The 57,671-nt window shown below is 59.1% G+C and carries 49 protein-coding genes (1 of these 49 running past the window's edge); 22 read left to right on the top strand and 27 right to left on the bottom strand.

Annotated elements, in window-relative coordinates; all coding sequences use genetic code 11:
- Both mnmG and HDF09_RS15670 read right to left on the bottom strand, forming a co-directional pair.
- A protein-coding gene (gene mnmG, locus HDF09_RS15675; protein ID WP_183768016.1) for a tRNA uridine-5-carboxymethylaminomethyl(34) synthesis enzyme MnmG crosses the window boundary here: on the bottom strand, positions 1 to 1,433 show its 5' portion. 616 nt of this gene lie to the left of the window's left edge; only the first 1,433 of its 2,049 coding nucleotides appear in the window; its start codon is at positions 1,431 to 1,433; its stop codon lies off the left edge, out of view.
- A gap of 4 nt (positions 1,434 to 1,437) precedes the next feature.
- Positions 1,438 to 2,004 (bottom strand): hypothetical protein, encoded by a 567-nt coding sequence (locus tag HDF09_RS15670; protein WP_183768014.1) that lies wholly within the window; start codon positions 2,002 to 2,004, stop codon positions 1,438 to 1,440.
- A gap of 177 nt (positions 2,005 to 2,181) precedes the next feature.
- Here HDF09_RS15670 and HDF09_RS15665 point away from each other — a divergent pair, with 177 nt between their 5' ends.
- The 3 genes from HDF09_RS15665 to HDF09_RS15655 all read left to right on the top strand — a co-directional run bounded on the left by HDF09_RS15665 (position 2,182) and on the right by HDF09_RS15655 (position 4,896).
- Positions 2,182 to 3,093, top strand: coding sequence for an alpha/beta hydrolase family protein (locus HDF09_RS15665; RefSeq protein WP_183768012.1), 912 nt, complete (start codon positions 2,182 to 2,184; stop codon positions 3,091 to 3,093).
- An 83-nt stretch (positions 3,094 to 3,176) separates the two neighbouring features.
- On the top strand, positions 3,177 to 4,352 hold the full coding sequence (locus tag HDF09_RS15660) for a mechanosensitive ion channel family protein (protein ID WP_260181365.1): 1,176 nt from the start codon (positions 3,177 to 3,179) through the stop codon (positions 4,350 to 4,352).
- Between the two features lie 169 nt (positions 4,353 to 4,521).
- Positions 4,522 to 4,896 carry a VOC family protein gene (locus tag HDF09_RS15655; RefSeq protein ID WP_183768010.1) on the top strand — a complete coding sequence of 125 codons (375 nt, stop codon included), beginning with the start codon at positions 4,522 to 4,524 and terminating at the stop codon, positions 4,894 to 4,896.
- A 162-nt stretch (positions 4,897 to 5,058) separates the two neighbouring features.
- Here HDF09_RS15655 and HDF09_RS15650 read toward each other — a convergent pair whose 3' ends face one another.
- Together HDF09_RS15650 and HDF09_RS15645 are read right to left on the bottom strand one after the other, a co-directional pair.
- Positions 5,059 to 8,478: a TonB-dependent receptor gene (locus HDF09_RS15650; protein ID WP_183768008.1), complete on the bottom strand. Its 3,420-nt coding sequence runs from the start codon at positions 8,476 to 8,478 to the stop codon at positions 5,059 to 5,061.
- Positions 8,479 to 8,718: 240 nt separating this feature from the next.
- Positions 8,719 to 12,084, bottom strand: coding sequence for a TonB-dependent receptor (locus tag HDF09_RS15645; RefSeq protein ID WP_183768006.1), 3,366 nt, complete (start codon positions 12,082 to 12,084; stop codon positions 8,719 to 8,721).
- A 264-nt stretch (positions 12,085 to 12,348) separates the two neighbouring features.
- On the opposite strand from HDF09_RS15645, the gene obgE reads away from it, so the two are divergent.
- The 4 genes from obgE to HDF09_RS15625 all read left to right on the top strand — a co-directional run bounded on the left by obgE (position 12,349) and on the right by HDF09_RS15625 (position 17,717).
- Positions 12,349 to 13,461: a GTPase ObgE gene (gene obgE, locus HDF09_RS15640; RefSeq protein ID WP_183768003.1), complete on the top strand. Its 1,113-nt coding sequence runs from the start codon at positions 12,349 to 12,351 to the stop codon at positions 13,459 to 13,461.
- A gap of 827 nt (positions 13,462 to 14,288) precedes the next feature.
- The gene (panB, locus tag HDF09_RS15635; RefSeq protein ID WP_183768001.1) at positions 14,289 to 15,230 is read left to right on the top strand and encodes a 3-methyl-2-oxobutanoate hydroxymethyltransferase; all 942 of its coding nucleotides are present in this window, start codon (positions 14,289 to 14,291) and stop codon (positions 15,228 to 15,230) included.
- Positions 15,231 to 15,364: 134 nt separating this feature from the next.
- Positions 15,365 to 16,207: a pantoate--beta-alanine ligase gene (panC, locus tag HDF09_RS15630; RefSeq protein WP_183767999.1), complete on the top strand. Its 843-nt coding sequence runs from the start codon at positions 15,365 to 15,367 to the stop codon at positions 16,205 to 16,207.
- 208 nt (positions 16,208 to 16,415) lie between these two features.
- The gene (locus tag HDF09_RS15625) at positions 16,416 to 17,717 is read left to right on the top strand and encodes a GGDEF domain-containing protein (RefSeq protein WP_183767997.1); all 1,302 of its coding nucleotides are present in this window, start codon (positions 16,416 to 16,418) and stop codon (positions 17,715 to 17,717) included.
- Between the two features lie 103 nt (positions 17,718 to 17,820).
- On the opposite strand, the gene mnmE is transcribed toward HDF09_RS15625, so the two are convergent.
- Positions 17,821 to 19,206 (bottom strand): tRNA uridine-5-carboxymethylaminomethyl(34) synthesis GTPase MnmE, encoded by a 1,386-nt coding sequence (gene mnmE, locus HDF09_RS15620; RefSeq protein ID WP_183767995.1) that lies wholly within the window; start codon positions 19,204 to 19,206, stop codon positions 17,821 to 17,823.
- Positions 19,207 to 19,731: 525 nt separating this feature from the next.
- On the opposite strand from mnmE, the gene HDF09_RS15615 reads away from it, so the two are divergent.
- Together HDF09_RS15615 and HDF09_RS15610 are read left to right on the top strand one after the other, a co-directional pair.
- Positions 19,732 to 20,424: a DUF2461 domain-containing protein gene (locus tag HDF09_RS15615; protein ID WP_183767994.1), complete on the top strand. Its 693-nt coding sequence runs from the start codon at positions 19,732 to 19,734 to the stop codon at positions 20,422 to 20,424.
- A gap of 177 nt (positions 20,425 to 20,601) precedes the next feature.
- Positions 20,602 to 21,045 carry a rhodanese-like domain-containing protein gene (locus HDF09_RS15610; protein WP_183767991.1) on the top strand — a complete coding sequence of 148 codons (444 nt, stop codon included), beginning with the start codon at positions 20,602 to 20,604 and terminating at the stop codon, positions 21,043 to 21,045.
- A gap of 332 nt (positions 21,046 to 21,377) precedes the next feature.
- Here HDF09_RS15610 and HDF09_RS15605 read toward each other — a convergent pair whose 3' ends face one another.
- The 5 genes from HDF09_RS15605 to HDF09_RS15585 form a co-directional block, all read right to left on the bottom strand.
- A complete protein-coding gene (locus tag HDF09_RS15605; RefSeq protein WP_183768670.1) occupies positions 21,378 to 21,566 on the bottom strand; it encodes a hypothetical protein in 189 nt (62 codons plus the stop codon).
- A 111-nt stretch (positions 21,567 to 21,677) separates the two neighbouring features.
- Positions 21,678 to 22,586 (bottom strand): sugar phosphate isomerase/epimerase family protein, encoded by a 909-nt coding sequence (locus HDF09_RS15600; RefSeq protein WP_183767989.1) that lies wholly within the window; start codon positions 22,584 to 22,586, stop codon positions 21,678 to 21,680.
- A 208-nt stretch (positions 22,587 to 22,794) separates the two neighbouring features.
- The gene (locus HDF09_RS15595; protein WP_183767987.1) at positions 22,795 to 25,074 is read right to left on the bottom strand and encodes a patatin-like phospholipase family protein; all 2,280 of its coding nucleotides are present in this window, start codon (positions 25,072 to 25,074) and stop codon (positions 22,795 to 22,797) included.
- A 236-nt stretch (positions 25,075 to 25,310) separates the two neighbouring features.
- Entirely contained in the window at positions 25,311 to 26,363 is a 1,053-nt protein-coding gene (locus tag HDF09_RS15590) for an LLM class flavin-dependent oxidoreductase (protein ID WP_183767985.1), read from the bottom strand.
- Positions 26,364 to 26,787: 424 nt separating this feature from the next.
- Complete coding sequence (locus HDF09_RS15585) at positions 26,788 to 28,524, bottom strand: peptide-N4-asparagine amidase (protein ID WP_183767983.1); 1,737 nt, start codon at positions 28,522 to 28,524, stop codon at positions 26,788 to 26,790.
- A 502-nt stretch (positions 28,525 to 29,026) separates the two neighbouring features.
- On the opposite strand from HDF09_RS15585, the gene HDF09_RS15580 reads away from it, so the two are divergent.
- Together HDF09_RS15580 and HDF09_RS15575 are read left to right on the top strand one after the other, a co-directional pair.
- Positions 29,027 to 29,323, top strand: coding sequence for an HU family DNA-binding protein (locus tag HDF09_RS15580; protein ID WP_158792936.1), 297 nt, complete (start codon positions 29,027 to 29,029; stop codon positions 29,321 to 29,323).
- A 182-nt stretch (positions 29,324 to 29,505) separates the two neighbouring features.
- Positions 29,506 to 30,045 (top strand): GNAT family N-acetyltransferase, encoded by a 540-nt coding sequence (locus HDF09_RS15575; protein WP_183767981.1) that lies wholly within the window; start codon positions 29,506 to 29,508, stop codon positions 30,043 to 30,045.
- Here the strand turns inward: HDF09_RS15575 and HDF09_RS15570 are convergent.
- The 10 genes from HDF09_RS15570 to HDF09_RS15525 form a co-directional block, all read right to left on the bottom strand.
- A complete protein-coding gene (locus HDF09_RS15570) occupies positions 30,042 to 30,779 on the bottom strand; it encodes a methyltransferase family protein (RefSeq protein WP_183767979.1) in 738 nt (245 codons plus the stop codon). The two genes, HDF09_RS15575 and HDF09_RS15570, sit on opposite strands and share 4 nt — an antisense overlap.
- Positions 30,780 to 30,802: 23 nt before the next feature.
- A complete protein-coding gene (locus HDF09_RS15565) occupies positions 30,803 to 32,101 on the bottom strand; it encodes a metal-dependent hydrolase family protein (RefSeq protein ID WP_183767977.1) in 1,299 nt (432 codons plus the stop codon).
- Between the two features lie 87 nt (positions 32,102 to 32,188).
- The gene (locus HDF09_RS15560) at positions 32,189 to 33,103 is read right to left on the bottom strand and encodes a ParB/RepB/Spo0J family partition protein (protein ID WP_183768594.1); all 915 of its coding nucleotides are present in this window, start codon (positions 33,101 to 33,103) and stop codon (positions 32,189 to 32,191) included.
- A 142-nt stretch (positions 33,104 to 33,245) separates the two neighbouring features.
- Positions 33,246 to 34,208, bottom strand: a complete 963-nt coding sequence (locus HDF09_RS15555; protein WP_183767975.1) for a ParA family protein — start codon at positions 34,206 to 34,208, stop codon at positions 33,246 to 33,248.
- A 163-nt stretch (positions 34,209 to 34,371) separates the two neighbouring features.
- A complete protein-coding gene (gene rsmG / locus HDF09_RS15550) occupies positions 34,372 to 35,004 on the bottom strand; it encodes a 16S rRNA (guanine(527)-N(7))-methyltransferase RsmG (RefSeq protein ID WP_183767973.1) in 633 nt (210 codons plus the stop codon).
- A gap of 79 nt (positions 35,005 to 35,083) precedes the next feature.
- Entirely contained in the window at positions 35,084 to 35,863 is a 780-nt protein-coding gene (locus tag HDF09_RS15545) for a gamma-glutamyl-gamma-aminobutyrate hydrolase family protein (protein WP_183767971.1), read from the bottom strand.
- A gap of 56 nt (positions 35,864 to 35,919) precedes the next feature.
- Positions 35,920 to 36,816 (bottom strand): lysophospholipid acyltransferase family protein, encoded by an 897-nt coding sequence (locus HDF09_RS15540; protein WP_183767969.1) that lies wholly within the window; start codon positions 36,814 to 36,816, stop codon positions 35,920 to 35,922.
- Positions 36,813 to 38,291, bottom strand: coding sequence for a bifunctional folylpolyglutamate synthase/dihydrofolate synthase (locus HDF09_RS15535; protein WP_183767967.1), 1,479 nt, complete (start codon positions 38,289 to 38,291; stop codon positions 36,813 to 36,815). Before HDF09_RS15535 ends, HDF09_RS15540 begins: the two co-directional genes overlap by 4 nt.
- A 542-nt stretch (positions 38,292 to 38,833) precedes the next feature.
- Positions 38,834 to 39,460, bottom strand: a complete 627-nt coding sequence (locus HDF09_RS15530; protein ID WP_183767965.1) for an FMN-dependent NADH-azoreductase — start codon at positions 39,458 to 39,460, stop codon at positions 38,834 to 38,836.
- A gap of 148 nt (positions 39,461 to 39,608) precedes the next feature.
- Positions 39,609 to 39,935: a hypothetical protein gene (locus tag HDF09_RS15525; protein ID WP_183767963.1), complete on the bottom strand. Its 327-nt coding sequence runs from the start codon at positions 39,933 to 39,935 to the stop codon at positions 39,609 to 39,611.
- A 231-nt stretch (positions 39,936 to 40,166) separates the two neighbouring features.
- On the opposite strand from HDF09_RS15525, the gene thrS reads away from it, so the two are divergent.
- The 5 genes from thrS (at position 40,167) to HDF09_RS15500 (ending at position 44,847) form a co-directional block, all read left to right on the top strand.
- Positions 40,167 to 42,185, top strand: coding sequence for a threonine--tRNA ligase (gene thrS, locus HDF09_RS15520; protein WP_183768592.1), 2,019 nt, complete (start codon positions 40,167 to 40,169; stop codon positions 42,183 to 42,185).
- 33 nt (positions 42,186 to 42,218) lie between these two features.
- Positions 42,219 to 42,572, top strand: a complete 354-nt coding sequence (locus tag HDF09_RS15515; protein WP_183767961.1) for a hypothetical protein — start codon at positions 42,219 to 42,221, stop codon at positions 42,570 to 42,572.
- A 150-nt stretch (positions 42,573 to 42,722) separates the two neighbouring features.
- Positions 42,723 to 43,217 (top strand): SRPBCC family protein, encoded by a 495-nt coding sequence (locus tag HDF09_RS15510; protein WP_183767959.1) that lies wholly within the window; start codon positions 42,723 to 42,725, stop codon positions 43,215 to 43,217.
- Positions 43,218 to 43,326: 109 nt separating this feature from the next.
- Complete coding sequence (locus HDF09_RS15505) at positions 43,327 to 44,235, top strand: NADP-dependent oxidoreductase (RefSeq protein WP_183767957.1); 909 nt, start codon at positions 43,327 to 43,329, stop codon at positions 44,233 to 44,235.
- Between the two features lie 48 nt (positions 44,236 to 44,283).
- Positions 44,284 to 44,847 (top strand): SRPBCC family protein, encoded by a 564-nt coding sequence (locus tag HDF09_RS15500; protein WP_183767955.1) that lies wholly within the window; start codon positions 44,284 to 44,286, stop codon positions 44,845 to 44,847.
- A 62-nt stretch (positions 44,848 to 44,909) separates the two neighbouring features.
- Here HDF09_RS15500 and HDF09_RS15495 read toward each other — a convergent pair whose 3' ends face one another.
- From HDF09_RS15495 to rpmH, 5 genes are all read right to left on the bottom strand, one after another.
- Positions 44,910 to 45,443: a Jag family protein gene (locus HDF09_RS15495; protein WP_260181364.1), complete on the bottom strand. Its 534-nt coding sequence runs from the start codon at positions 45,441 to 45,443 to the stop codon at positions 44,910 to 44,912.
- 190 nt (positions 45,444 to 45,633) lie between these two features.
- The gene (gene yidC / locus HDF09_RS15490) at positions 45,634 to 47,439 is read right to left on the bottom strand and encodes a membrane protein insertase YidC (protein WP_183767953.1); all 1,806 of its coding nucleotides are present in this window, start codon (positions 47,437 to 47,439) and stop codon (positions 45,634 to 45,636) included.
- Between the two features lie 62 nt (positions 47,440 to 47,501).
- A complete protein-coding gene (gene yidD, locus HDF09_RS15485) occupies positions 47,502 to 47,759 on the bottom strand; it encodes a membrane protein insertion efficiency factor YidD (RefSeq protein WP_311719684.1) in 258 nt (85 codons plus the stop codon).
- Positions 47,760 to 47,841: 82 nt separating this feature from the next.
- Complete coding sequence (gene rnpA / locus HDF09_RS15480) at positions 47,842 to 48,303, bottom strand: ribonuclease P protein component (protein WP_183767949.1); 462 nt, start codon at positions 48,301 to 48,303, stop codon at positions 47,842 to 47,844.
- Positions 48,304 to 49,224: 921 nt separating this feature from the next.
- Positions 49,225 to 49,380, bottom strand: a complete 156-nt coding sequence (gene rpmH / locus HDF09_RS15475) for a 50S ribosomal protein L34 (protein WP_123490004.1) — start codon at positions 49,378 to 49,380, stop codon at positions 49,225 to 49,227.
- Positions 49,381 to 50,148: 768 nt separating this feature from the next.
- On the opposite strand from rpmH, the gene dnaA reads away from it, so the two are divergent.
- The gene (dnaA, locus tag HDF09_RS15470; RefSeq protein WP_183767947.1) at positions 50,149 to 51,576 is read left to right on the top strand and encodes a chromosomal replication initiator protein DnaA; all 1,428 of its coding nucleotides are present in this window, start codon (positions 50,149 to 50,151) and stop codon (positions 51,574 to 51,576) included.
- 392 nt (positions 51,577 to 51,968) lie between these two features.
- On the opposite strand, the gene HDF09_RS15465 is transcribed toward dnaA, so the two are convergent.
- Positions 51,969 to 52,571 (bottom strand): nuclear transport factor 2 family protein, encoded by a 603-nt coding sequence (locus tag HDF09_RS15465; protein WP_183767945.1) that lies wholly within the window; start codon positions 52,569 to 52,571, stop codon positions 51,969 to 51,971.
- 400 nt (positions 52,572 to 52,971) lie between these two features.
- Between HDF09_RS15465 and HDF09_RS15460 the strand changes: the two genes are divergently transcribed.
- From HDF09_RS15460 to HDF09_RS15450, 3 genes are read left to right on the top strand one after another with little or no spacing between them, the layout of a single operon-like run.
- Positions 52,972 to 53,226: a hypothetical protein gene (locus HDF09_RS15460; RefSeq protein ID WP_183767943.1), complete on the top strand. Its 255-nt coding sequence runs from the start codon at positions 52,972 to 52,974 to the stop codon at positions 53,224 to 53,226.
- Entirely contained in the window at positions 53,223 to 53,855 is a 633-nt protein-coding gene (locus tag HDF09_RS15455) for a hypothetical protein (RefSeq protein WP_183767941.1), read from the top strand. Before HDF09_RS15460 ends, HDF09_RS15455 begins: the two co-directional genes overlap by 4 nt.
- An 11-nt stretch (positions 53,856 to 53,866) precedes the next feature.
- The gene (locus tag HDF09_RS15450; RefSeq protein WP_183767939.1) at positions 53,867 to 54,019 is read left to right on the top strand and encodes a hypothetical protein; all 153 of its coding nucleotides are present in this window, start codon (positions 53,867 to 53,869) and stop codon (positions 54,017 to 54,019) included.
- 17 nt (positions 54,020 to 54,036) lie between these two features.
- Here the strand turns inward: HDF09_RS15450 and HDF09_RS15445 are convergent, their stop codons facing one another.
- Complete coding sequence (locus tag HDF09_RS15445; RefSeq protein WP_183767937.1) at positions 54,037 to 54,690, bottom strand: NAD(P)-dependent oxidoreductase; 654 nt, start codon at positions 54,688 to 54,690, stop codon at positions 54,037 to 54,039.
- 578 nt (positions 54,691 to 55,268) lie between these two features.
- Here HDF09_RS15445 and dnaN point away from each other — a divergent pair.
- Positions 55,269 to 56,450: a DNA polymerase III subunit beta gene (gene dnaN / locus HDF09_RS15440; protein WP_183767935.1), complete on the top strand. Its 1,182-nt coding sequence runs from the start codon at positions 55,269 to 55,271 to the stop codon at positions 56,448 to 56,450.
- Positions 56,451 to 57,137: 687 nt separating this feature from the next.
- Positions 57,138 to 57,602, top strand: a complete 465-nt coding sequence (locus HDF09_RS15435) for a cytochrome ubiquinol oxidase subunit I (RefSeq protein ID WP_183768587.1) — start codon at positions 57,138 to 57,140, stop codon at positions 57,600 to 57,602.
- The last annotated feature ends 69 nt before the right edge of the window (positions 57,603 to 57,671 follow it).

Below are 57,671 nucleotides of genomic sequence, written 5' to 3'. Positions count from 1 at the left end.
CTGCTATCCGCATTGTCGATCCGCAGGTGCAGCCGATACTCCGCCCGCGAAGTAAACATCCGGTAAGGCTCATTCGTCCCCTTGCTGATCAGATCATCAATCAAAATACCCGTGTAAGCCTCCGTCCGATCCAGCGTAAAGCCCGCCTCTGGTTCGCCGCTCAGGGCTGCCCGCGCCGCCAGCGCCGCATTGATCCCCGCCATCAATCCCTGGCACGCAGCCTCTTCATACCCGCTCGTGCCGTTGATCTGCCCCGCCAGATAAAGCCCCGCAAACGACTTCACCCGCAGCGTACGATCCAGCTCCGTCGGATCGATCGCGTCATACTCAATCGCATACCCCGGCCGCAGCATCTCTGCGTTCTCAAGCCCAGGAATCGACCGCACCATCGCCGCCTGAATCTCCATCGGCAGGCTCGTGCTCATGCCGTTGATGTAGACCTCATGCGTATTCAACCCCTCCGGCTCCAGAAAAAACTGGTGCCGCGTCTTCTCCGGAAACCGCACGATCTTGTCTTCAATCGAAGGACAGTACCGCGGCCCAATCGCCTCAATCTGCCCCGTATACATCGGCGACCGATGCACATTCTCCCGAATCAGCCGCAGCGTCTCCGGTGTCGTATGCGCGATATGGCAGTTGATCTGCCGCAACTCCGGCACCCAATGCTGACCCGCTGACTCGCTAACTCGCTGACTCGCTGATCTAAAGCTGAACGGCGTCGGGTCTTCATCCCCCGGCTGCTCCTGAAACTGACTCCAGTCAATCGTGCGGCCATCGAGCCGCGGCGGCGTCCCCGTCTTCAGCCTGCACTCCCGCAGCCCCAGCCGCTTCAGCGCCTCCCCCAGCAACACACTCGCCGGCTCCCCGCTTCTCCCGGCGGTGTACTGCTGCTCCCCGCAATGAATCAACCCATTCAGAAACGTTCCTGTCGTAACAATCGTCGCCGCAGCATGAATCACCCGCCCATCTCGCAGCCTCAACCCCCGCACCACACGGGTCGGCAAAAACTCGCCAACTCGCTGACTCGCCGACTCGCTGTCCTCCACAATCAGGTCCACCACCTCAGCCTGCTTGATGAAGAGATTCTTCTGCTCCTCCAGCACCTCGCGCATCTTCACGCGATAGAGCGCTTTATCGCACTGCGCCCTCGGCGACCACACCGCCGGCCCTCGCGAGGTATTCAGCAGACGAAACTGTATCCCCGTAGCATCCGCAACCTCACCCATCACGCCACCCAGCGCATCCACCTCACGCACCAGGTGCCCCTTCGCAATCCCACCAATCGCGGGGTTACAACTCATCTGCGCAATCAGATCCAGATTCAACGTAAAGATCGCCGTGCGCAGCCCCATCCGTGCAGCCGCCATCGCCGCCTCGCAACCAGCGTGTCCCGCACCCACCACCACCACATCGAACTGTTCCGAAAAGCTCATAGTTCTATTTTAGAGGCGGCTCAGATTTCGTTTGGTTACAACCCACTTGTGAGTTGTCCTCGGGCTTCGATACATCGAACAGGCGCACATCCAGCGTGGGTGACAGCCCCATAGCAACTACGTAACTCTTTGGAGAAAATAACAGCAGGTAGGGCGCTTCCTGCGCCAGGTACTCTTCCGTGTCCGTCAATGGCTTTTGGCGTATGTAATCGATGGTTGCTATGTCTGCCTTCGCAAGTGTTTCGTTCCTCGTAAGGCCCTTGAGAGTAATCTCGGTACCCGAGACTGAAACTGGTCTGCCCGTGTATTTCGTGCCATCTTTCTTTGTAATCGAAAGTGCTTCTGCGTGACCAGGTTTTGCACCGATTACATCGCTCCAAGATGATCGCGCACTGAATACAAGGTTATGCGGACCACCCTCACCAACCTGCAGTAAGTCCTGTATCTGAATAGTCACGTCTTTCTTATCAAATTGGGCTATCGTTACGCTTGATGCATCAACTTTCAGAACAGCCCCTTTCTCACAGGTAGCGTCTTTCTTGATGAACATCAATGAGCTGTTGTGGCTCACCCTAGATAAGTTCCTCCAACCGCTGTCATTCCCGGGAATCCCTTGCGCTCGAGCCGACATTACAGACGTCATTGTCCATATCCAGCAGGCGGTCACTATCCAGCTTGACCTAAGCTGATTATGGATTCTCATGAATACATTCTATGAGGACTACCGTACCTTATCTACAATCAACGCATGTCTACCCTCAAGATCATTGCCGCGAGCATGCTTCTCTGTGCGGCATTCTTCCATCCGCTCCATGCCCAGCAGCTTCCCACCGCCATCACCACCGACCCCGCCCACGACAAGACCAACCCCGCCGCCTTCGAAACCTTTCAAATCCCAAGTCACGGCGCCCTCCTCAACGCGCTCGCCTACATCGCACCCGGCCCGGCCCCACATCCCGTCGTCCTTCTACTTCACGGCTTCCCCGGCAACGAGAAAAATCTCGATCTCGCACAGGCCATCCGCCGCGACGGCTGGGACGTCGTCTACTTCGACTACCGCGGCTCCTGGGGCTCCCCCGGCGACTTCTCCTTCACCCACTCCATCGAGGACACCCACTCCGCCATCGCCTACCTGCGCGACCCCGCCAACGCAAAGAAGCTTCACTCCGATCCGTCCTCTATCGTTCTCGTCGGCCACAGTATGGGTGGCTTCATAGCCCGCTACGTCGCCGCACAAGACCCCGCCATCAAAGCCGTCGGCCTCATCTCCGCGGCCGATATGGGCGTCGACAGAGCTCAATCCATCAAACCCGATCAGAGAGACGCAGCAGTCGCCGCTCTCGCCTCACACCTCGCTGCAGAAGGCATGGCCCCGCTCGCCGGATGCACCCCCGAAAGCCTCGCCAAAGAGGTCGTCGCCAACGCAACCGCATGGAATATCCCCGCGCTCGCTCCGAAACTAGCCACCCGTCCCATGCTCGTCATCACCTCCGACGACGGCCTCGCGCCCTCCAACGACGCCTTCGTTGAAGCCCTCCATAAAGCCGGCAATCAGGAGGTCACCGCAATCCACATGGCAACCGACCATTCTTACTCCGACCAGCGCATCGCCCTCGAGAAGGCGGTCCTCGACAGCCTCGACCACCTTCAACATAAATAGCGCTGTCACACCCAGCCGAGCCACCAGATATTAAACTGCTCTCAGCTTCGTTGCATCTAAACAGCGAAGCAGACGGAGCAACCTTGAACCAACTCGCGCTCAGCCCGCCCAGCCTCCCTACCCCGCATCTGAATCTGCTTGCGCTGGAGGTTCCGCACTTCCGTCACACCTGGTTCTTCGTCATCTTCCTGCTCTGCGCAGCCATCGTGCTCGCAAACGTAGTCCACTACGCCCTCTTTCGCTTGCTGCGCCGCAAAGAAGAGGAGAGCAAGAGCTTCGGCTGGGGCCTTCAGCGCTACCTCGGCAAACCCGCCCGCGCGATCTTCTTCCTCACCTGTCTCCTCCTCATCCTCCCCGCCGTACCCGGCCTCTCCGACAAGCTCGAAGACACCATCCGCCAGTGCTTCATCATGGCGATGGTCGCCGCCCTCGGCTGGTTCGCCGTCGGCTGCATCTACGTCCTCCAGTCCGTCATGCTCCGGCGCTACGACCTCAACGCCGAAAACAACATCCAGGCCCGCCGCGTCCACACCCAGTTCCAGCTCTTCCGCCGCATGCTCATCAGCTTCGTCGTCATCATCGACATCGGCGCCCTCCTCTGGACCTTCAACGACCCGCGCATCTGGCACTACGGCTCCGGCCTCCTCGCCTCCGCCGGCATCGCCTCGCTCATCCTCGCCACCGCCGCCAAATCCACCGCCGCCAACTTCTTCGCCGGCCTCCAGATCGCCGTCACCGAACCCATTCGCATCGACGACGTCGTCGTAGTCCAGGGCGAGTGGGGCCGCATCGAAGAGATCAACTCCGCCTACGTCGTCATCCGCATCTGGGACCTCCGCCGCCTCATCGTGCCCCTTAGCTACTTCATCGAAAACTCCTTCCAGAACTGGACCCGCGAGTCCTCCGACATCATGGGCACCGCCTTCCTCTACGTCGACTACTCCATCCCCGTCGAAGCCCTCCGACAGCAACTCGAATCCATCGTCCACCCCTCGCCGCTCTGGAACAAACAGGTCTGCGGCCTCCAGGTCACCAACCTCACCGACCGCTCCATGGAGCTCCGCTGCCTCATGAGCTCGCGCAACTCCAGCGAAAACTTCGACCTCCGCTGCCTCGTCCGCGAAAAGATGACCGCCTGGATCCAGCAGAACTACCCCGCAGCCTTCCCCACCACCCGCTTCGCCTCCCGCCCAGACAGCTCTGCCCAACCGCAGGACCAGAGGCTCGCAAATCCCCTGCAACAAACCGACCACCACTAGACCTGCATCCCGCTTCCGACCAACGGGAGGACCAGCGCCGGTCACTACCCCCCAAGGTACACAAGTCACGAAGTGACCGCGCGCCGCGCAGGCGGCCCGTCCGGCAGGACAGAATCTTTCACCCACCCAACCCAAAATCGCTATAAACTAGCCATCCAGCGAGGTCCCCATGCTAGGCCAAACGCCCATCATCGCCTTCATCCCCACCCGCGACGCCGCTCAGTCCCGCAGCTTCTACGAGGGCCTCCTCGGCCTGCGCTTCATCGACGACGACAAATTCGCCCTCGTCATGGAAGCCAACGGCACCATGATCCGCATCGTTCGCGTCGGCAACTTTACTCCCGCGCCCTTCACCATCCTCGGCTGGCAAGTCCAGGACATCCACAAGTCCGTAGCCGATCTCTCCGCCAAAGGCCTGACATTCACCCGCTATCCCCACTTCGAGCAAAGTCCCGACGGCGTCTGGACCGCGCCCGGCGGCACCGCCAAGGTAGCCTGGTTCGCCGACCCCGACGGCAACACCCTCTCCCTCTCACAGCACTAGGTCCAATTCCGACCAGCGGGAGGACCGAAGCAGCGCGCCTCGCCCAGACTAGGTACACAAGTCACGAAGTGACCGCCCGAACCAGGGTCCCCGCAAACAGGTCTTCGTTTGTGGGGTGGCCGAGCGCAGGGGGCCCGTCCGGCAGGACACCTCTTCGAAGCATCAAAACTCCACCCTCAAACCCAACTGCACCTGCCGCTCCGGCGACTGTCCCGTCGACGCCGCCGTAAATGTCCCAAACGGCCTTACATTCAGCCCCTCCGCCGCAACCGTCGCAGCACTTTGAAACACCAGCGGCGTAATCCCATTCGTCTCCTTTCCTACCAGATAAGCACGCTGCATGATCGAAGAGTAGTTCACACGATTCGTCAGGTTGAACGCCTCAGCAACCCCACGCACCTTCACGCCCTCGCTCACCCGCACTGCCTTGCTCAATCGAAGATCGACGCGCCCCGTATCCGGCAGCCGCAGCGTATTTCTCCCCACCGTCGGCAGATACGCCGCCCCACCCGCGCCGTTGATGCTCTCATGTCCCCCGGTCAGCCGCGTGCCGCCAAAGATATCCAGGCTGTAAGGTCTCCCACTCGTCTCCGTAAAAATAGGAGACACCGCCCAGCCATTCACCGTACTCCTCAACCAGTGCTGCTCGATCGTAAACCTCGGCTCCCACACCACGCTGGCCACAAACTTATGCGGATAGTTCAACGCCGAGAGCCCCTTGTCATACCGCACATCAAATGGATCGAACTGCGCATTCGTCCGCGGAGTCGCGCCGCCGCTCTGTCCATAATCGATCGCCTTGGCCCACGTCCAGCTCGCCCTGAACTCCACTCCCCCACGGCTCCTTCGCCGCGCCTCTAGCACCAGCGCGTTATAGGTCGCATCCGCGTTCGAAAGTATGTCGGTCACAGGCCCAAAGTTCGTATTCAGCCTCTGCGAATAAAACGGAACCACAAACGTCTCGCCATCCCGAACCCCCACCGCACCCGTCCCGCCTTGCAGCTGAAACTCCTTCGTCGCAACCGCCGGCGCAATATTAATATCCACCGAGTTCGGCAGCTGCCGGTCAAGATTCATCAAATAAGTCGCACTCGCAACCGTCCCGGCGCCCACCTCGCGCTCAATTGAGAAACTCCCCTGCTGCACGGCCGGCAGCCGAAATCTGCGATCGAACACCATCGCCGAGGTCGTCTTCCCCACAGCCGCCGGCGGCGTCGTCACGTACGAGCAGGCATATCCAAACCCCTGGTTCGCAACCTGCGGACAATTTGTAACCGTCGTCGGTAAGATCAGAACGCTGGCCACCGAAGAGGGCAGCGCAGTCCTGGTCAACGCACTGCTCAAAGTGGCTCCGGGCAGCCTGCCATAAAACAGGCCGTATCCAATCCGCACCACCCCCCGGCCCGACCCGAACGGCTCCCAGGACACCCCCACCCTCGGGCCAAAGTTATTGCGATCCTCTGGAAACACGCTCGTTGCGCCCTTCTGCCCAAACACCGCATCGAGCGCTGCATTAGGCTGCTGCGGCAGCGGAGAGAGTTCGTATTCGTAACGCAATCCGGCACTTATTGTCAGCCCCCGCCTCACCCTCCAGTCATCCTGCAAAAAACCCGCCCACTCCTGCGTATCGAACGTCACCGTCTTTTGCCCAAAGGTCTGCGTAAAGGAGCGAAAGCAGAAATCATGCACCGCCGCCGTGATCGACGGACAACCGCCATTCGGATACGCATTCACATTGAACGTATAGTCCGTAATCCAATCCACCAGCCCGCCCGCATGCCCGGAAGTGATCCCGCTGTCGTAGTGAAATGCCCCCGGCAGATTGCTCAAACTCGAAATATCGTCATGAACAAAGCTGACATCCATCCCTACCTGGATCTGATGACGCCCCCGCACCACCGTCAACAGATCGGCCAGCTGAACCTTGTTCTCGTCCGGATACGCCCTGCGCCCCAGCGAAGTCGAAGTGCCGAACGTAAATCCATCCGGCCCAATCGCAATCTCGGGAGCATATCCATCGGGACCCACCGCCGGCTCCTGCGGCAGCGGCTTCGATGCCGTTTCAAACTGAAGATCCCGCCCATACTGCACGCGCAGCTCGTGGCTCAGCTTCGGCGACACCGTCCACATCCATCGCCCCAGCACCGAATCCACCTTCGTATAGCTGCTCCCCAGGCTTGCCGCTCCCAGGCCCACCACCGGCGAAGACCGCGCCCCAGACGGCGAACTCGATCGCGCCCGGTCATACTGCACGCTCAGGCGATGACGCGTCGCTGCCTGCCAATCCACCTTGCCGAAGTTGATCGTCTGGTCGTGTCGCCGCGGCACAGTTCCTGTCAGGCTATCCAGATAGGTCAGCGCAGCATCTACCTTCGCCGGTCTCACGCCCCGATTGCCCAGCAATGCACGCTGCGTCGGTGTCAGCAGATAAAAGTTCGGATCGTCGGGAGTCGAGACCGCCGGAAACGACCGCAACTGCTGATCGTAGGTATAAAAGTAGAAGAGTTTGTCCCTCACCGCAGCCCCGCCCACGCTGCCTCCAAACTGCTGCCGAAGATCGCTTGGCTTCACCGCCGTACTCGTGCTCACACCGCCCACATAAGTCGTCGCAATCGAAAAGGGATTCGTAGCTCCAAACGCACTCGACCGAACCATGTAAAAACCCGTCCCATGCAGAGCGTTTGCACCGCTCTTTGACACGGTCGTAATAATTCCTCCCGCTGCATGCCCATACAGCGCCGAGTAGTTCTGCCCACTCACGCGAAACTCCTTCACCGCCTCCTGAGAAAACGTGTAAGCCGCACCCGCATGACGCCCATACCCGCCACCACCATCCACATTGCCAGCACTCACTCGCTTTGACGACCCAGTCTCCGCCGCGTCTTCGATCTCGGCGCCACTCTCCCCGCCCGTCCCTCGTGGCACCGCGCCAAAGCTCTGGTCATCATCTCCGCCATCGACTCGACTGCTATTCTGCGTCGAAGCCACCCCGCGAAAGCTCAACAACCCATCCCCCTCCGGATCGGCGTTGACCGTCGGCGTCAACAGCGCGAACGCCTGCCATCGCCGCCCATTCACCGGAGTTCGCTCCATCTCCTCCGGGGTCACGACACTGGACGTTGCCGTTGAGGCCACCTCATCGACGCTGACCGTAGCCGGCGGCTCCGGCACCGCGGTCACGTTCACCGAGCTGATGATCCCTCCAACCTTGAGCCTGGCCTCCACCGAGGTCACCCCGCCAACCTCCACCACCACCGGCTCCAGCGTCAGATTCGCGAATCGCTCATAGGCCACCACCACCCGATAGTCTCCCGCGGGCAGGTGCGCCACCACAAACTCGCCCCTGCCCTCGGTCTTCGCAACCGCAGTCAATCCGTTTGCGAGATTCCGTACCTGCACCACTGCGCCCTTCAGTGCAGCGCCCGTCGCATCCACCACAAATCCGCTGACCTCGCCATCGACCGGCGTCTGTCCCCACGCGCACCCCCCCAAGGCAGCAGCGGCACTACACCACAGCAAGCAGGCCCGGACCACGTTCCTCACACCCGCGCTCAACCTCGCGCGTCCCAGACAGAACGACATGCACTCTCCGCGGATTCTGTACCGCTCTACGCCGCAACCACGGGAAGATTGAAAAGTAAGCTCGCCATGCCCTCTCGCTGTCTAGGCAAAGCGTCGCAGCCACAAGCTGTTCCTCACTACGCAAAAACAAGAGAACACTATGAGATTAGCCGCAGACGCCGCAATTATGAAAGGCCACTTCCGTGTTAACCCAAAAAAAGGCGGCGACCGAAGCCACCGCCCCTCAAAATGACACTACGGTTAGAACTGCGCCCGAATCGACAACTGAACCTGGCGGGGAGTGTAAGTAAACCCGCTGGCGTTCGAGTTCGTCACGGAACCAAACAATGGCAACGCCGAGTTCGCGCTGCTCGTGTTGAACGTCAGCAGGTTCCCCGTCACTTGTTTTGCCGCATTGGTTGCAGTGCCGATGAAGTATCCGGTCGTATTCACCGATGTGACGTTCTGACGGTTCAAAATGTTGAAGCTCTCGCCAAGCAACTCCAGCTTCAACCGCTCAGCGATGGTGAACCGCTTCGAGAGCCGAAGATCCAGCACATTCGTACTCGGCTGCTGAAGCCCATTGCGCTCAAACCCCGGCAGCCGGAAAGTTCCGTTGCCAGTGCCGGTTCCGCCCGATCCGTTCACACCGCTCCCCACCGCGTTCAACTGCGCGCCGTTAATAAGACCGGTCGACAGTGTCCCGCTCGTGACCACCGAATAGGGCAAGCCGCTCTGCGCCGAGAAGTTTGGCGAAACTTCATAGTCGTTCAGCAGATAACTCTTCCAACCCGTAAAGCGCCACGGCGACGTCGCCACCGCAGTCAGCACAAATCGGTTCGGAACATTCTGATTGGAGTTTCCATACTCCCCGCGAAGACTGGTGGGGTCCTGCAGTGCATTAGCAGAGGTACCAGTCTGGTTGTTTTCGCCGTAATCCAAGGCATGCGACCACGTATAGTTCGCGCTGAACTGCAGGTTGTGCGTAAGACGGTGTGAGATCTGACCCACCAGGCCCTGGTAGTTCGAGTTCACACCGCTGAAGACATTCGTCTTCGATCCGAAGTTGCAATCCGGACGCTGACTCGGGCAGATCTTGGAAGACACCGTGCTCTTCGCAAAGAAGTTCGACGTGAAAGTAGAGCCATTCGGCAGCGGCCCCTTCCCCGACGTATCCACCACCGTGTACGTCACGCTGGTCGGAGCAGGCAGGTTCAGGTCGACAAAACTCGGCAGACGCCGCCCAAACGACCCCAACCAGGTCACGCTCACCACCGTGTTCCAGCCAAGGTCCTGCTCAACCGTCAGGTCAGCCTGGTGAATCTCGGGCAGTTTGAAGTTCTTGTCGAAGAACGTCGAGTTCGGTGGCGTTCCCGTGTTGACCAGTGCCGGAATCACCTCTGGGAACACCGGCGCGCCCGCGCTCGTCGACGTGTAGCTAAAGCTCGGCTGCCCGTTGAGCGAGCCCGTATTGATCAGCGCGTTATAGATCGTCGAGTTGATCACGCGAGCGAAGAACTCTCCATAACCTCCCCTCAGAATCGTCTTGCCGCTTCCGAACACGTCATAGGCAAAGCCAACTCGCGGACCGATATTGCTCTTGTTGCTAGGCAGCGACCCCGTCTGCGGAATCGAGGAAACAATAAGATTGCTGACCGGCGAAGGCAGTTGTTCATACTCATACCGAATGCCGCCGGTCAAGCTCAGCCGTGGATTCAGCTTCCACTCATCCTGCAGGAAGAACCCATAGTCGCCCGTCGTGAAGTTGAGCCCAGGAATACCGAAGCCCTGCGTATACGAGCTGTAGTTGTGAGCCTGCGAAACCGTTGCAGGATTCTGCGAGAGGTTCAGGTCCGTAAGATAGTTCGTCAGCGTGGAATAGCTATATCCACCATACTGCGCGAAGAGGTTGTTGATCAGGTCATACGTGTGGATGTAGTCGCCGCCAAATTTGATGCTGTGGTTTCCGCGAATCCAGTTCACCGTATCAGCGACCTGATTGCGGCGCTCATCCGGCAGCGCAGCACGCTGCAGAAACGTCTGAGTCCCAAATGTGAAGCCGTTGGTAATTGCAACGCTGGGTGGAAGCCCACCAAAGGGATTGGTATAGCCGCCCGACGTCGGGCCCACCAGGTTCGACGTCTCGTACGTCGACGGATTTTGCGCGAACTCGAACTCAAAGTCGCGCCCATATTGATAGCGGACTTCGTTGCTGATGTTGTTCGTAATCACCGTATCCAGCTTCGCGATGCCGAACGTATCGCGCACATAATCGTTGCCAAAGCTATGCGAACCATCGAAGACCGTCGACGCAGTCTGAATTCCCGCCGGCGAGATCCACCGCAACCGGTTCACTTCAAACGATGCATGATTCTTTCCGTTGATCTGCCAATCTAGCTTAGGAAAGAAGATCGTCTGATCGCCCGTACGTGGCACGTTGCCGAGCAGCGTATTCAATCCTGAAAGACCATTGACGTACTTCGTCGCCGCAGCGCCATAGCTGGCCAGCTTCAGATTGGTCTGTAGCGTACACGCCGCCGCGTCGATCGTGCTTGGCGCCGTCGCTCCTTTTCCGCCGCACACCTGACCCGCCGGAAGCGCCGCATCAGGAGTAGCGAAGAAACTCGTCGGATTGCTTGCCGCCGCCACTGCCGGAAAGTTCCTTTGAAAGCGATCAGCCGCAAAGAAGAAAAACAGCTTGTCTCGAAAGATCGGGCCGCCAACTGCCCCGCCCCACTGCTTGCGTCGATCGGTCGGCTTGAAGTTCACCGGCGTAAAAGGCCCATTCGGAACCAGCTGCTCGGTCTTGGTCGTAAACGCGTTCGCAGCGCCCCACTCCGCGTCGCGATCGTAAAAGTACGCCTCGCCGTGAAACTGATTGCCGCCTGACTTCGTGATCGAATTCACAACGCCGCCAGCGGACCGGCCGTACTCCACCGTGTAGTTCGAAGTATTGACCTGGAACTCCTGAATCGAAGCCTTCGCCGTCGAGTAGCCTGCGCGAGTGCGTCCACGCTCTTCAGAGAAGTAGGCCTGATTGTCATCTGCTCCATCGATGGTTACGTTATTCAGCAAAGTGCTCTGCCCGCGAAAGCTCAAAAGCCCAAACCCGTTCGAATCGGCAACCACTCCCGGCGTCAGCAGCGCGTAAGCCGACCAACGGTAGTTGTTCACCGGAAGATCCAGCAGCAGCTTCTGATCGATCACTCCGGAAAAATCCGGAGACGTCGTATTCAGCGCTGGTGCCTCACTGGTCACCTCAATCGTCTCACTCGCCTTACCCACAGGAAGCTTGGGAGAGATGTCTGTCAGCGAGCCAACCTCAACGATCACCTCGCTAGACCGATAGGTCTGGAATCCAGGCGCAGTAATCGTAACCGTGTAGGTTGCGGGCTGCAGATGGATTGCCCGGAAGACGCCCGAACCATCGGCCTTTATATTCTGCTCAGCGTTCGTCTTGTTCGAATGCACCACCACGACCGCACCGCTAATCGCCGAACCGCTCGCATCCTCGACCGTACCGCCAATCGCACCATCGACAGCCGACTGCCCGTAGCCCTGCACTCCTGTAACCGCGCAAAACGTCGCAATCAGCGCGCCCCGCAACATACATCCTGAAATTTTCATCTGGTCTCCTGAATTTTGTTCGCCCTGCAGACTGCACATCGTTCCGCGTCTGCTACGAGCCAAGTCCTGCTGCATCGTATGAGTCCTCTTAGACTCGCATAATGCCATTTTAGACTCGCATAACGCCATTAATATGGGATTACGATTTGTAAAAATGCCGTCTTTTACAAGCTCCAGCGCGCCCCACCCGCGGATTGTCGCATCCCCTCGCGCCCGTCCGCCCCGTCCGCTCCCCGCTAGCAAACTTGTACACTGTTAATAGAAATGTTTATTGATGAAGCAAGAATTCGTATCAAGGCCGGCGACGGCGGCAACGGCTGCATGGCCTTCCGCCGCGAAAAGTTCGTCCCCAAAGGCGGCCCCTCGGGCGGCGACGGCGGCCACGGAGGCGACGTCCTCATGTCCTCCTCCCTCAGCCACAACACCCTGGTCCACTTCCGTTTCAACCCCGAGCACAAGGCGCAGCGCGGCGGCCACGGCCTCGGCTCCAACTGCTCAGGATACTCCGGCGAAAGCACCACCCTCAAAGTTCCTGTAGGCACGCTCCTCTACGACGACGCCACCGGCGAGCTCATCCACGACTTCGCCCGCCCCAACGAGACCATCGTCATCGCCAAGGGCGGACGCGGCGGACGCGGCAACCAGCACTTCGCCACCAGCACCCACCAGGCCCCGCGCGAGCACGAGCTCGGCCGCGCCGGCGAAGAGCGCACCTACCGCCTCGAACTCCGTCTCCTCGCCGACGCCGGCCTCGTAGGCTACCCCAACGTCGGCAAATCCACCCTTATCTCGCGCCTCTCCGCCGCCAAACCCAAGATCGCCAACTACGCCTTCACCACGCTCGAGCCCAACCTCGGCGTCGTCCAGGTCGGCGACTTCCCCCACACCGAATCCTTCACCGTCGCCGACCTCCCTGGCCTCATCGAAGGCGCACACCTCGGCGCCGGTCTCGGCATCCAGTTCCTCAAACACATCGAGCGCACCAGCGTCATCGTCCACCTCGTCGACGTCTCCGACTCCGGCGCCGCCGAAGGCACCTCCCGTCCCGACCCCGTCGCCGACTACAAGGTCATCACCGAAGAGCTCAAGAGCTTCGATCCCGCGCTCGCCGCCAAGCCGACCATCCTCGTAGCCGCCAAAGCCGACGTCGCCAATCCAGACAAGCTCAAAAAGCTCACCACCATGGCCAAGCGCCGCAAGCTGCCCTTCTTCATCATCTCCGCCGTCACCGGCGAGGGCATCGAGCCGCTCAAATTCGCCATCGCAGAGCTGGTCGCCGTCCACCGCCCCATCGCCCTCGAACCCGAGATCGTCGAACCCGTAAAGCTCAAGCCCAACTACCCCCCACCCCCCGGCTCCGCCCGCGGCCGCGCCTAGCAGTCAATCTCAAGCCATTCCGGACAATCACGCCGTTCGCGACAACGCCCAGCAGCGTTCTTTTCGCTTGTCTCCCACAAGGATCTGCCTTTTTGGCTTGTCATCCCGCAGGGATCTGCTGTCTCTCACCCAAGAACATCGTCATTTCGACCTCGCCCACTTTAGATCGTCATTTCGACCGAAGCGGACCACCGTCTCATCGTGGTCCGCGCAGTGGAGAAACCCCCGCAATTTGCCGTTGCTGTTGCTGTTGCTGCTACCGCTGCATTTGTCGTTGCCTGTTCGTGCCGTCATCCTGACCCTGAGCGAAGTCGAAGGGCAAGGATCCCGACGAAGCCTGTCCCGCCCAAACCTTTCGCCCCTTTTCACCCATAATCTCCAGTGCCGTTGCTGTTACGCTTCCAACCGTTGCTGTCAAGCCCCCAACCACACTAAACCATTTGCAATCAGACATTTGCGCCGTGCGCATTAGTTTCATCTAAACCGTTACAATTGAAACAGTCAGATTGTGTGGGATGGTCTGGCACCCCGCAAGTGCCGGGAACACTCTAACCCTTTTGTTTCCACGTATCTGCGGATAACCCGTTTAGAATGACATATTTGCGAGAGATAACCTCCCGCAAGCTTGTGATAACAAAAGGGTTATACGCGGGTAATATGGGGGGGGGTACCCTCCGAGGACACGGCAGCGACCCATCATCCCCTTGCCATCAGAACCACAAGACGCGTAAGTTTAAAGCGCCCTAGGTACCTGCTGGGACAGGTGGTATCCAGCCAAAGTCGTCCTCACTAAGACGACACGCGGCGGAGCTGCACTGGAGATTGCAATGAGTTTGACCACGTTCTCAACGGAACGAGCCGACGCCCCGGGTGGGCGACAGGCCGATTCCCCCGCCAAAGTTACCGTCCCATCCCTCCTCGAAAAGAAACTTCTACGCCGGCCAATCAGCGCCATCACGGCCTATGACTACGCCAGCGCCAGGCTCGTCGACGAGGCTGGCCTCGACGTCGTCCTCGTCGGCGACTCGCTCGCCATGGTCATGCAGGGCCACGAAAACACCCTCGCCGTCACCATGGACGAGATGCTCCTCTACACCCGCGGAGTGCGCCGTGCCGTAAAACGCGCCCTGCTGGTGGCCGACATGCCCTTCGGCAGCTACCACACCGACGACCGCGAGGCCCTCGCCAACGCGATCCGCTTCGTCAAGGAGTCGGGTGCCGAAGCCGTCAAGCTCGAAGGTGGCCGCGAACGCGCCGAGCTTATTCGCCGAATCACAGCCGCCGAGATCCCCGTCATGGGACACATCGGCCTCACTCCCCAGAGCGTCCATCGTATGGGAGGCTACAAAGTCCAGGGCAAGACGATGCAGGCGATCGACGAGCTGCGCACCGACGCTCTCGCTCTCGAGGAGGCAGGCTGCTTCGCCATCGTCCTTGAGGGTGTGCCCCGCGAACTCGCCCACATCATCACCGAAGAGCTTCGCATCCCCACCATCGGAATCGGTGCCGGCCCCGACTGCGACGGACAGATCCTCGTCCTCCACGACATGATGGCCATGACCTTCTCGCCTCCCGCAAAGTTTGTCCGGCGGTATGCCGACGTAGCGGGAGTCATGCGCAAGGCGTTGGAGGTGTACCGGCACGACGTCGAAGCCCGAACCTTCCCCGCGGACGCCGAAAGCTACCACTTCTCGCGCGAGGTCCGCGAATTGATGCATGAGTCGACCGAAGCAACCGAGCCGGCCGAACCCATCGAAGCAGTGGGATAGCAGCCAGGCCGCATCGACAGACAAGAACGATCTAGAGGTCAAATCGAGCTCGTTGATAGTGGTGTGCGCCTGAAGAAGAACAGAAAAATTAGAGCCAACCCCGCAGCAATGCGGCCAAGAGGAGCAGTCATTCGATGAAGATCGTGAAGAGTGTTGCGGAGATGCAAGGCATCTGCCGCGAACTCCGGACGCGAGGCGTCTCCATAGGCTTTGCGCCGACGATGGGTGCGCTTCATAGGGGTCATCTCTCCCTGGTCCAGCGAGCCCGCTCTGAATGTCAGACGGTCATAGCGTCGATCTTCGTCAATCCCCTCCAGTTCGCGCCAGGAGAAGACTTCGCCCAGTATCCACGAACCTTCGACGAAGACTGCAGGCAGCTCGAGGCGGAAGGAGTCGCTGTCCTGTTCGCCCCCGAGGCTAAGGAGATGTACCCCAGCGGCGCTGTAACAACCATCACCGTATCCGGCATCGGCGACCGGTTGGACGGAGCCTCCCGCCCCGGCCACTTCACCGGGGTAGCCACCGTTGTTGCCAAGCTGTTTCACATCATCGCACCGCACCGCGCCTACTTCGGTCAGAAAGATGCCGCGCAGATCGCCGTCCTGCGACAGATGGTTCAGGATCTCAACTTCGACCTGGAGCTGGTGAGTTGCCCTATCGTGCGAGACGCAGATGGCCTGGCTCTGAGCAGCAGAAATAGATACCTTAGCTTTCCGGAGCGCGAACAGGCATTAGTCCTGCATCGAGCACTCACCGAAATCGAACAGAGCATCGCCCACGGCGAACGCCGCAGCTCAGCGCTCTTACAGATTGGAAGAATCACTTTGGAGACCGCAACGGGCATAAAGGTGGACTACCTCGCCATCGTCGACGCCCGATCGCTTCTCCCAGAGGCATCTGCGGAGAGGGGCGCGCTCGTCGCAGTGGCGGCCTATGTGGGCCGCACGCGTCTGATCGACAACCTTCTCGTGGCCTGAAGCCAACTAACCGGCGATAGCACCTGAGCAACTCTGCGAATGACACGGAAGTACCATGCAACTCTTGTAATTACGCGTGTATTCCGTTTCCGCTTTAGTAACATGCAGGCAGCATCATTTTGGTTACGATTTGTCCCTGAATTGCCGTGATAGAAACCACGCACGTTCAAGGGTGCAAGACATGACCGCAGGGTAGAGGCGACTTTCGATGCCGAGCACTTCCATTCACGAGCTCGCGATTCAGCAGGTCGAGCGGCTTTCACGAAGAGGGTTTCAGCGACTGTCGCTGCCGGGGCCCCTTGAGAACGCCTTCGAGCAGTCGACGCTCGCTCGACGATCCGAACGTCTCTGGCTCGAAGGCCTGGTAGCGATTGGCCTCTTCAATATTTATGTCCTTGTAGACCACCTTCTTCAGGGCAGCGGCTCCTGGCTTCCGGTACAACTCCGCCTGTGCATTGTCACGCCTCTGGCCCTGCTGATTAATCTCAGCATGCGCTGGAGTCCAAACAAGATCTATCGCGAAACAAGCATCGCCGCAGTGAGCTGTCTTATAGGAGTAATGCACCTTTACATCGAGAGTAATAAAAATGCGACCTCCTCCGCGTACGCTCAAGTAGGCCTGATTGTCGCGGTCATCTTTGTCAATGTCGTGATGCGGCTTCAGTTCTTTTACGCTCTCAGCGCATCGGCCATTATGCTGGCAAGCGATCTCGTCTTCATTCAACACGATCACTTCCTGAACTCTTCGGAGAAGCTGCTCGGAATCACCCTGGCGGTCTGCGCCATTTCGATGACCGTGATTGCGAACTACAGCACCGGCAGAGAAGAGCGACTGGGCTTCCTGATGCGGCTGCGCAGCGAGATCCAAAGCAAAGAGCTCTCCTTCCTGAACGTTGAGCTGCAAAGAATTTCGAGCATCGATAGCCTGACTGGACTGGCCAATCGGCATGCTTACGAGCTGCAGTTTGCCAAACTGTGGAGCGAGTCTGTCGACTCCGGCTCATGCTTATCCGCCATCGTGATCGACATCGATCACTTCAAGCTCACAAACGACACCCGCGGGCATCTGTACGGCGACCGCGTCTTGGTGCGAGTTGCTTCTCTGCTGCTCCAAGGTCTGCGTTGTAAGGACGATTTCGCAGCCAGATTCGGTGGTGAAGAGTTCGTAGTTTTGCTTCCCGGCACAACTCAGGAAGGAGCGATGATCGTCGCCGAACGCATTCGCAAGCTCGTCGAGGTGGCTGGTTCTCCAGCGCTCCCTGAGCCCGGCAGCCATCCCAGGCTTTCAACGGTAAGCTGCGGCGGAGCATCCTGCTACCCGAGCGACATTACCTGCAAGGAGGACCTGTTGGAGGCGGCTGATAAGGCGCTCTACCGGGCAAAGGCATCGGGGCGCAACCGGGTATGCTGGGGCGAATTATCGATCAGGCAATACCAATCATATTCCTCATCCAGGCGACATAGGATTTTGGTGAAAAGCGATTCGCTGCCACTGACAAGTGTCGACTAACCTTTGACGTTCGTTCTCGAGGATATTTCCTCCGATTGAATTCGATCCAGGGGTAGACCTGTTCCCTCAAGTGGCATCGACACGAACTGCTGCTTAGGTAAAGTTATTTGCCGATACAGAACTTGGTGAAGATGAGGTTCAGTATGTCATCGCTCGATGTAGAGCCTGTGAATGCATCGAGAGCGCGAAGAGCTTCGTAGAGATCCAGAAGGATCATCTCGTGAGGGATGATTGCGGTTGCCGCACGTCGTGCTTGATGAAGAGCTGCCAACGCGTCCGATATTGATTGCTGTTGCCGTTGGTTTGTTAGAACTGCGGTTTCGATGTTTGGGATCTCTTTCGTCATCAGCGACAGGATTGCGCGACGTAACTCTGGGATACCCGATCCAGTGAGCGCAGACGTCCGAACCAATTGAAGAGCAGTTTCCGGGATCTGCGATTCCGGGTGTTCGAGGTCTTGTTTGTTGATAACAATAAGGAAAGGGCGGCCCGCCAAAGCGGCTGCCGTTGCTTTATCTTCTTCGTGGGGCGCCGCAGTGGCATCCAGCACGAGAAGTACTATGTCGGCTTCTGACATGGCTTCACGAGATTTCTTGATCCCTATGGACTCGGCCTCGTCAGCGGAGTCGCGCAGGCCTGCGGTGTCGATGAGTTCGACTGGGATGCCGTTAAGGGAGACGCGTTCTGTGACTAGGTCTCGGGTTGTACCTGGTGTAGCGGTGACGATGGCGCGGTCGCGTTGAACGAGACGATTGAAAAGAGAGGATTTACCGACGTTGGGGCGGCCAACGATGGCCATGGTGAAGCCTTCACGGACGATGCGGCCGTAGGCAAAGGAGTGCTCCAGTGCGGTGAGGGGGGCTTGGATTGCTGCGATTTGGGTGGTGATTTGAGCTTGGGGGAGGAGGTCGATGTCGTCTTCGGCGAAGTCGATGCCGGCTTCCATTACGGCGATGAGGCTTATAAGTTGTTGCTTTATTGGGGTTATCTGACGGGAGAGGGAGCCGCCCAGCTGCTGGGCTGCGATGCGGGCCTGGTGGAGGGTGGTGGATTCGATGAGGTCGTGGACAGCTTCGGCCTGGGTGAGGTCGAGGCGGCCGGAGAGGAAGGCTCGCTGGGTGAATTCGCCTGGTTCGGCGAGGCGGGCGCCATGGGCTGCGCATTGGCGGAGGAGGTGATCGAGGAGGACGGGGGAGCCGTGGGCAGCGATCTCTACTACGTCTTCGGAGGTGTAGGAATGGGGGGACTGGAAGTAGGTGACGACTGCTTCGTCGAGGATTTCGCCTGTGGAATCAAGGATTTCGGCGAAGCGCGCCTGGCCGGGGGCGAGGGGATGGCGGAGTTTGAGGAGGGGTTCGGCGATGGCGCGGGCGGCGGGGCCGGAGAGGCGGACGATGCCGATGCCGCCGCGGCCGGGTGGGGTGGAGATGGCTACGATGGTGTCTTCAGAGAGGAAGCTGGAATCGGAGTTGGGGTTGGAGTCGCTCACCTGGATTTTTCCATGGTAGCGGGAGAAAAAAATCGGCGTGGTGCTTTGTGGTGTTTTTCAGGGTTTTTTGCGAAAAACTGTGGTGCAGAACGTGGTTTTTTGCTGGTGTGATCATGGTGGATTGCGTGGTAAACGTGGTGTTTAAAACCATCGTTTTTCGCGCGCTAAAAATGTGCCAGCTTTTTCAACTTTATTTTGCAGGCAGGCGAAAGCACCAGCAGATCCCTGCGAGATGACAACCAAAAAGAACAAGCAACGACAGAGATAAAAGGAAGAGTTTACATTCCCACCCATCGCAAAAGTGCGCGATGGATGGGGCACCCGATGGATCGTGGCTGAGTGGCTAAGAACAGACAACGGCTAAATACAGGGATCTCTCCACTGCGTCGCGCGATGAGACTGCGCGACTTCGGTCGAGATGACGATTTGGGGGAAGAAGGAGCAAAATGCAAGGCAAGTACAAGTGCAACGGCAAGTACAAGTGCAATGGCAAGTACAAGTGCAAATGGCGTTTACGATTGAGGGATGGCGACACAATTTTCGAATGAGGCTTTGAAGTTTTTGCGGGGGCTGAAGAAGAACAACGACCGCGAGTGGTTTGGAGAGCGCAAGGACGTCTACGAGAAGCAGCTGAAGGAGCCGATGCTGGGGCTGATCGGCGAGGTGAATGAGGCGATGGCGGAGTTTTCGCCGGAGCACGTGCGGCCAGCCAACAAGATCCTGATGCGGATCTACCGTGACATTCGCTTCAGCAAGGACAAGCGGCCTTACAAACATCATGTTTCGGCGTGGTGGGCGAGGGATGGTCTGCAGAAGACCTCGGGGGGCGGGTTCTATCTGCAGGTGAGCTCGACGGACGTGCTGATCGCCGCCGGGGTTTATATGCCGGAGCGGGAGCAGCTGCTGGCGATACGGCGCTACCTGGTGGATCATCATCTGGAGTTTCGCAGGATCATGGCGGGGAAGAAGCTGCGGTCATTGATGCAAGAGACCGAGACGCTGTCGCTGACGCGGCCGCCGAAGGGGTTTGCTGCGGATGATCCGGCGATTGATTTGATCATGTGCAAGCAGTGGGGATTGTCGGCTACTCTGCCGGTGGAGCGGGCTACTTCGCCTGGGCTGCTGAAGGATGTGGTGGAGCGGTTCAGGGTGGCTGCGCCTTTGATTCGGCTGCTGAATACTCCGCTGGTTGGTAAGCCTAAGAGGTCTCTCTTTTAAAGACCGGTGTCCTGCCGGACGGGCCTCCTGCGCGGAGAGCGGTCACTTCGTGACTTGTGTACCCTTTTCTGGGTGGGTTGGGTGCTTCGGTCCTCCCGTTGGTCGGATTTCGAATTAGCTGCGCAACAACTGGCTTTGGGTTGCGTACATCTAATCTGGCTATACGTGGAGGACGGGATGAGCGTGACGGCTATCGTTGTTGCGGTGCTTTGCGTTCTGGTCCTTGGGTGGGTCGTGCGGCGCGTTCTTGCCGGGCGCGAGGTGAGGGAGAAGAGCATTGAGCCTGAGGCTTTGTATGCGCTGCTGAAGGCGAAGAAGATTCTGCTCTACGATGTGCGCCAGCCGTTGGACTTTCTGGCGCATCCTGAGATTATTCCCGGCGCGACGAGGATCGCGCCTAAGGATATTGCAGGGCGAACGGCTGCGTTTCCTCGCGATCAGCACTCAGTGATCTATTGCACGGGCGGCGACGATGAGACCAGTCAGATGGTGTTGGGCAAGGCGCGTGCGCTGAACTTTACACGCGTGAAGCTGCTGAAGGGCGGGCTTGCCGCGTGGAAGGAGAAGGGATATCCGGTGGAGGCCTACACCGAGTCTTTTCACCTGGACACGGCGACGTAGCCTGTCCCAGAGTTCAAGAGATCTTGTAAAGACTAGCCGGCCTTATTTGAGGGAAAACAAGCAACTGCAAAGGCAAAAATGCGGGGGTCTCTCCACTGCGTCACGCGGTGAGACTGCGTGACTTCGGTCGAGATGACGATGTTTTGGGTAGGGATGGAAGAACGAACAACGGCAAAGGCGAAGTGCTGGGCTCCGGTCGACGCATTTTATTAGTCCCGATCGAGATTGCGTACTTCTTAGTTCCCATCGACATGACGCATTTCTTAGTTGTGGACAGGTTTTCGGGTCGAGACGTAAGAGACCCGTATCTTCCCAACCTGGGTTTGAGATATTTAGAGCTTGTTTTTTACTTCGGTCATCAGTGAGCCGATGGGATTTGTGATGGCCTGTTTCGCGATGGTTCCCAGCGGTTCGCCGCGGCGGTACATCAGGTAGGCTGCGATGACTCCCGATGCGATGGTTGCGAACAGGATCAGCTTGCTCATAGAGCGGCGATTTTCGACCAGTTCCTCTGTTTCCATGTTTCCCCCCTCTGGAGCGTGCTGGATATAGGATGCGGATTGGTTTGCGGGATGCGTTTGCGATCTTTCTTGAGGACGATCTTTCTTATTTAGAGGATGGACGCTTTTTGTTTAGACGAGGGGACGGAGTGCCTCGTAGCTGACGCCTACGGCTTCGAGCGAGGTCATTCCTTCGATGGGTGGATCCTGTTCGACGAAGATGTGCTGGAGGCCTGACTTCTCTGCGGCAGCGATGATGGGTTTGAAGTCGATGTGACCGCGGCCGATCTCGGTGGGGCGGTGGTTGGGGTCGACGCCGAGCGTGGTGGTGACGGGAGTGTCGGCGGGGAAGTCCTTGGCGTGCATGAGGGGATAGCGGCCGGGATATTTTTTGAAGTAGTCGATGGGGTTGTTGCCGGAGGTGACCATCCAGCCGCAGTCGAGCTCGAACTTAACGAGTTTGGGGTCGGTCTCTTTGATCAGAATCTCGTAGCCGGTGTGGCCGCTGTAGTCGCGGAACTCGAAGTTGTGATTGTGATAAGCGTACTGGAGGCCGGCCTTCTGGGCCTGGGCTCCGATCTCGTTGGCTTTGGCGGCGATCTTTTTGAAGTCGTCGAGGGTGAAGGCTTTGATGATGTCCATCATCTTTGGGAGGTCGGCGCCCTGGAGGGTGTTGGGAAGGAGGACGGAGCTGACGGCGTAGTGGGCGCCGAGGGCGTTGGCCTGGTCGAAGAGCTGGGCGTTGTCGGCCACGCCGAAGAAGAGATGCGCGCTGGGGCATTTGAGGCCGGCGTCGTCGAGCATGGTTCGCATCTGCGCGGCGGTGATGTCCTGGAGGGGGAAGGACTCGACCTCGCGGTAGCCGATCTTTGCGAGGGCGTGCAGGGTGGCGACGGCGTCCTTTTTCAGCTCGTCCTGCACGGTGTAGAGCTGGATGCCGATGGGCATGCTGGTTTCGCCGAACGCAGAACGGAAGGGCAACAGGGAGGCTAGGCTGACGGCGGCGGACTGCTGCAGGAAGAGACGACGTGAGGGATTCATGCTTCTCCTGATCTTTACGGTATGCTGCTTCGGCTGATAGGCCAGTCTACTTGGCGTTGGCGAAGCGGTGTCAAGGGAATAACGTTATGGCAATTTTGCCTGATGGTGGTGAGACTGCAAACGCCGATTCCCTTCGGGAATGACAAACAAAAGGCCAAGACGACTCTACACCAACTGCGGCGTTGCTCTACACCAACTGCGCGTTGCTCTAGAAGACGTGGCCGAGGCCGAACCACCACTTGCGATGGTCGTTGTTGCCGGAGGCTCCGCCGATGTAGATGGGGCCGAGCGCGGTGCGGGTGACGAGGACGAAGCTGCCGTCGTAGGCTTCGGACTCCAGTTCGTCGGCGGCGTTGAGGTTGTTGTAGACCTTGCCGCCTTCGAAGAATCCGACGGCGTAGACGCCTTCGCCGAGGAGGGGTGGGAGCTGGAAGATCTTGCGCTCGTAGCCTCCTTGAAAGAGCCAGTACTGGGTGCCGAGTAGCTCGTTGCGGCCGTAGGAGCCGAGGCGGAAGGGTCCGCCTAGAGGGAAGCCCTGGAGGTCGGTGACCTCGGGCGGTGCGCCGAAGGCTGTGCCTCCGCTAGCAGTGAGGAAGACGGAGTCCTTTGCAGTGAGGGGGAGGTAGGCGGCGACGCGGGCTTCGGCGAGGGTGAAGGGATCGTTGCCTTTGGAGGGTTCATGGCGTTCGATGCGGAGGAAGGTGTTGACGCCGCGGAAGGGGAGGACGGAGTTGTCGGTGTTGTAGGAGGTGAAACGCAGGGAGGTGACGCTCTGCTGCTGGGGCGGGATGGAGAGGTTGTCGAAGTCGATGCGCTTGGTGACGGAGTACCAGTACTCGTCCTGACCGAAGCGGAGTTCTGCGCTGCGCTTCCAGGTGTAGCCTGCGTCGAAGCCTACACCGCTCTGGTTGATTTGATACTGCGAGGTCTTGGTGCCTTCGTTGTAGAAGTCGAACCGGGTGCTGGTGGCGTAGGCGCGGGGCGCGTAGAAGAACTGACTGTGCGGGGTGAAGGGGCGGTAGTACTCGCTTCGGACGCCGTAGGAGTAGCCGAAGAAGGCGTCGGTGCGCCACTCGGAGCGGAAGCCGCCGAGGTTCTGAAAGATGATGCGGCCGGCCATGCCGAAGAGGACGTCCTGGGTGTCGGAGCCGTCGATGTTGATGGCGAGGTCGAGGAAGGGCGGGCCGTTGTAGCGGGGGTAGGTGTTGATGTTCAGGCCCGGAGTGCCGTCGCGGTCGATCATGGTGTAGCCGGCGGCGTTGAGGGTGCCGTAGCCTACGTAGCGGGTCATCTCCTGGTCGAGGAACTTTGTGTCGATGGGTTGGTTGATGATCTGGCGGAGGCTGCGCTCGATCTCGAGGGCGGCAGGGGTATTTACACCTGCTACGGTTACAAATTGTGGATTGGGCGGTTGGGCTTGGCGGCGGGAGTTGCGCTGGGCGCGGTAGGCGGCCCACTCGGCGTCGGAGACGGAGAAGCGGTCGAGGAGTTTTGCTTTGGCTTCGGCGGCGGTCACGCCTTTTGGGATGATCTCTGCGGATTTGGGGAACATGGTGCTGGTGAAGCCCTGGAGTTTGGAGGTGATGAGGATGTCGGCGGCTTCGAGGCTGCGCATCTCGTTGGCGGCGATGGCGATGCTGACGAAGTTTCCGGTGGTGGCGAGGAAAGACCCTGGGGTGGTCTGCGGGCCGCCGGTGTTGTCGAGGTAGCTGGCGATGATGATGTCGGCTCCGTTGGCCTTGGCGACGTCGACGGGGAGGTTGTCTACGGCTGCGCCGTCGGTGTAGGTGACGCCGTCGATGACGACGGGGACGAAGAGGGCGGGGATGGACATGGTGGCGCGGAGGGCGCGGGCGAGAGAGCCGTTGTCAAAGACGTGGGCGCGGCCGGTGTTCATGTTGGTGGCGACGCAGCGGAAGGGGGTGGGGAGGTCGTCGAAGGATTTGAGGTTGTAGTCGGCGAGGGTGGCGGCGTCGAGGATGAGGCCGACCTGCTGGCCGGTGTTGAGGCCTTCGGGGAGAGAGAGGCCGTGGCGGAGGCCGAACTCGAGGCGGTTGGGGTACTCGACGCGATCCTGTTTGCGGCGGTAGGAGAGATCGGGGAACGGAGTGCGGCCGCCGATGGCTCTGTCCCAGTCGATGTTCTGGACGAGGTTGCGGATCTCGTCGGGGCTGCGGCCGGTGGCGTAGAGCCCGCCTACGAGTCCGCCCATGCTGGTCCCTACGATGAGGTCGATGGGGATGTGATGCTGCTCAAGATACTGGAGGACGCCGATGTGAGCGAAGCCGAGGGCTCCGCCGCCTTCGAGGACGAGGGCGACGCGGGGGTGGTGCCGGAGGACGGGTGAGGCTTCGTTGGGTTGGGTTGTCTGGGGTGCGGGAGGGGGTGCGGGATTTGCTTCCGGGGTCTGGCTGTGCGCGATGCTGGCGGCGAAGAGAAGTGCGAGAGGCAGGAGCCGGGTGTGATTTTTTCTTCGGTGCAGCGACATACCAAAGTCCTCCAACATCGACAGCGCCTTGGGGGCCCGGACGGGAAAGAGTTTGCAGTAGTGCTTTGGAGCAGTCTTGCTGGCGGCGTAGAGGAGTGGCTGACTGCGCGCCCCAACAGCATCTCATCTTTTTGCTTATTTCGAGTGTCTGGCTTTGGGATGCGGGGAATCGGGGAGGGTATGTCTCGCCATCAGGGATGCGGCGTAGCTACACCTTCTCGATTTATTTCGTCGCGTTATTTTGTCGCGGTGGGTTTGAGGAGAGCTTTGCGGACGATGGGGGCTGCGCGGGTGCCGAGGAGTTCGATGGCGTGGAGGAGTTTGTCGTGGTGGAGGGCGGCTACGCTCATCTGGAAGCTGATGCGGGAGATGCCGCCGAGGGCTTCGTTCATCTTGAGGAGCTTTGCGGCTACGGTCTCGGGGTCGCTGACCATGAGCGCGCCGGTGGGGCGGCGGAGGGCTTCGAACTGGCTGCGGGTGACTGGCGGCCAGCCGCGCTCTTTGCCGATCTTGGTGAAGGCTTCGGCGTAGCCGGGGAAGAAGTCGTCGGAGGCTTGCTGGTCGGTGTCGGCTACGTAGCCGAGGGCGTGGATGCCGACTTTGAGGGAGTCGGGGGCGTGGCCGGCGTGCTTGCCTGCTTCGCGGTAGAGGTCGATGAGGGGGCGGAAGCGGTGGGGCTCACCGCCGATGATGGCGACCATGAGGGGCAGGCCGAGCATGCCGGCGCGGATGAAGGACTCCGGGGTGCCACCTACGCCGAGCCAGACGGGCAGCGGGTTTTGCAGCGGACGCGGGAAGACTCCCTGACCGGTGAGTGCGGCGCGGTGTTTGCCTTTCCAATGGATGTTGTTGCCTTCGCGGAGGGCGAGGAGGAGGTCGAGCTTTTCGGCGAAGAGGTCATCGTAGTCTTCGAGCTTGAGGCCGAAGAGAGGGAAGGATTCGATGAAGGAGCCGCGGCCTGCGACGATTTCGGCACGGCCGCCGGAGAGGAGGTCGAGGGTTGCGAACTCCTGGAAGACGCGGACGGGATCGGCGGCGCTGAGGACGGTGACGGCAGAGGTGAGGCGGATGGTTTTGGTGATGGAGGAGGCGGCGGCGAGGATGACGGCGGGGGCGGAGTCGAGGTACTCAGTGCGGTGATGCTCGCCGAGGCCGAACTGGTCGAGGCCCACTTCATCGGCGAGCCTGATCTCTTCGAGGAGATGGGCGATGCGCTGCTGCGCTGTGACGGTTTGGCCGGTGATGGGGTCTGGAACGAGTGCGGCGAAGCTGTCAATGCCGATCTGCATCGGTTGTCCCTCAGAGTTGATTGTCTCTTAGGTTGATGCGAGGGTAGGGGATTTGATTCATGGTGTGCTCACTGCACCAAAATCGTGCACCCCTGCGGCAAAGACGAAATACAGGATCTCTCCACTGCGCCGTTCACGATGAGACTGTGAACAGCTTCGGTCGAGACGACGTTTTTGGGGGAGGGGCAGGGACAACAAATTCCTCCCCCGTTCGACTGCGCTCAGGGTGCGGAATGACAACAAAAGGGCAAGGGCAACATCAACATGAACTGCAACTGCAACTGCAACTGCAAAAACAACTACACGGCGTTGGCCGGGGGAGAGGTACCTCCCACCCATCGCAAAGTGCGCGATGGATGGGGCACCCGATGATTCTGGTGATTCCGACGATTAATTGATTGTTACTGCGTTGGACACGGTTTGGTTAGAACCAGTGGTCGTGGTCGTGGCAGCCTTTGCCATCGGTGATGGAGGTTAGCTTCTGGTCAGCGGCGGTGAGGGAGCGGCTGTAGCAGTCGCCGAGCGAGTCGTTGCTGCGGTAGGAGGCGCTGGAGCTGCCTACGCCGGGAGCTGAGACGGTGAAGTCGGGGTTGAACTGCAGGGTGTCCTTCGAGACGACCTGCTCCTGCGAGTTGGACTGGAAGAGCGAGAAGCCGTTGAGGGATTTCGCCTCGGTATGGAGGTTTTGCTGGTTGGAGGAGACTACCTGGGTGAAGGTGCCGTTGGGATTGTTGACGAAGGAGTAGTCAAGCGTGAGTGGGAAGGAGATGTGCTTCGATGTTTTTTCTACGAGGAAGCCGTCGCGGGTCGTGGTCTCGGAGTCTACGGTGCTGGTCTGGACGAGGTTCTGAATCTCGGGGCCGTTGGCTACGTTGACATCGAAGGTCTGCGCGCTGAGGAAGTTTACCTTTTGTGCGACGGTGGTTTCGACGCGGCCGTGTGAGGTGTTGACGTATCCCGTGATGGAGAAGGTGCGGTTGGAGCCTACGTTGACGGTGCCGGTGGTGGTGCCGGTGGCGTCGGTGGAGAGGTTCTGGACGATCTCTGGATTGGGTGTGGTGAGGGTGTTGCTGGTGACTCCGCCTGAGACTTCTTTGCTGCCGTGGTCGGTGTAGACGAGCAGGTTGGCGGTGGAGAGGAAGTATCCGTTGGCGTTGTAGACGCTGACGGCGACGGTGTGCTGGGTGCCGTCGGCGAGGAGGCCGGCGAAGGGTGTGAGGTCAACGCGGTAGGGTTTGAAGTCGAGGGTCTGGACGCCGGTGATGGGCTCCCAGAGATAGGGGTCGAGGCCGCCGGTGTAGATCCAGGGATAGACGGGGGCGACGCCTGCTGGTGTTCCGTCGATGGAGATTTCGGTTTCGCGGAAGGCGGTGTTGCCGCAGGTTTCGAGCTCGCCTGCGACGGCGCTGGGGACGCAGAGATACCAGAACTCGTCGCCGATCTGGCTCTGCGAGATGACGTCGAGGTAGACCTTCTCGACGTTGCGCGGGAGGTTGAGGGTGGCGGTAGCCTGGTCGGTGGTGGTGTTGAGGGTGACGGGGCTGTTGCCGGAGCTGACGGGGACGACGACGTCAGGCGTGATGGGCGCGGGTGCTCGCCAGGAGGCGGGGTAGAACTCGAGCGCGGCGCTGGCGTAGATGATGCCGGTGTAGGTGGAGTTGACGATGTTGCCGATGGAGGCGAGGCCGGTCTGCGGGGATTTGAAGAGCGCGGTGAGGTCGGTGAGGTCGCGCTCGACGTGCCAGGAGGGGCTGAGGGCGGCGCGGGGTTCGGCGGTGGTGCCGTAGAAGATGTTGGTGTTGCCGAGATAGAACCAGGCGCTGCGGTCGAACTGGCGGCCGGCGGTGACGGTGAAGTCGGCGGTGAGGACGACCTTTGCCCAGGGGCCGGGACAGGCCGCGGGAGGCGCGTAGGTGAGGGGCGCGCCGTTGAAGTTTTCAAAGGCGGCGTTGCTGAGCAGCGAGACGACGCACGGCTTGGTGGGGGGACGTGGGACGAGAGGCTCGGCGGTGACGGGATTGGACGAGCCTACCTGCGGAGTTGGTGGGGCGGGAACGACTTGCGCAGAGGCGGTGCCGAGAGCGAGGGATGCGAGGAGGAGGAATTTTGAGACAGAGGGAATGGTTCCGACGGCGCGCGAGGGGGAGACTGGCTTGTGCATTGACTTCACTCCTTGGATTTACTGCGGAGGAAGATATCACACCGCCGCAACGAGATGAAATAATTTTGAGCATATCTATAATTTTGTTTCATATTAGTGAACGAACGGTTGCGATATTTTCTTCTGTAAGGGCCCAAGATGGAGTTTGCAGCAGAGGATTCTGGCGAAGATGACCCTTTTCGAGGGATCAGATTGGTTCCAGTCTTGAAGTCTGCCGTTGAGATTTTTACGCCGGAACTATGGGTTTTACTTGGAATTTGTGAGAAAAATGTACCTGTTTTCGAACAAAACCGAGAAAAACCGGAAAAAACCTGTGGAAACCGAAGAAAGGGAGTTGACAAAGCGCGCGGAAAGGCTGAAGGTGAATTGCGGTACGGTTCTCCGCACCCGCATGAACACTGGTGATTTCGCATTGCAAAACTGGATGCGGCCTTACGAAATCTTTATGCGGGCCAGGCGAGCAGACCTTAGACTCTATATCGAAAGCAAGAAGGAGCACTACATGGCAAAGGGAATGACAAAGACAGCGCTGGTTCGCCACCTGGCGGAGAAGCTCGAACTCACCAACAAGCAGACTGCTGGCTTCCTGGAACTGCTGGCCGAGACTGCCGTCAAAGAGACCAAGAAGAATGGCGAGTTCACCATTCCTGGTATTGGCAAGCTGGTGAAGGCAGAGCGTAAGGCGCGTCTTGGCCGCAACCCGCAGACGGGTGAGACCATCAAGATCAAGGCCAAGACCGTGGTGAAGTTCCGCGTGGCCAAGGTTGCGAAGGACACGATCGCACCGGTAAAGAAGTAGTTCTAGAGCGACGCTCGCGTGCGCCAGTTGGTGCGATGGTGTCGCAGGAGAGGGCCCTCCCCGATTGACGCGCCTCAGAGTCTGGGCTGCTGATGCGCGAGAGCAAGACAAACCCGCTTGCGTCCACGATTTTGATCGTGTGGGCGCGGCGGGTTTTCCCTTTACAGATGGCGGATTCCTCTTTGACTCGACCGCACGACTACTTTCTTCGGACAGATCGCTTGGGGTTTGGACAGTGGAGCGAAGGAGACCTTCCCCTCGCCCTTGAACTATGGGGCGATCCTGGAGTGTCTTCGCTGATTGGCGGGCCCTTTACCGATCGTGAGATCGGTGCGCGGCTAGCTCGTGAGAGAACCATGTTGATCGACCACCAGGTTCAGTATTGGCCTGTCTTCCTGCTTCAAAGCGATGATTTTGCCGGGTGTGCCGGACTTCGGCCCTACCATCTCGATGGCCGCATCTTCGAGATGGGAGTCCATGTGAGAAAGAGTTACCAGGGGCAGGGTCTCGCTCAGGAGGCGGCACGCGCCGTTATCAAATTTGCGTTTGAGACGCTGCAGATCCGAGGATTGTTCGCGGGACACCACCCGAAGAATGCCTCCTCGAAACGTCTTCTCGGAAGGCTTGGGTTTTCTTTTACGCACGAAGAGTTCTATGCACCTACGGGCGCAAATCACCCGTCCTATCTGCTGATGAATCCGGGCCGTCCCGAAACTCTCTAGGTTCTCCTGGGTGCGGGCTTGAGGAACGCTCGGACGATGAGGGAGAGGCCGAGTGAGATGAGGACGCCTTTGATGATGAGCACGGAGTTGTAGCGCCAGCCGAGTGCCGCGAAGGAGACGGCTACTCCCCACATGTAGATCTCGGGGAGGAATGCTGTGGGCCACGATGGAGACGAGGGGCGCAGCGGGGATGCGGGAATGCGTGCAGTGAATGATGGGAAGAGGCGTGGGACTTTGGCGCAGTAGTCGAGATAGGGAGCGCCGAGTTTTGCGGTGAGGAAGGACTCTTCCGCGAAGATGAGGCGGAGCTGGAAGAGTGTGATGGCGAGGATGGAGAAGATGGCTCCGCTGGGTGGCATGAGAAGCGCGAGGGCAAAGGTGTGGAAGAGCGTGCCAAGGTAGAGCGGATTGCGGAGATGGCGATAGGGGCCGGCGGCTACGACGCCTTCGCCGTGCATCGCACCGGCTTGAACGGTGGAGGGATCGAGGTAGGCCGAGCCCCAGGTGCGCAGGAACGCTCCTGCAATTGCGCAAAGGATGCCGAGGACCAGGACCATGATGGTGGCTGCGCTGAAGCCGATCCATCCACTGCGCGCGGGCCACGCTGCAAGGTACTGCCAGGTGCGGATGGAGTCCAGATGCAGGAAACTGTTCCACGGGGCGATGAAGCCGAGAAGATAGATGACTACGATGATGAGAAAACGGAGACGGAACTCGAGGGCTGAGGCTTTCATTTGATTCGGCGATTACTTTCCTGCTACTTGTGTGTCTCGTCTTTGTAAACAATGCCTGATTTCATGACGAAGGGGACGTGCTGGAGGAGCTTGACGTCTTTGAGTGGGTCGCCGTCGATGGCGATGAGGTCGGCCCATTTGCCGGGGTCGATGGAACCGACGCGATCGTTCCATCCCATGAGGTCGGCGGCGTTGAGGGTGCCGGTCTGAATGCCTTGCAGTGGCGACATGCCGAATTGATTGACATAGACATCAACCTCGTGGGCGTTGAGGCCGTGTGGATAGACGGCGGCGTCGGTGCCGAGTGCGATTTTGACACCGGCTTTGATGGCCTTGATCGCATTCTGCTTTTCGACGGCGCTGACGTCTTTCATCTTCTGCTGGTAGAAGGGCGGAAGGTTGCCGTACTGCTGCATCCAGTCGACGAGATACGCGGTGGGGACGAGGTAGGTGCCTTTCTTCTTCATGAGGGCGATGTCTTCGTCGTTGATATAGCTGCCGTGTTCGATGGAGTCGACGCCTGCTTCGGTGGCGAAGAGGATGCCTTGCGCTCCATGAGCGTGAGCCGCGACCTTCCGGCCGAGACGATGAGCGTCGGCTACGATGGCCTGCATCTCTTCGAGGGTGTACTGCGATGCCTGCGGGTCGTCTCCCTTGGAGAGGACGCCGCCAGTAGCTCCGATCTTGATGAGGTCGGCGCCGTACTTGATGTTCTCGCGGACCTGATGCTGGACGGCGGGGATGCCGTCGGCTACGCCTTCAGCGTGGTAGTGAAACTCGTAGGGGAGAAGGTTCTCATCCATGTGTCCGCCGGTGATGCCGAGGGCTGGGCCGGAGACCTGCATGTGCGGGCCGGGGATGTGGCCGGCGTTGATCTCGTCGCGGAGGGCTACGTCGGTGAAGTCGTTCGCGCCGACATTGCGTACCGTCGTGAAGCCGGCTTCGAGGGTGACCTTTGCATTTTCGACGCCGATGATGGCTTCTTTGGCGGGGGTCATGCTGAGTTCGAAGTAGGGATCGAAGTTGTTGGCTGCTGTGAGGTGGGTGTGCACGTCGATGAGGCCGGGCATGACGGTGAATCGGGTGAGGTCGATCTCGGTGTCACCGGCTTGCTTCGGCGTGGAGGCAGTAGGCGCGATGGCGGTGATGCGGTCGCCGGTGACGATGATGGTCTGGGCCGCAGGCTCGGCTCCGGTTTTTACCTCGAGAAGATGACCGGTGCGGACGAGGGTGCGGGGTGTCGTTTGGGCGTGAAGGTTGAGGAAAGCAATTTGTAACAGAAAGAGGAATAAATAGAGTTTCACGTGACGGGCTTGACGCATGTGGAGTCTCCTGACGTGTCTGCGAGAGTCTTGGTTGCTTATGGCGTGACCTGAATGTATGTGCGTGACCTGAATTCTTAAGAAAAACTACTGCCCGCCTAGTGCAGTGAGGATGGAGTCGAAGTCTTCGAGGCCGGAGTACTCGATGATGACGCGGCCTTTGCCCTTCTTGTCCTCGATGCGCACCTTGAGGCCGAGGGAGCGGCGCAGGCGGTCTTGTGCCTCGCGGACGTTGGGGTCTTCGGGCTGGGCGTCGGCCTTGGACTCCTTCTTCTCCTTTGCCTCAGGATTGATGAGGCCTTGGACGTAGCTTTCGGTCTGACGGACGGAGAGCGACAGTGCCATCACCTTTTGAGCGGCGGTGGTGATCGCTTCGGGCGAATCGAGCGCGAGAAGGGTGCGGGCGTGGCCGAAGGTGAGATCGCCGGACTCCACTTTTTGCTGGATTGATTCCGGTAAACGCAACAAACGAAGGAAATTAGCTACGCTTGCCCGCTCTTTGCCGGTGCGGACGGCCATCTGCTCCTGGGTCATCTTGAAGTCGCTGCTGAGGCGCTGGTAGGCGCGTGCCTGTTCGATGGGGTTGAGATCGGCACGCTGGAGGTTTTCAACGATGGTCATCTCGAGCGTCTGCTCGTCTGAGACCTGACGCACGATGGAGGGGATGGTGGTCTTGTTGGCTTTTTTGCTGGCCAGCCAGCGGCGCTCGCCGGTGATGAGCTGGTAGCGCCCTCCGCTAAGTGGCCGTACCACAATGGGTTGCACTACGCCGGAGGCTGCGATGGACTGCGCCAGTTCGGCCAGCTTGGCCTCGTCGAACTGACTGCGCGTCTGGAAGGGGTTGCGTTCGATCTGGTCGAGGGGGATCTCGAGCGGCTTGCCGGTGGACTCGACTACCGGTGGGGGCGGTAGAGGTGCGGGCGCGGCGGGGCGTTGAGGGAGGAGGGATTCAAGGCCCTTGCCCAGGGCTCGACGTTTGGGATCTGCGGTGGCGGTTGGCATCATTTATGACTTTCTTTGTGTGAAGTATTTGTCCTGCCGGACGGGCCCACTTCGCGTGGTGCGGTCACTTCGTGACTTGTATACCTTGCTTTGGGTTAGGGAATGGACTGGGTCCTCGCGATGCTCGGGTGTAATTTCTTTGCTATTTGCTGGATTGCCAGAAGCGGGGTTTCTTTTCGGGCTTGTGGAAGGACTTGAGAGCGCTAGCGGCTGCCGCTGCCGCGGCTTTTCTACGCTTCTCTTCGGGGCTGTCCATCTTGTTGCGGGTCAGGAGCTCGAGGGCCAGCTCACGATAGGCCTCGGAGCCGCGGGATTTGGGGTCGTAGAGCGAGACAGGCTTGCCGTGGCTGGGCGCTTCGGCGAGGCGGATGTTGCGCGGGATAGTGGTCTTGAGGAGCTTGTCGGTGAAGAAGGCCTGCAGATTCTCCGAGACCTGCTGGGAGAGGTTGGTGCGGTCGTCGTACATGGTCAGGAGGACGCCCTCGAGAGCAAGGCCGTGGTTGAAGCTCTGGCCGACGCGGTCGAGGGTGCTCATCAGCTCGGAGATGCCTTCGAGGGCAAAGTACTCGGCCTGCATGGGGACGAGGAGGCTGTCGGCGGCGACGAGGGAGTTGAGGGTGAGGAGGTCGAGAGCTGGGGGGCAGTCGAGGAGGATGAAGGGGTAGTCGGCGCGGATGGGCTCGATGGCATCGCGGAGCTTGTACTCTCGGCGGTCGAGGCCGATGAGCTCGATGGTGGCGCCGATGAGGTTTTTGCTGCTGGGGATGAGCTTGAGGGTGTCGATCTCGGTGGAGAGGAGGGCTTCGGCGATGGTGGTTTGGCCGACGAGGATGTCATAGATGCTGAGGCGGGCCTCTTCGCCGTCCCTGGCGCGGGCAAAACCGAGGCCGCCGGTGGAGTTGGCCTGGGGGTCGCAGTCGATGAGGAGGGTATTGAGGCCTTCGAGGGCCAGGGCGGCCGCGAGATTGATGGCAGTGGTGGTCTTGCCGACTCCGCCCTTTTGATTGACGACCGCGATGACCTTGGACGGTTTGGGGGAGGATTTGGGCTCTGCGGGCTTTTGGGTGGTGTCTTCAGGCTTGGGAGTGAGCTGTTCAGTCGTCATTGCGGTAGATGAAGGGTATCCGGTGGAGGGTAGCGTGGCAATGGGTTGGTGTCTGTGCAGAACCGCTGAAGGCTGTGGAGAACTTGTGGGATACGTGATTCAGGGCCTGAATTGTGGGGTTTCCGGAGAGAAGGTGTGGAAATCTTTGTTCCACGTGGAACAGTTAATCGCAGGTGGCATCATCGCGGGTGGCACGAACCAGGACGGTTGATTGGGTGGTGGGGATCTGAATGGGAGGCTGGAGGATGAAGCCGGGGGGCGCGGGTGGGGTGGCCCCCGCCAGGAGGAGGAGATCATTGGTGGCTCGGGGCGCCGCGGCGGCAAGGGCGGAGGCCATATTGTCCACGGCGCGAAGGGTTATGGTATGGAATTGACGGGCTTCGGGCATGGTTTCGACGCGGGCTGCCCAGATTTCGACCGGAATAGCGAGGGTTCGCACGACTTCGCGGAGGAAGGTGGCCTTTTTATTCTGGGATTCGGCCAAGGTTACGGCTATCTCGGGGTGGAGGATAGCGATGGGCAGGCCGGGGAAGCCTGCGCCGGAGCCGAAGTCGAGGAGGGTGTTGGCCCCGGGGGCTAGATGTTGCCCTGCGAAGAGGCTTTCGCCGAAGTGACGGCGAACGATCTCCTCGGGGTCACGGATCGCGGTGAGGTTGGTTCGGGCGTTCCATTTGAGCAGCAGTTCGAGGTAGACAGCGAGCCTGGAGAGGACGGTCCTGGAGAGGACCAGGGGGGCGGCGTCAGGGAGATAGGGCGTTAGGAGCGAGGCGATCTCCGCCTCTGAGAGGGTTGGCATGGGGTTTCAGTATCTCAAGGGTGAGGGCTTGAAAGAGGAGGAAAGGGTGTTCCACGTGGAACATTACGACAGGAAGTCGTCAGGCCACGGAGGTGTGGACCGGGCGCGGGGTCCAGTGGGCGGCTTGGGTGACGAAGCGGTCGAAGAGAGCGCGGGAGCTGGGGCTCAGGTCGTAGCTGCGCTCGGGGTGCCACTGAACGCCCAGGACAAAGTGTGAGGTGGCTCCTTCGCTGGCCTGTCCGCCCTCTACGGCTTCAACGACTCCGTCCTGCGGGCAGCGGGCTGCGACGCGGAGGCCGTCTCCCGGGATGCCAATAGCCTGATGGTGGCTGGAGTTGATGGGGAGACGGAGGAACTCATCCTGCGCGAGGGCTTCGGCGGGGTCCAAGAAGGATCCCAGGAGGGAGTCCGGGGCGATCGCGGCGGTGTGGGCTACGGCTACGCTCCTGCCGGCGGTGTGGTTGACGGGGAGAATTGCGAGATCCTGCACCAGGGTGCCCCCACGCCAGACGTTGAGGAACTGGAGGCCGAAACAGATGGCGAAGACTGGTTTGTAGAGGTTGTGGGCGTCCTGGATGAGGAGCTCGTCGACATTCTCCCGGGCGTTATCGGCTGGGGAGCATTCGGGGATGGGGTCCTGGCCGTACTTCTGCGGGTTGACGTCGGCGGGGCTGCCGGGAAGGAGGACAGCATGACAGGTGTTGATGAGGTCGGCGATGGCGGTAGGGGTGGCGGCAAGGGGAATCTCGACGGGAGTTCCTCCGCTGCGCTCGATCGCGGCGGCGTATTGGGGCCAGGAGCGCTGGTTATAGGCGAGGTCTGTGCTGGTAGGGACGGGAATGGCGATGCGGGGCTTCATGGCTGATTAATCATACGACCTGTTGCTGGGTCCTGCCGGGCGGGCGCCCTGCGCACTCAGTTGCTGGCGGAGTATTGAGCGTAGGTGGCGGAGATGGATTCGTAGAGCCGCCGGGTAAGCGCATCGGCGTCGCGAGCATTGAGGCCAGTCGTAGGGATCGGATCGCCTACGACGATGAAGATGGGCCTGGGGTGCAGCGCGTAGACGTGGATGGGAAGAAGCTCATAGGTCCCGATGAGAGTGAGGGGAACCAGGGGGACCTGGGCCTTGATGGCCATGTAGGCACAGCCAGACATCATGGTCTGAAGTTGGCCGGTGGCTGCGCGGCCACCCTCGGGAAAGAGGACGAGGGGCAGGCCGTGCTTGAGCGTGGCGACGCCGCGGTTGAGGCTGGCAATCAGCGAGCGGGGGCTGTTCGAGTCAACCGGAACCTGGCCGGAGCGGTTGAGGTACCACCCGATGAAGGGGATCTTCCAAAGGGACTGCTTGGCCAGAATGCGGAACTGGAAGGGGAGCTTCGCGAAGAGGACAGGCGTGTCCATATAGCTGAGGTGGTTGGAGGTGTAGACGGCTGTCTCATGCTCGTGGAGCTTCTCGCGGCCGATGATCTTGACGGGAGAGAGGCTGATAAGGAGGAGGGTGCGCGCCCACAGGTGAGCGATGGCGTGCTGCTGGCGGCCGGACTTGTCCCATAGACCCGCGAGGAGGGAGATACAGCCGTAGCCCGCGGTAGCCAGGCCCACGAGGGGGATCAGAAGAAGATACGACAGCCAGCGCAGGGCGAAGGGCGGCTGCTTCGAGGGAAAGGCAGAGGCGGGAAGATCCGGCTCCTCCACAGAAAGGATGGATTGGGCCGATGGCTTGGGTTCGGCAGATGCTGCGACTTCGCTGCTCTCGCTTTTGCCGTCCACGTTCTTATGCGCCACGTTGTCCGCTAAAGGGGAGTCGTTCATAGCTCTCCGGCTAGACGGCGGATCTCGCCCACTAAATAGACGGAGCCGGTGGCGATGATGAGGCCTTCGGACGGCGTCAAGGCACGGGCCTGGGCGAGAGCGGCGGCCAGGTGAGGGGCGGCGTGGGCAGGGATATCTAGAGCATGAGCGGCGGCCAGGAGATCTTCGATATGGGCGGCTCGCGGGTTGTCGATGGGGGCGAAGACAATGTGGTCTTTGCGGCGTTCGGGATCGGTCGAGGAGGCGTCGAAGAGCGGAAAGAGGATCTGGCCCATCTCTTTGAGATCCTTATCGCGGAGGCAGCTGAAGAGGAGGGTGCGAGGCTGGGCTTCGGGAAGCTGCGCGATGGCTGCCCGGAGCGTCCAGGCCCCGGCCGGGTTGTGCGCTACGTCCAACAGGAGCTGCGGGCCTTCGGGGAAGGTAAAGAGTTCGAGGCGGCCGGGCCAGTGCGTGTTGCGGATTCCCGTTTCAATATGCGTGTTGGTTATTTTGTAACCGTTTTGGTTGCTTATTTGCCGGATTTCGGATAGTTTGTAACCTTTATAGTTACGTAACTCCGCCGCAGCGGCGATTGCCAAGGCAATATTGCGTTGCTGATGATGTCCGGACAGGGGCGAATCCACTTCGAGCGTCTCCCCATCGAGGGTGAGGATGTAGTGATTTGCAGGGAGCGGCCCTGCTTCTTGGCCAGCGGTTCCGGGATGTCGTGGAACACCGGCAGTCTGGCCAGGTACGTTGGTGGGGATGTAGGCGGCGGCGTTGATGGCGCGGAGATTGAGCGTGGCCGCAGCCTCGCCGATGGCCTGATTGGCTTCGGGGTGTTGGGGCAGCGTGATGAGCGTGCCGTTGGGGCGCAAGATGCCGGCTTTTTCGCGGGTGATCTCGGCGATGGTGTTGCCGAGGTAATCCTGATGGTCGAGCGCGATGTCGGTGAGGATGGAGAGGAGCGGGTCGACGATGTTGGTGGCGTCGAGACGACCCCCCAGGCCTACTTCAAGGACGGCGATGTCTACCGGGGTCTTTTCCGCGTGGGTTGCGCTCTCTCCCGCGAAGTAGAGAAAGCCTACCGCGGTGAGAACCTCAAAGAAGCTGGGCGGGTAGGGCAGGTCGCCGGCCTCGACGAGATGGCGGGCGGTCTCGTCGACTTGAAAGTAGAGGCGGGCGAAGTCCTCGTCGGGGATCTGTTGCCCGTCGATCTGGATTCGCTCGTTGACGCGGACCAGGTGGGGCGAGGTGTAGAGGCCGGTGCGGTAGCCTGCGGCGGTGAAGATGCTGCTGAGAGTGGCGGCCGTGGAGCCTTTACCGTTGGTTCCGGCAATCAGAATCGAGGGGAAGGCGGTCTGCGGGTTGCCCAGGGCAGCGGCGAGGACCCGCATGTGGGCGAGGTCAAACTTCCGGCGAGGGGTACTGGGCGTTGAGGGGGCAAGTTCCTGGCCCAAAGCATAGAGATGGTCGACCGCTGCCGTGTAGGACATGGGGTTATTTTAGGCGATGACGTGAGTTTGAATACTCGGCTGGGCTGCCTAACCGGTCGAACCCTGCCAATTCCACTCACGTGCCGCCTGTAACACCAAGGTGGGATATCGAGGGTGGTTCGGCGGGTCGATAGTGGGGTATCAACAGTTGCAACATGCAATATTTTGCAACCCAATCTGCCCGTTCGAAACCTGGAGGGGTCCTCAAGACCCAAGGAGAAAAAGGAGAAGTCTATGCGCTTAGCACTTGGTATCGCTTTTGGAATGATCGCCGTTGCACCATTTTTAGGCCGTTGGAGAGCGAATGTCTGGTTGAGGAAGCATGTCCCGGCGGAACGCACCATGAAGAGCGTTCCAGAGATTGCTTAACTAAAGAGTTAACAGACGTTACGAGAGAACAGGACCGTTGCCCACAGGGGTGCGGTCCTTTTCTTTTGCCTTTTTGGAAGTCAGGCGGTGGGTTACTTGGCTCGGAACGCAAAAACGGCGGACAGTTGTATCGCTGCTCGCCATTGCTGCCGATCTTCGATTATTTGCGGCGGTTATTTGGCGGCCGCGAGATCGACCTCGTGGATGAACTTCTCAACAAAGACCGGTGCGGTGACTTCGCCCTGGGCGACCTTGTTGGTGCCGCCGGCATGGACGATGGTGAGGTCGGTGATGCCGATGAAGCCGAAGATCACGCGGAAGTAGGGGCCTTCAATGTTGTAGGACTCGAGCGGCGAGCCTGCGGTGTATTCGCTGCCGCTGGCGATGATGATTGTGACCTTTTTGCCGGCTGCGAGACCCTTGAGTCCCTCCGGTCCAAAGGAGAAGGTCTTGTTGAGGCGGACGATGTGGTCGATCCAGGCCTTGAGTATGGCCGGAGTGCTGAAGTTATACATCGGGGTTGTGATGAGGACCTCGTCGGCGCTGAGGAGCTCGCCAATCAACTCGTCGGAGATCTTGAGGGCGGCTTTGTGCTCGGCAGTGTGCTGGTCGGGAGCGGAGAAGGCTCCGGCGATCCACGGCAGGTCGACGTAGGGGATCTTGGTGGTGGCCAGGTCGCGGGTAACGATCTCGCCGCCTACATGGTTGGACTGCCACTCGGTGGCGAAGCGGCTGCCGAGCTGGCGCGAGATGGAAGAGTCACCGCGCGGGCTGACGTCGATCTTTAGTAGGGTTGCCATTCATGTCCTCAATCGTGCTTGGATTGGCCACAGATGAACCTTGGCCTCACTGAAGTAGATGTGAGGAAGATGGGGCGGATGCAGGAGAATTCGGATTTACCGTGAGGGTTGCGGTCGTCCGCCGCAGGAACCGAGACTGTCGAAGCCGCTATCTCTGCTTCGCCTGCCTGGAGATCATGACCACTTTGGAGATCTCGCTGGGAATGCGGGCAGGGCTTGCCAGCATCGCGGTCCTGGTGAAGCGCGGCGAGCCGGTCCAGCCTGGGAGGCGGAACAGATCGAAGGGGTGGGCTGCAGCAGTTGTGTCGCCGCCCTGCTCCGGAGAGTGATGGTCGCGAAGGTCGCCGAGAACCATGGAGCGCGTGGTGGAGCGTTCAGCGGGGGAACTCGACTCCCAGTAGAGGCGGAAGCCCTGACCGCAAACCGAACAGTGAATATCCTGCCGGAACTCGGACCTTCTAAGTAAGACCTGCATGTTGTTGTCGTCCTTGTGGGCGATTTCTCCCCGAATCTCTGGACACTCCGAACATCCTTACCGTAGCCGGACCGGCTGAGCGAGGCCATAGCACGGTGGTGTGAGGGTGGCGGGCCAGTAGTAACGTTCGCAGTTATGACCGACCGGCGATTGTTCTCCGTTGCGTCCCGCAGCCCGTCGCCTCGACGCGATTTGCAGCAACCATCTATTCTTGAAGATGTGAGCGAGCAGATGATCAGGATTCAGCTTCCGGACGGTTCAGTGCGCGAGGTTTCGCGCGGTACGACAGCGTATGACGTGGCGATGAGCATCTCGCCGCGGCTGGCTGCAGCGGTGGTGGTGGCGCGGATCCGTCCGCTGACGCCGGTGACTACGGGAGCCGCGGTGGAGGATGAGACCTCAGAGGCTGCGATGTATGGTGCTGCCGAGAGCGGCGAGCGGCTGGTGGATCTCGCGGTGCCACTGATGGAAGATGTGGCGCTCGAGCTACTGAAGGAGAGCGATGAGGCTGCACTGAAGGTGGTGCGTCACTCTGCCGCGCACGTGATGGCGACGGCGATCCTCGAACTCTTTCCCGAGACCAAACTGGGCCATGGGCCGGCGACCGACTCGGGCTTCTTCTATGACGTCTACCGTGAGACGCCGTTCAGCGATGAGGACCTCGCCGCGATCGAGACACGCATGGCTGAGGTTGTCGCACGGGATGAGAAGTTCCTGCGTGAGGAAGAGTCGCGCGAGATGGGATTGAAGGACTACGCCGAGCAGGGCGAGTTCATGAAGGTCCACTTCATCGAGAAGTTCACACAGCCGGGCGATGAGATATCGCTTTATCGCAATGGGAAGTTTGTGGACTTCTGTCGCGGGCCTCATGTGCCTTCAACGGGGCGAGTCAAGGCGTTCAAGGTGACGTCGGTCGCTGGTGCTTACTGGCTCGGCGATGAGAAAAATCAGCAGCTGCAGCGGATCTACGGCACAGCGTTCTTCAACACGAAGGACCTCGACGCGCACTTCAAGCGGCTGGAGGAGATCAAGGCTCGCGACCACCGCGTGCTGGGCAAGCAGCTCGATCTGTTTTCCATCCAGGAGGTCGCGGGATCGGGGTTGATCTTCTGGCATGCGAAGGGCGGGCTCATTCGCAAGACGATGGAAGACTGGATGCGCGAAGAATGTATCCGTCGCGGTTACGATATGGTCTACACGCCACACATCATGCGGCGGGAGCTTTGGAAGATCTCCGGGCATGAGGGTTTTTATTCGCAGAATATGTATCCGCCGATGGAGCTTGACGACGCGGAGTACCGGTTGAAGCCGATGAACTGCCCCGGCCATATTCTCATCTACAAGAACTCCCCCAAGAGCTATCGCGACCTGCCTGTGCGTTACGCGGAGCTGGGAAATGTGTATCGCTACGAACGCAGCGGAACCATGCACGGACTGCTGCGCGTGCGTGGCTTTACGCAGGACGATGCGCACATCTTCTGCATGCCGGAGCAGGTCGTCAGCGAGATCGAAGGGTGCCTCGACTTCGCCGAAGCGGTGCTGAAGACCTTCGGGTTTAACGAGTACCGCGTCGAGCTCTCGCTGCACGATCCGAAGAAGTCAGGCGAGTTTGTCGGCAACCCTGGCGACTGGGAGAAAGCCGAGTCCGCCCTCAAGAATGTGCTGACCAAACGCAGCGTCGCGTTTAAGGCCATTCCCGGAGAGGGCGCGTTCTACGGCCCGAAGATCGATATCAAGCTCGTGGACGTCCTGGGACGGCTGTGGCAACTGTCGACGGTACAGTTCGACTTCAATCTGCCTGCGCGTTTTCAGTTGGAGTACAAGGGCGAGGACGGGGAGCTGCATCAACCCGTGATGGTGCATCGTGCGCTCTTCGGTTCGGTGGAGCGTTTCTTCGGTGTGCTGATCGAGCACTACGCCGGCGCTTTTCCGTTGTGGCTCGCGCCGGTGCAGATCGGCATCGTACCCATCTCGGAGAAGCATGTGGACTACGCCGCTGCGGTCAAGGCGAAGCTTGAGGCTGCGGGGCTGCGCGTCGAACTCGACCAGCGAAATGAAAAGATGAACGCGAAGATCCGCGAGTTCACCCTGCAGAAGGTTCCGTTTGTGCTGGTGATGGGCGACAAGGAAGCGGCGACGGAAGCAGTCAGTGTAAGGACTCGCGGAAAGGGCGATGAGGGCAGTGTCGCACTCGCCGACTTTATCGAACGAGCCAAAGCATTGGTCGCTTCCAAATCAGTTGCACTTTGACTCTACGAGAGTTGCACTCTAAGAGGGATGCAGATGGCTTCGCTCTCCGATCAGGACCGCGCAGCAGCGATTACGATTCTCGAGCAGTTACGCGAGCGGATCGCTGCTGTCGCCGGTGAGGATCGCGAACGGCTCTTCCAGATGCGGCGATACATCCTCAAGCGGTTGGAGTTCGACGAGCGAGGAACGCCGACGCAGCGTCGCAAGTTGAAAGAGGCGAAGCGGAAGAGTCAGCTTGGCCTCTGCGCCCTCTGCCACACCGCGCTGCCCGACCGTGGCGCGGAACTTGACCGCTTTCGTGCCATCGATGGGTATACTGCAAGAAATACCCAGCTGGTTTGCCATAGTTGCCATCAGAAGGCCGAAGCAGAACGCGGATTCGCATGATGTCGAGGACTCGTCCTTGAGAACTCCATCACGGTTGATCAAACGATAAGGTATCGACAGAAAATAGCAGCGGCGGTCGCGGATCTGTTGACTGACAAAGGTTTAGATTGAGCCTGCAGACGGAACAGCAGTACAATCAACAGGGGACCGATGTTTACGATTAGCGACAGTATTCATATCAATGCTCCGATCGAGAGATGTTTCCTGCTTTCGACCAACATTGAGTTGGTGGGAAAGACGTTGGGGATGAAGCCGATCGAAGGTAAGACCCGGGGAATGATTACCCCTGGAGACAAACTCCTGTGGGCAGGATGGAAGTTCGGTTTTCCCCAGATGCATGAGACCCTCATCACCCGGTACGAACGGCCCGTGTTCTTTCAGGACACCATGGGGCGAGGCCGCTTCAAGCGATTCCAGCACGACCATCACCTCTTCTATATTGATGGCCGAACGGTGCTGAACGACAAGATCCGTTTCACGCTTCCGCTTTCGTGGGCGGGAAGATTGGTAGCCCGCACGATTCTTGTGCCTTACCTCTCGCGGGTTCTGCGCCGCAGGCTGAAGCTGTTGAAAAGGATAGCCGAGAGTCATGAGTGGCGTAAGTATCTTCCGGAAGAGATCGAGCAGACCAGTGCTGCGTCGTAACGCTCGTCCTTAGGCGCGACAAACATAAGCTGCATCGGGTTAACCACCTCACGAACAGGCACGCCGATTTGTGCATCAAATAGCAATCGGACTGTTTAGAGGTGCTTCGATGAGGGCTGTCGTCCTGCATGAGTATGGTGGACCGGATAAGTTGAAGTATGAAGTTGTTCCTGACCCTGTGGCCGGACGGGGTGAGGTGCTGGTGCGGGTCGCAGCGGCCAGTGTCAATCCGATCGACTACAAGATGCGCAGTGGAGAGATGAAGAAGTATCTTCCGCTGGAGCTGCCGGCGATCCTCGGGAGAGATCTCTCCGGGATCGTGCGCGAGGTCGGCCAAGGCGTGAGCGGCTTTGCGCCGGGTGACAAGGTGATGGCTACCGCGACAAAGACATACGCCGAGCTGGTGGTGGTCAAGGCGACAGATCTCGCGCTCATTCCGGAGAAGCTGGACCTCGTGCACGCGGCCGCACTCCCTGTGGTGGCCCTGGCCGGGGAGCAGTTGATTTCGCGCGGCACGAAGATTCAAACCGGCCAGACTGTACTGGTCGCGGGTGCTGTCGGCGGCGTTGGCCGTTCTGCGGTCTGGACCGCAAAGAAAGCCGGGGCTATTGTCTTCGCCGGGGTAAGGAAGTCGCAGCTAAAAGAGGCGGAGAGTTTGAAGGCCGACCACGTGATCGCGCTTGATGACGCGGCAGCGATGGACAAGCTCGGATTCATCGATGCGGTTGCGGACGCGGTTGGAGGTGAGACCGCAAACCAACTCCTGGCGAAGGTAAAGCAGGGAGGGGTCTTCGCCTCGGTACTTGGGCCCCCGTCGGACGCGAAGCTGCATCCCACCGTCAGGGTCGAGATGATTCGCTCCGAGCCAGACGCTAAAACACTGAGAACGCTGGCCGAAGACGTGGTCGCCGGACGATTTTCCATTCCAATCGACAGGATGGTGCCGCTTGAGGAGGCAGGGCAGGCACAAGCCGCAGCCGCAAAAGGTGGGATTGGAAAGATACTGTTACTGGCGTAATCTGTTTCTGTTACGCCAAGTACTCAAGAGTAAACGGTGGCCGGGCCCATGGAAACAATTCGATTAGAAACCTGGATCGATGCACCGGTAGAACGGTGTTTTCTGCTTTGCCTGAGTGTTGATCTTCATCTCGCGTCGGCGCATTCCTCCCGAGAACAGGCAGTAGAAGGGGTCACGACCGGCCTGATCAGCGAGGGCGAGACGGTGACCTTTCGCGGCCGTCATCTCGGGGTGAAGCTGCGGCACAAGAGCCGCATCGAGGTTCTGCGGCCTTACTCGTACTTTCGCGATGCCATGGTCTCAGGCGTCTTCTCGCACTTCGAGCATGAACATCACTTCGCGGCGATGGATGATGGTACCCGGCTACGAGACGAGATTCGATTCACCGCTCCCTGGGGCGCGATAGGGCGTCTTGCGACCAAGCTTCTGGTGAAGCGTCACCTCAGCGCGTTCCTGTTGCAACGGAATGCGGTGATCAAACAGGTGGCAGAGTCCAACGACTGGCACCGCTATCTGGACGGTCAATCGGTGACCATCTCGGTCGCTCCCGAAGGAAGTTCGGCGAAGAAGAGATGGGAAGCAACCAGCCTGCTGCCTCGCTCCCAGAGTTAGCCGCTCAAAAAATCGCACCCCATCGTCCACGACGAACCTCTACGAACCAGACGAACGCATCGTCAGCGCCGGCGAAAGCTGTTGCGAATAGCGCGCGTTCGGTCGGCAGTAGCAAGCGGTTGCGCAGCTGCGGGGCCCTCCGGATAGAGAACCACAAAACGCCCGGGGCCTTCGCCCGAGGAGGCCGTCGGCAAGCCGGACTTTGCCAGCGCAAGGTGAAGCATGCGGCGCTCGCGCGAGGTCATGGGAGGAAAGGAGTAGGGCCTGCCCGTGGCGCGAACCTGTTCGATGGCCGTCTCGGCAGAGTGCTGGAGCTCCCGGTCGCGGTTTGCTTTGAAACCTTCCGCGTCGAAGAAGATGAGGTCGTGCTCTTCGGGTTCAAGCCGAAGAATCTTGGCGGCGAGATGCTCGATGGCGTGGAGGAGTTCGCCGTTGCGGGCAAGAAGAAGGGGAGTATCGGTGCCGGTAAACTCGACGCAGATTACAGGGGACGAGTCGGGGGCAGAAGCGCCGGGTAAGGCAGAGGGGGCCGCGCCGGCGGGAGCGTCAGCGTTGGGTTGCACGTGGCCGTTGCAGGCAAGAATTTGAGATTGCAAATCGAGACTTCCTGTCTCTTTCAAAACTTCCAGGAAGTCCGCGATCTTCTTCACCGCACGGCCCTGATCTATCAGGGGGTTCATCATTTATATAAGACCGATTTCGAGGGCATGGAGTTTCACCCTATGTATTTTTTGATTCTCACAACGTACTAAATGGCTCAAATCTCTTCTAACCGTCAACCTTGCGCTACCGCTTTCCCGAGATGGTCGTAGGCGCTCCTGCCTTGCGGCGAGCGCGTTTGGCTGCGATCTCGCGCATCTCTCGGCCAAGGCTGGTGCGGTTCATCACCGACTGCTGAATGATGCTGATCAGGTTGCCGATAGTCCAGTAGAGGGCCAGGCCCGAGGCGTAGTTCCAGGTCATGTACCCGGAGACCGCTGGCATCATGAACGCCATCATCTTCTGCTGCTGGGGATCGACGCCGGGAGACGGCGTATAGAACTGCACCAGGAACTGGCTCACGATCATGACGATCGGAAGGATGTGGTACGGATCTGCGCTCGAAAGATCCGGCAGCCAGAACCAGTGCGCCTGGCGTAGCTCCACCACCTTGGGCAGCATGCTGAAGAACGCGAAGAGCAGAGGCATCTGGATCAGCGTAGGAATACAGCCGCCAAACATGTTGACGCCGTTATCCTTTTGCAGCTTCATGATCTCGACGTTCATCTCGTTGCGCTTGGGGTCGGTCGCCTTGTACTTCTTGTAGCGCTCCTTGATGGCGTCCATCTGCGGTTGAATGCGCTGCATCTTCAGGCCGCTCTGCATCGTCTTCACGCGCAGCGGCAGAATCAGCAGGTTGATCAAGACCGTCAACAGTACAATCGCCCAGCCCCAGTTCGAAGTAATGTGGGCGTGGATGAACTGTAGCGAGAGGAAGAGATACTTTCCGATCGGGCCGAAGAACCCAAAGTCGAGCAGAGGCTCCAGCGAGATCGTATCGCCGGTGGCATGAATGCCGCGCAGAATGTTCACCGCCTTGGGGCCAACATACACGCGAGTCTGAGTGCGGCCGCTGGTATCACCCAGTGCAGCGCCGAGGACCGGCACCTCAATCGCTCCCTTGGCCGGCGCGCCAGCCCCAAGACCGGTACGACGAATCGTCTTCGCCACGTCCAGCTGGTTATGCAGCATCGCCACGGTCGCGGTGTCTGGCGAATCCGGCAGGAAGATCGCGGCGAAGTAAGTGTCGCTGGTGCCAGCCCAATCGAACGGCCCATTGAGCGTCTCGCCACCCGAGACCTTCTTCGGAGCCAGGTGCTGCTCCTTGGCATGTTGTGCGTAATCCAGCTGCGCCCCCGCATACGCCGACGCATTGTCCTGATCGCCAAACCCGCCCGGCCAGTTGATCAACGCGCGAACCGGAACGTCACCTTGCGTAACCTCGACATCGGCATGCAGAACATAGGTCTCATCGAAGGAGAACGTCTTGCGCACCGTCGTAGCGCCGTCGGAGTATTTGAATGTCAGGCTCGCCGGAGCAGCAAGCGCCCCGGTAGCCGACGGCACATACAGCGCTTTACTCAGGCTCGCCGTCAACGCCGCATCGTACGTATACAGCGACAGCGGATATCCAAACTGCTGCGCCGCCTGCGTGTGAACCAGGTTCAGCGGCTTGCCGTCGGAGTCCTTGTACTTCTTCAAAATCCAGCTCGCTACCTGACCGCCGCGATTGGTGAACGTGATCCTGTAGAGTTCATTCTCGACCGTCGTAGTCGCCTCTGCAGGGGCCTGCACCGCAGGAACCGCCGAGGCCGAAGTTGCAGGCGTAGCCGCAACGGCAGGATTGGCTGCAGCAAGCGCGGGCTGCGCAGGCACCGGCGCGCCGGGAACCGCAGCAGCACTCTGGCCGGCGTTGGGCGAGCTCGTCTGCGGGTTATTCTTCGCGCGAAAGTACTGCAGGCCAAAGAAGACGGTGACCAGGACGAGCATCATGACCAGGAGCGATTTATTGTCGCCGCCGCCCTGTTGATTTGGGTTTTTGAACTCTGCCAAAAGAGACTTCCTATTCTTTGCTAAACGTGAGGCCGCCTCCGCAGACTTTGGAGACGCTACCCCTATGATAAATGGTCTGTGGAAATAGGGGCGGCCGCGGCCGTATCGGCGCTTCGCAGAGGCACCGGATCCAGCCCGCCCTTCGCAAACGGATGGCACCTGCCGACGCGTCGCAGCGCCAGCCACGTCCCCCTCGCCACACCAAACCGAACCAGCGCAACATAGGCATACTCCGAGCACGTCGGAAGATAGAGGCACTGGCTGGGGCTGAAGGCATGCAGCACCGGCGACACGATGCCCTTGTAAATCCCGTAAGCCACGCGGACCGCGAGACTAGGTTCAGCGAGTCGGGGCTCAGAAAGAGGCGATTCCGCGAGACTGGCTTCAGTATCCTTCATCTGTTTAGAGCGATGGCGCCGAGTTCTGCTTGTTGGAGCGATCCCCAGGCTGCCGACCAGGCTGCCGGACGGGGTCTCGATCAGCCACCGTCTGAATGGTCCGAAACACCGTCGCAACCTCGCGCTCCAGCGTCGGAAAGTCGAGATCGATCACGCTGCGGCGCGGATGCAGAATCACATCGACCGGCGTGTTGAGCGTCGCCAGGTTCCTGCGAACGGCTTCGCGCATGCGGCGTTTGATGCGGTTGCGGTCAACCGCCTTTCCCATCACCTTCCCCACCGTCAGGCCCACCCGCGGGCTCGACGCATCAGCGTCCCGCAGCGGAGTTCCATCGGCCCCCAGCAGTGGACGAAGAGCAAAAAAATAGCTCATCTGCTTCGCAAACAGCTTGCGGCTCGCCTTATACACGCGCTGGTAGTCTGCATGTTTTCGCAGGCGGAAGATCGAATTTGGCTTGGCATTCATCAGCGTGTACGAGCAAAAGTCCCTTGGCGCAAGCCCAGCTTGCCACTCTCTCCATCGTACAAGCTTCTCTGCCCTCCAGAGGGCTGCTGAAAAAGTCCGTCTCGCTTAAGGGGACAGCTTCATGGGGCTGCTGAAAAATCCGCTTTGCTTAAGGGCACGGCTTCAGCCGTGCCGCAAGAGCTTTAGTTGCATTGCGGCTTTAGCCGCTGAGGTCTGTCTTTCGTCATCGGAGAATATTTCTTCATCACCGTCTCCAAGCCTGTCTCTCCAAAGCTGCAAGCCATCAGACCATGCGAATCACGCAAAGAAGCCCGCCTGCAAGACGGGCTTCTCGGGTGGATTTCCAAGGGACGACAGCGACACATCCCTCAGGCTACGCGTCTCTTCAACAGACGCTGAAGACGCTAACTATTTCTTATCGCTCGGGGTGTGCTCTCCACTCTTCACGGAAGTATCTTGTCCCGGTTTCTTCGTCGTTGTAGTTCCTGGGTTGTTGCCCTGCGAAGGATTGTTACCTTGGTTTCCCTGATTTGGAGGATTCATATTCTGTGCCATAACGATCATCTCCTATGCCGGCCGTCGACCACTATCGCAACGTTGCCGACCCTAAATAGGAGACCTGCCGCAGCCGGATGGTTGCCCCAAAAAATCGCCTACCGTGCTGGCCTTATGCACTGACAGAGGTGGGTTTAGCCAACACAATCTCCGACGTACGGAAACTCGTTTCGAATGTGGACGATCGGGCTAGCGAGGCTCACGAGGCTTAGTGTCAAAAAGACACAGACCATCGAAGGGGGCAATAGCCCTCCTCGATGGTCTATAGAAACCATGGATACTTTTTTGAGATTGCTGTCGTTTACGGGTTCCGCGAAACCGGAACATCAAGAGCCTTGAAGGCGTTGATTCACTATACGCAAAAGACTAGTCGCGGAAACCGGCGCTGACGGCGATCTTATGACGGCCCTTGGCGCGGCGACGGCTAAGCACAGCTGCTCCCGCCTTGGTCTTCATGCGGGAAAGAAAGCCGTGGGTCTTGGCGCGATGGCGGCGGTTGGGTTGAAAAGTACGCTTCGGCATGACAAAAAACTCCTGCGCAGGGTAGAACACCTGCTCAAACTTTTAGGCTGTTGCAACAATCTCTGAGTATACCCGATCAGACCGAATTTTCACAGCCCAATCCACTGCGTCCTTTGTGCCAGTGACGAACTTATCTTCAGCGAAGAGTCTTGATCGGATTAGCCATCGAACTCCTTCGCAGCGACGACGGAGTGCGATGGGAGATGAAAGTTTCAAAATGAGACGACTCAACTAACTATCCTGTAAAAGAAAATCACTACCACCAAAGGCGCGAACATGCACCGCAAAACAGACACACCGGATATCCTGATAGTGATATCAACCAACCACGCAAGGAGACCGGATCGCGAATCTCTTATCACAAGAAACTTCGCAGTAGTAGAGAAGAAACATCCAGTCGCAACGTATTTTCTCCCTGCTACAGACGCTTGATTTCACCGTCTTCACTGCTAATGGTGCAACTTCTTTTTTTTGATCGGATGCATTGAAAAACGTCGTCTTTTCCGTGCTACTATCGAACCCGATTCGCAAGACGTTTTTCTGCAAGCCCAGCCGTCCCGCACTCTGATTCACGTTGAACTACTCCTCTCCGCAGCCAAGGTTGCAAGGGTGCCCAGCGGAGAGCATTCTAGCAACACAGGGGCCGTGTGAACCTTGTCCTCAGGGGCCAGGTATGGACTCCTATTTGCTGCTTATCGTGTGAACCTGCACGACTGAAAGAAGTGCCACGTCTGGTTTGGAACAGGAAACAAGACAAGGAAATTAAGAATGTCATTCGTTCCGACGGCTACCGCCGTATTGAATTATTGGGTTCGTATTCTGGCTGCCCTTGAGAAGAAGATCAACCGCCAGTCTTACGAGACATGGCTCAAGCCGACACGGTTCTCACACCTCGAGGGCAAAAAGCTCTTCGTGCGAATTCCCTCCACCGACTTCCAGCACATCGGCGACCGCTACGCCGACCTAATCCAGGAAGCGATCGACAATCTCGGCCTCGACGTCGAGTCCGTCGCCTTCACCACGCCCGAACAGGACCCCCGCGCCCCCAAGGTGCGGGAGGACGGCGGCTTTGCTCCCGTGCCTAGCCACAGCCAGAGCGCACCCAGGCAGCGCCTCGGCGCATCGACCAACTCAGTCTCAGGGCCAGCGCCGGAGCAGGCTCGATTCGACTGGAGTGCAGCCTCCCAGCTCAACCCGCGCTATCAGTTCGACGCCTTTGTCATCGGCAGCGGCAACCAGTTCGCCACAGCAGCGGCCCAGGCCGTGGCCGAACGGCCCTCCAAGGCCTACAACCCGCTCTTCCTCTACGGCGGCGTCGGCATGGGCAAGACCCACCTGATGCATGCCATCGGACATGACGTAAAGCGCAGGCAGCCGCACGCCTCCATCAGCTACGTCAGCGGCGAAAAGTTCACCAACGAGATGATCAACTCGGTCCGGTACGACAAGATGACCGGCTTCCGCGACAAGTTCCGCAACGTCGACGTGTTGTTGATCGACGACATCCAGTTTCTAGCCGGCAAGGAGCGGACCCAGGAGGAGTTCTTCCACACCTTCAACACCCTCCACGAGAGCATGAAGCAGATCGTCATTGCCAGCGACCGACCGCCCAAAGAGCTGGCCGACTTTGAAGATCGTCTGCGGTCGCGCTTCGAGTGGGGTTTGATCGCCGACATTCAGCCGCCGGATCTCGAAACCAAAGTCGCGATCCTGCAGAAGAAGGCCGAGAGCGAGCAGACGCAACTCCCAACCGACGTAGCGATGTTTATCGCCTCGAACGTCCGGACCAATGTGCGGGAGCTTGAGGGCGCGCTGGTGCGGCTGATCGCCTGGTGCAGCATGCATGGTGTGGAGATCACCCTTGCCGTCACGCAGCAGTGCCTGAAGCAGTTCATCGACACCCAGGTTCGCAAGATCACGATTGAGACGATTCAGCGCACGGTAGCTGAGCAGTTTGGGATGCGGGTTGCGGAGTTGAAGCAGAAGAATAACTCCCGCCAGATTGTGGTGCCGCGGCAGATTGCGATGTTCCTGGCCAAGCAGTTGACGGAGGCTTCCCTGCCGGAGATTGGGCGGCAGTTTGGCGGCAAGCACCATACGACGGTGATGCACTCGATCTCGAAGATCGACGAGCAGCGTCGTGCCGACAAGGACCTGAATCGGACGATCAACAAGCTGATGGAGACGCTGAGCTAACCCCTCTGAAAGACTCTGTCCTGCCGGACGGGCCCACTGCGCGGGAGGCGGTCACTTCGTGACGCGTATACCGGTCCAGGCAGGACGAGCAGCATGGGGCCTCCCGTTGGTCGGCACAATCATCCCTCCGACCAACGGGAGGACCACGCGAAGCGGTATACAAGTCACGAAGTGACCGCCTCCCGCGCAGGGAGCCCGTCCGGCAGGACAGAGTCTCTCCCAAAATAAAGTTTGAAAAAGTGGCGTATTTTTAGCACCCCAAAAACACGCTGCTAACTCACCACGTTTACCACGCAAACCACCACGTTCTCACCACCAAATCACCACAACAAACACACCCTTTTCCCCAAAAACCCCAATTAAAACCCCCTTCCACCAGCGCCAGAAAAAAACTACTTCGGAAGATATTTAGCAGGGATCGGATTGGCAGAAGACTCCGAATCCCAGAAGATATTGACGACCCAATACCGGTCCCCATCCTTCAGCAACTGAAAGCTATTGATCCCCCGAGTAAAAGGAGCAGGGTCATCAGCGTTGTGGCGAGACTCGTAAGTGCTCCAGACCTGAACGATATTGCCGAACTGCTCAATCTCATTGTGAATAGAGCGCTCAAAGAATCCATTCGCAGTCATACGCCCCTGACTACGGGCGATATAGCTGTCAATCGTAAGAACCACTGCATCGCTATGGCCACTAGTAGGTGACGTCACCGCGGGAATAAGGCGCGCATCCGGGATGAAGAGAGAACGCATGCGGTCCCAGTCACGCGTCTGACCCTTAGGACCGGAGATGACGCTGTAAACAGCGTTCAGAATCGCTTCAGGAGATTTGACGTCCTCGGGCTTAGCCTGAGGCCAGTCGCTTCGAGTTGCGATGGAGCCGATCAGCGTGGGAGGAGCTGATGGCTGCGGGGTTGCCGGGGTCTGCGCCTTCGCGGCGATGCTCGCTAGCGTGACGAGTAGGAAGGTAGAGGCGATTCGGTTCGCTGGCTTCACGGAAGCTCCTTTGAGAGACAGTGTTACTTTACTGCGGGCGGGAGCATTTCGGTTAATGCGAGGTCCTGCTCAGGTCACGGAATGGATTGTGAAGCATACCTGTGGAGCATAGAAGAGTAAGCAGGCTCCTCCGCTTCATTGCGGAATGCAAAACAAAAGGGCGGCGTGCGGTTGCAAGATTAGTAGCGGGATAGCCGTTGCGAAGACGCGCTTCGCGGCATAGCCTGTGGAGCATTGTGCGGGGCGATGTGCGCAGTCGTGATGCCCTCTGGTATCGCGTATGGCCAGTCGATGCCTGATATGCCGGCGGAGCACCACCATCATCATGATGATGCGAATAAGACGCTGGGGGCGGCGGGTTTCGTTTCCGACCTCGTGCGCAGTGCGATCGCAAGGGCCGATGGAGCACGGAGTAACGTTGCTGCACCCGTTTGGATACACCCAGTCGGAGATGCAGTTTCGTGCGATCGCGAAGGACGACCCGGCATGCGCGATGGCTCACTGGGGCGTGGCAATGACGAAGTACCAGGAGTTGTGGGGAGAGCCGGAGGCCGCCGCGCTGAAGACGGGTGCGGAGGAGATGGCAGAGGCCCGGAGGCTGGCTGCGCCTCCTGCAATAGTGACGGCGAGAGAGCAGGCGTATATCGGGCTTTGAGCGCGTTCTTCGATCCTTCCGATGCGAAGGATACGACGTTTCAGCAGCGGGCGGACGCGTATGAGGCGAAGATGAATGCGCTGCACACTGCGTATCCCAACGATGTGGACGGGGCGGCGTTTGACGCACTGGCGATGAAGCACGGCGGAAACCGCCTGGACAACGAAGTGAGGGCAGTGTACGGGATCGAGATGCATGACTGGAAGATGCTGGCAGCGGAGACCCCAGCACCGGGTTCGAAGGAGTATCTGAAGTTCGATACGTACTGGGGCCAGGGTGTGGCGGCTGGACACCTGAAGGATGCGAAGCTGGCGGCTTCTGCGCTGAGGGAGTTTGATAAGGGAGTTGACGCGTTGAAGAAATCTCCGTATGCGTCGCGCATCAGCTCGATGGAGGTGGAGAGGAACGAGATGGTGGGGTGGCAGGCGTTCGGGGAGAACAAGCCTGAGGAGGCAGTGACGGCGATGCGCAGGGCCGCCGACCAGCAGGACGAGCTCGGACAGGGCGAGGTGGATATTCCCGCGCGAGAAATGGTGGGGGATCTATTGATGATGGAGGAGAGACCGGACGAGGCGCTGGTGGAGTACAAGATGGCTTTGAAGCTGAGCCCGAATCGGTTGAATGGCTGATGAGCGCCGGGATGGCGGCAGAGGAAGACAAGAAGCCCGAGGAGGCTCGGGCGTTCTACACGGCAGCAGCGCGCCAGACCGACTTTGGCAAGACGAGCCAGAGGACGGATGTGGCTCACGCGGTAAAGATGGCTGGGAACACGGAGACGGCGAGGAATAACTAACGCTTCTCGGACACTTGTCACCAGGTGATGTAGACGCCTTTGCGGATCCATTGAGGATCGTCGATCTGTTGCATTATGAAGTCGGCTACGTCCTCGCGAGAGATGCGGCTGCCGCTTGGGGGCAAGGCATCGCCGTCGATGCGATAGGTGCCGTGGCCGGGCGTGTTGGTGAGCATGGGAGGCATCACCATGGTCCAGTCGAGGCTGCTGTGGGAGAGGGTGTTCCACTGCGAGATCTGCGACGCCACTGGCCATTTGAGGAAGGTGTTGTAGACGATGTTCTGGACGATCCAGCGGCGCCATGCGGGTTGCTTATCGAGCGATGTGGAGAGCGCGCCAGCGGAGCCGAGGACGATGATGCGGCGGACGGGCTTTGGCTGAGTAGATGTCTCCTGCATGGCGGCGACGATCTGGGGGACGGCGTGTTCAAGGACGTCCTCCTTCTTCAGGGAGTTTGCCCCAAGCGCTGACAGGACTACATCGGCGTCTGCGATGGTCTGACGGACTGGATTGGGGTCGAAGGCGCTGCCCTGGATGACCTGGACGCGGTCGCGCAAGGGAAAGGTTTCGGGCGTGCGGAGCAGCGCGGTGACCTGGTATCCAGCGGCGAGACAGCGTTGGGTGAGGAGTCTTCCGGTGGCCCCACTGGCTCCGAAGAGCGCGATCTTCATGCTGGACTCCTTTGAGCTTTGGGACTGATTATCCTCGTAGGTGAGATGTAGGTGTGAAAAAAATGGTTCGGGTAAAGCGCTCATTCTGTTTTGTTTGGTGAACATTCCCACGTTTTGGGACAAGTCTTCTCAGAAGCTGAAGGCGGCGGCTGTGAAGAAGTGGGATAAGAGGACGGTTGATGCGGAGGTATAGGCCGGTCTTCCTGAATATACGTTTTGGAGCGACCTATTTTCTAAAACAGGACCGCGACATAAACGTCTATTTATGAGATCGATGGGAAGGATATCCACTTTTCAAGCGACAACGGTTACTGCTACTAGTATTTCTCTCTTTTTCTCTTGTTTCTTAGAAGGCAGTCACGGGCGTTGGTTGAGTTCTGGCAGATTTCGACATCGCACACAACAACCCTGGTTTCCACAAAGAAATCTGTCGCGCTGGAGGCCGTTTCACCCCTAGAATCAAGCAGACGTTGAACGGCCGAGATGCATCGTGGGTTCGATTCGGTGTACAGTTTGGCCAGCAGCAACCAACGCAGACGGAGAGACAAACAGTGACCAGTGCGACCCAGGAGCCCGAGATGACTTTGCCGACCGAGACGAGCGCAGCGCAAGCCCCAACCGGCAACCTCGAGATCACCGTCTCCCGCACGGAGTTGCTGCGAGAGTTGACTGCTGCCCAGAGCGTGGTCGAGCGGAAGACGACGATTCCAATCCTGTCGAACTTTCTGTTCGAGGCGACGCAGGGCGAGGGTGGCGACCGGTTGACCATTACTGCAACTGATCTCGATCAGAGCCTGCGGACGAGCTGCGCAGCCAAGGTGAAGAAGGCGGGCGCGTGCACGATTCCCGCGCGCAAGCTGTACGACTACATCAAGCTGCTGCCTGAGGGCGAGATCTCGATCAAGCTGATGGACAACCACTGGGTGCAGATCCGCGCGGGGCGATCAAATACGAAGATGGTGGGTATGGCGCGGGCGAACTTTCCGCAGGTGCCTGAGTTTCCTGCCAGCGGTGCGGTGAAGATCTCGGTGCCTTCGCTGAAGAACATGGTGTCGAAGACGATCTTTGCGATCTCGAACGAGGAGTCTCGTTACACGCTGAATGGGGCGCTGCTGGTCCTGAAGGCGGAGAGCATGGCGATGGTTGCGACGGATGGCCATCGGCTGGCGCATATCGAAAAGATGGGCGAGACGCTGGATGGTGTGTCGGGCGAGAAGAAGACGCTGATTCCACGGAAGGCGCTGAGTGAGCTTTCTTCGCTGCTCGGGGCGACGGAGGCCGAGACGCTCGAGTTTGGCGATGACGATCAGACGTTGTTCTTCAGGGTTGGTGGCCGGGTGTTGACCAGTCGGAAGCTGACCGGCCAGTTCCCTAATTATGAGGCCGTGCTGCCGCGGGATAACAACAAGTTTGTGATCGTTCGGTCAGAGGATCTGATGGGTTCGATTCAGCGCGTGGCTCAGTTTGCGGATGAGCGGAGTGGCGCGATCAAGATACGGCTCGAACAGAATGAACTGAAGCTCTCTTCTTCGAGCACGGATGCTGGTGAGTCGGAAGATACGATCGAGACACCATATAACTACGATCCACTGGTGGTGGGATTTAACAGCCAGTATCTTATCGATTTTCTGAAGGCGATCGGCAATAGCGGCGAGGTGCGTCTGGAGTTCAAGGATGCACAGAGCGCAGGTCAGATGCGGCCCGAAGATGCGAATGAGGATGTGAAGTATAGATACATCCTGATGCCCATGAGAATTTGATTTTGGCTCAGGCCGCAGTTCACTGAAAAATAACCCATAATTTGGCCAAATGGCCAAATTATGGGTTATTTTCATGATGCTGTTTCAATTATTAGCGTGGACCCGCCGCCACATTTCTAAATCCGACCAAGAATATAGCTGATCATGTGCTGGCCCTCAATAGTAAGAGCCGGTTTTTCTTTAGCGATCTATGATGACCGTTCAGCGCCTGTCTGTTGGATTTTTTATCCATTCTCCTGTTCGAACGAGAACTGGTTCCTTGGTCTTTCCCAAAACACGGCGATCTTTTCGACCAGCTCTCTTAAGGAAACCGACTTCTCCGTCGAGTTGCGAGCTGAAGTCATTGCCATAACCCGAAGCGTGAAGCGCCACCTTTCGACATCCGATTTGTCGTTCGCTGGCCAGATCATTGCATGGCTAAAATCATTTCCAGCCAGAAGGTTATCATTCGACGTAGCAGAAAACTGACGTGGCTGAGATAAAGCAGCCCTTCGGGTCGCGATAAATAACGATGTGAACGAATTCAACGACCAGAAGCGCGACCGCTACATCACAGTTGCGAAATCTGCAGTGACGTTGTCAACGAAAGTCATCGATGTGGTTGGCTTCACCAATTGAAATTCTCCATCCAATCCACACCCTTTTGAATTCTTCGCGCATTGCTGTTATGGTTCGGTTTCGGATGAACTGCGCAGGCGGAGGGTAGGGCACCAGCGTATCGAACCCGATCTGATTGCCAGGACCGACTACGAGTCGCAAACCATCGACAATCCACTTCGTGTCAACAAGGTCCTCAGCTTCCTCATCTATGGCACTACTGCCGCTGAAGTCGAAGGCCTCGACCACTTTCCCCGCGACCAATGGCCTTCCACCTTGCCGCTGTTGTTCTACAGCTATCACATCATGGTTGGCCTTGGGACTTGGTTCGGCGCGCTCATGGCCATCTCTGCGTTCTACCTTTGGCGAATCAAGCTCGACTCTGCGCGTTGGATTCTCTGGTGCCTCCTGCTCTGGCTCGCGCTTCCAGGATCCTGTGCGTCATATTGGGCTTCCGCAGTAATTAGAAACGCCAGAAAATTCTTCCCGCTCGACAGCCGCCTGCAAGACCAACCCTGCAAGTTGCTTCAGACAAAACGCATCGCGCGCCGATAATCTGTAAGGCCGATAAATTGCTCACTGAGCCCTAGCCTATTTTCGTCAATTTCACTTGGGCGCTCATTT

Origin of the sequence: Edaphobacter lichenicola (genome assembly GCF_014201315.1) — a bacterium.
In the GTDB taxonomy this organism is placed as follows: domain Bacteria; phylum Acidobacteriota; class Terriglobia; order Terriglobales; family Acidobacteriaceae; genus Edaphobacter; species Edaphobacter lichenicola_B.
The sequence above is the reverse complement of the archived record's forward strand: the minus strand, read 5'-3'. Positions and strand labels throughout refer to the sequence as shown.

Bases quoted from the DNA above. Each gene is read 5' to 3' on its own strand.
- panC (WP_183767999.1), top strand. From the start codon at position 15,365: ATGAAGATCGTGAAGAGTGTTGCGGAGATGCAAGGCATCTGCCGCGAA.
- rnpA (WP_183767949.1), bottom strand. From the start codon at position 48,303: ATGAATGCCAAGCCAAATTCGATCTTCCGCCTGCGAAAACATGCAGAC.
- thrS (WP_183768592.1), top strand. From the start codon at position 40,167: ATGATCAGGATTCAGCTTCCGGACGGTTCAGTGCGCGAGGTTTCGCGC.
- HDF09_RS15515 (WP_183767961.1), top strand. From the start codon at position 42,219: ATGGCTTCGCTCTCCGATCAGGACCGCGCAGCAGCGATTACGATTCTC.
- HDF09_RS15450 (WP_183767939.1), top strand. From the start codon at position 53,867: ATGGCGGCAGAGGAAGACAAGAAGCCCGAGGAGGCTCGGGCGTTCTAC.
- HDF09_RS15600 (WP_183767989.1), bottom strand. From the start codon at position 22,586: ATGAATCCCTCACGTCGTCTCTTCCTGCAGCAGTCCGCCGCCGTCAGC.
- HDF09_RS15510 (WP_183767959.1), top strand. From the start codon at position 42,723: ATGTTTACGATTAGCGACAGTATTCATATCAATGCTCCGATCGAGAGA.
- HDF09_RS15580 (WP_158792936.1), top strand. From the start codon at position 29,027: ATGGCAAAGGGAATGACAAAGACAGCGCTGGTTCGCCACCTGGCGGAG.
- HDF09_RS15595 (WP_183767987.1), bottom strand. From the start codon at position 25,074: ATGTCGCTGCACCGAAGAAAAAATCACACCCGGCTCCTGCCTCTCGCA.
- HDF09_RS15540 (WP_183767969.1), bottom strand. From the start codon at position 36,816: ATGAACGACTCCCCTTTAGCGGACAACGTGGCGCATAAGAACGTGGAC.
- HDF09_RS15585 (WP_183767983.1), bottom strand. From the start codon at position 28,524: ATGCACAAGCCAGTCTCCCCCTCGCGCGCCGTCGGAACCATTCCCTCT.
- HDF09_RS15605 (WP_183768670.1), bottom strand. From the start codon at position 21,566: ATGGAAACAGAGGAACTGGTCGAAAATCGCCGCTCTATGAGCAAGCTG.
- HDF09_RS15560 (WP_183768594.1), bottom strand. From the start codon at position 33,103: ATGCCAACCGCCACCGCAGATCCCAAACGTCGAGCCCTGGGCAAGGGC.
- rsmG (WP_183767973.1), bottom strand. From the start codon at position 35,004: ATGCCAACCCTCTCAGAGGCGGAGATCGCCTCGCTCCTAACGCCCTAT.
- HDF09_RS15590 (WP_183767985.1), bottom strand. From the start codon at position 26,363: ATGCAGATCGGCATTGACAGCTTCGCCGCACTCGTTCCAGACCCCATC.
- HDF09_RS15610 (WP_183767991.1), top strand. From the start codon at position 20,602: ATGAGCGTGACGGCTATCGTTGTTGCGGTGCTTTGCGTTCTGGTCCTT.
- HDF09_RS15555 (WP_183767975.1), bottom strand. From the start codon at position 34,208: ATGACGACTGAACAGCTCACTCCCAAGCCTGAAGACACCACCCAAAAG.
- obgE (WP_183768003.1), top strand. From the start codon at position 12,349: ATGTTTATTGATGAAGCAAGAATTCGTATCAAGGCCGGCGACGGCGGC.
- dnaN (WP_183767935.1), top strand. From the start codon at position 55,269: ATGACTTTGCCGACCGAGACGAGCGCAGCGCAAGCCCCAACCGGCAAC.
- HDF09_RS15570 (WP_183767979.1), bottom strand. From the start codon at position 30,779: ATGAAAGCCTCAGCCCTCGAGTTCCGTCTCCGTTTTCTCATCATCGTA.
- HDF09_RS15460 (WP_183767943.1), top strand. From the start codon at position 52,972: ATGGAGCACGGAGTAACGTTGCTGCACCCGTTTGGATACACCCAGTCG.
- HDF09_RS15650 (WP_183768008.1), bottom strand. From the start codon at position 8,478: ATGTCGTTCTGTCTGGGACGCGCGAGGTTGAGCGCGGGTGTGAGGAAC.
- dnaA (WP_183767947.1), top strand. From the start codon at position 50,149: ATGTCATTCGTTCCGACGGCTACCGCCGTATTGAATTATTGGGTTCGT.
- HDF09_RS15525 (WP_183767963.1), bottom strand. From the start codon at position 39,935: ATGCAGGTCTTACTTAGAAGGTCCGAGTTCCGGCAGGATATTCACTGT.
- HDF09_RS15665 (WP_183768012.1), top strand. From the start codon at position 2,182: ATGTCTACCCTCAAGATCATTGCCGCGAGCATGCTTCTCTGTGCGGCA.
- HDF09_RS15535 (WP_183767967.1), bottom strand. From the start codon at position 38,291: ATGTCCTACACGGCAGCGGTCGACCATCTCTATGCTTTGGGCCAGGAA.
- HDF09_RS15625 (WP_183767997.1), top strand. From the start codon at position 16,416: ATGCCGAGCACTTCCATTCACGAGCTCGCGATTCAGCAGGTCGAGCGG.
- HDF09_RS15565 (WP_183767977.1), bottom strand. From the start codon at position 32,101: ATGCGTCAAGCCCGTCACGTGAAACTCTATTTATTCCTCTTTCTGTTA.
- HDF09_RS15615 (WP_183767994.1), top strand. From the start codon at position 19,732: ATGGCGACACAATTTTCGAATGAGGCTTTGAAGTTTTTGCGGGGGCTG.
- HDF09_RS15445 (WP_183767937.1), bottom strand. From the start codon at position 54,690: ATGAAGATCGCGCTCTTCGGAGCCAGTGGGGCCACCGGAAGACTCCTC.
- HDF09_RS15645 (WP_183768006.1), bottom strand. From the start codon at position 12,084: ATGAAAATTTCAGGATGTATGTTGCGGGGCGCGCTGATTGCGACGTTT.
- rpmH (WP_123490004.1), bottom strand. From the start codon at position 49,380: ATGCCGAAGCGTACTTTTCAACCCAACCGCCGCCATCGCGCCAAGACC.
- HDF09_RS15500 (WP_183767955.1), top strand. From the start codon at position 44,284: ATGGAAACAATTCGATTAGAAACCTGGATCGATGCACCGGTAGAACGG.
- panB (WP_183768001.1), top strand. From the start codon at position 14,289: ATGAGTTTGACCACGTTCTCAACGGAACGAGCCGACGCCCCGGGTGGG.
- HDF09_RS15545 (WP_183767971.1), bottom strand. From the start codon at position 35,863: ATGAAGCCCCGCATCGCCATTCCCGTCCCTACCAGCACAGACCTCGCC.
- HDF09_RS15505 (WP_183767957.1), top strand. From the start codon at position 43,327: ATGAGGGCTGTCGTCCTGCATGAGTATGGTGGACCGGATAAGTTGAAG.
- HDF09_RS15655 (WP_183768010.1), top strand. From the start codon at position 4,522: ATGCTAGGCCAAACGCCCATCATCGCCTTCATCCCCACCCGCGACGCC.
- HDF09_RS15530 (WP_183767965.1), bottom strand. From the start codon at position 39,460: ATGGCAACCCTACTAAAGATCGACGTCAGCCCGCGCGGTGACTCTTCC.